This is a genomic window from Stenotrophomonas sp. STEN063 (assembly GCF_056854515.1).
In genome coordinates this window covers 1-55,699 of sequence record NZ_JBXFWF010000024.1, presented here as the reverse complement: position 1 = coordinate 55,699, position 55,699 = coordinate 1, and the positions used below count along the sequence as shown (strand labels likewise).

Below are 55,699 nucleotides of genomic sequence, written 5' to 3'. Positions count from 1 at the left end.
CTCCACCGTCGGCACCATCACCGAGATCTACGACTACCTGCGCCTGCTCTACGCCCGCGTCGGCAGCCCGCGCTGCCCGGACCATGGCTACCCGCTGGAAGCGCAGACCGTCAGCCAGATGGTCGACCAGGTCCTGACCCTGGATCCGGAGCAACGCTACATGCTGTTGGCGCCGGTGATCCGTGATCGCAAGGGCGAACACGCCCAGGTCTTCGACCAGCTGCGTGCGCAGGGCTTCGTGCGTGTACGCGTTGACGGCGAGCTGTATGAAATCGATGAAGTGCCGGCGCTGACCCTGCGCCAGAAGCACACCATCGAGGCCGTGGTGGATCGTTTCCGTCCGCGCGAAGACATCAAGCAGCGCCTGGCCGAAAGCTTTGAGACCGCGCTCAAGCTGGGCGATGGCATGGCCACGGTGATGACCCTGGATGCCGCCGACAGCACGCCGCAGCTGTTCTCCTCCAAGTACAGCTGCCCGGTCTGTGATTACGCGCTGCCGGAGCTGGAACCGCGCCTGTTCTCGTTCAATTCGCCGGTCGGCGCCTGCCCGGGCTGCGATGGGCTGGGCGTGGCCGAGTTCTTCGACCCGAACCGCGTGGTGGTGCATCCGGAGCTGTCGCTGGCCGCCGGTGCGGTGCGTGGCTGGGACCGTCGCAATGCCTACTACTTCCAGCTGATCGCCTCGCTGGCCAAGCACTACAAGTTCGATGTGGACGCCAGCTGGCAGTCGCTGTCGGACAACGTGAAGCAGGCCGTGCTGTACGGCAGCGGCGAAGAGCAGATCACCTTCACCTATTTCACCGAAGCCGGTGGTCGCAACCAGCGCAAGCACCGCTTCGAAGGCATCATCCCCAACCTTGAGCGCCGTTACCGCGAGACCGAATCGCCTGCGGTGCGTGAGGAGCTGGCCAAGTACATCAGCTCGCGGCCGTGCCCGGAGTGCAAGGGCGCGCGCTTGAACAAGGCCGCGCGCAACGTGTTTGTCGCCGACCGACCGCTGCCGGAAATCGCGGTGCTGCCGATCGACGAAGCCAAGCGCTTCTTCAGCGAGCTGAGCCTGCCCGGTTGGCGTGGCGAGATCGCCACCAAGATCGTCAAGGAAATCGGTGAGCGACTCGGCTTCCTGGTCGACGTCGGCCTGGACTACCTGACCCTGGAGCGCAAGGCCGATACCTTGTCCGGCGGCGAAGCACAGCGCATTCGTCTTGCCTCGCAGATCGGCGCCGGCCTGGTCGGCGTGATGTACGTGCTGGACGAGCCGTCCATTGGCCTGCACCAGCGAGACAACGAGCGCCTGCTCGGCACCCTCACCCGCCTGCGCGACCTGGGCAATACAGTGATCGTGGTCGAGCACGACGAAGACGCGATCCGGCTGGCCGATTACGTGGTCGACATCGGCCCGGGCGCAGGTGTGCACGGCGGCGAGATCGTCGGCCAGGGCCAGCTGCAGGACCTGCTGGATGCACCGCGTTCGCTGACCGGCCAGTACCTGTCCGGCAAACGCCAGATCGAGATCCCGGCGCGCCGCCACAAGCCCAACCCGAAGATGACGCTGCGCCTGCGTGGCGCCAGCGGCAACAACCTGAAGAACGTGGACCTGGATATTCCGTCCGGCCTGCTGACCTGCGTCACCGGCGTGTCCGGCTCGGGCAAGTCGACGCTGATCAACGACACCTTGTTCTCGCTGGCGGCGAACGAGATCAACGGTTCTTCGCACCCCATCGCCAAGTACAAGAGCGTCGAGGGGCTGGACCTGTTCGACAAGGTCGTCGACATCGACCAGTCGCCAATCGGCCGCACCCCGCGTTCCAATCCGGCAACCTACACCGGCCTGTTCACGCCGCTGCGTGAGCTGTACGCGCAGGTGCCGGAGGCGCGTGCGCGTGGTTATTCGCCGGGCCGTTTCAGCTTCAACGTGCGCGGCGGCCGCTGCGAGGCCTGTCAGGGCGATGGCCTGATCAAGGTGGAAATGCACTTCCTGCCGGACGTGTATGTGCCTTGCGACGTGTGCCACGGCAAGCGCTACAACCGCGAGACGCTGGAGATCCTCTACAAGGGCTTCAACATCAACGACGTGCTGGAAATGACCGTCGAAGATGCACTGCGCCTGTTCGAGCCGGTACCGTCGATCGCACGCAAGCTGGAAACGCTGATGGACGTGGGCCTGAGCTACATCAAGCTCGGCCAGAGCGCGACCACGCTGTCCGGTGGTGAAGCACAGCGCGTGAAGCTGTCCAAGGAACTGTCCCGTCGCGATACCGGCCGCACCCTGTACATCCTCGACGAGCCGACCACCGGCCTGCATTTCCACGACATCGAGGCCCTGCTCGGCGTGCTGCACAAGCTGCGCGACGAGGGCAACACCGTGGTGGTGATCGAGCACAACCTGGACGTGATCAAGACTGCGGACTGGATCGTCGATCTTGGTCCGGAAGGCGGCCATCGCGGCGGCACGGTGCTGGTCACCGGCACGCCGGAAGACGTGGCGGCACATCCGGACTCCTACACCGGCCAGTTCCTGGCCAAGATGCTGCCTTCGACCAGCGCGCGCCCGGAACAACCTGCGGCCGTGGCCAACAAGCCTGATGCGCGTCCGCCGCGCAAGGAAAAGCCGGTCAAGAAAGCAGCAGCCAATAAGGCTGCCGCCCCCGCCAAGAAGAAGGCTGCAAAATGAGCAACGAGCACAAGCAACTGGCCCGCGTACCGATCAGCGTGCGTTGGCGCGACATGGACTCGATGGGCCACGTCAACAACGCCAAGTACGTTTCGTATCTGGAAGAGGCGCGCGTGCGCTGGATGCTGGGCGTGGAAGGCGTGTCGATGACCGACCGCATCGCGCCGGTGGTGGCCAATACCAACATCAACTATCGCCTGCCGATCGTGTGGCCAAACGACATCGTGGTCGAGTTGTTTGTCGAGCGCCTGGGCAATAGCAGCGTGACCATTGGTCACCGCATTGTTGACCAGAACGACGACAGCAAGCTGTATTCGGACGGCAACGTGGTGGTGGTCTGGATGGATACGCAGACCGGCAAGAGTGCGCCCTTGCCGGAGGCTGTTCGGGGTGCTTCGAGCTGAGCCCGCCTGACCCTTCCCCCTCCGGGAGAAGGTGCCCCGAAGGGGCGGATGAGGGTCGGTTCAGCACTGGGGTTGTTGGCAGCGCGGCGCTTCTACCCTCTCCCCAACCCCTCTCCCGGTGGGAGAGGGGCTCAAGCTGCAGTTGCAGGCATCACGCGGACCTCCCCGCGTTCGCGCAGCCTTACTTCAAGGCAACCTTCGGAAAATCCACCGGCACATCCAGCGCCACGTTGATGTAGTTGGTGAATAGGTTCAACGCCACATGCGCGAGAATCTCGACGATCTGCTCGTCGCCGAAGCCCACGCTACGCAGCTCAGCCACATCGGCGTCATCCAGCTGCGCACGCTGCTCCACGACTTTCAGCGCGAAACGGAGCGCGGCGGCGGTACGCGAATCCTCGGACTGCCCCACCTGCGCCGATGCCATCTCAGCCGCACTGGCACCCGCCTTCTGCCCCAGCACGGTATGCGCGGCCAGGCAGTATTCGCAGCTGTTGCGGTTGGCGATGGCAACAGCAAGCTGCTCGCCCAGCTTGCTGCCAAGGCTGCCCTTGCCCAGCGCGCCAAACGCAGCCCACATGCTCTGCAATGCAGCCGGGGAGTTGGACACCGCCTTGAACATGTTCGGCGTCGCGCCGAAGGCCTGGTGGATCTGCGCCAGCAGTGGCTGGCTGGCGGCGGGGGCGGTCCGGGTTTCCAGATTGATGCGTGACATGGTGATCTCCTGTTCGGTTTGAATGGTTGCCGGGCCATCAGCCCGTGGAAGAAGTATCCCGTCGCGGATCGAACGATTTGATACGATCAGTCCATCAAACAAACCAATTGATACAGATGAGCAATCTCCCGCCCGTGGATCGCCTGGCAGGCGTCCTGGAGAACTTCCGCTTCCAGGCCCAGCTGTTCCACTCCGGCCCGCTGTGCGGGCTGACCAGCTTCGATGCGGGTGAAGGACACGCCTACCTGCACGTACTGCGGCGTGGCCAGCTCGAGGTCAGCCATCCCGGCAGCCGCGATATCCCGGCCTCGATGCACTTCGAGGAGCCGACGCTGCTGTTCTATCCGCGACCGTTCAGCCATCGCTTCCACAACCCACCGCGCGAGGGCGCTGACTTCACCTGTGCACGCCTGGACTTCGATGGCGGCATCGCCCATCCGCTGGTGCGTGGCCTGCCCTCGCTGATCGCGTTGCCGCTGGCACGCATCCCCGGCCTGGCAATGACGCTGGAACTGCTGTTCAACGAGACCGACAACGTCCGCTGCGGTCAGCGGCTGCTGACCGATCGCCTGTTCGAAGTCGTGGTCATCCAGCTCCTTCGCTGGCTGCTGGATCATCCGCAGGAAGCAGGAATACCCGCCGGCTTCATCACCGGGCTGTCGGATCAGCGTCTGTCGCGCGCCTTGGCCGCCATGCACGATCGTCCCGGCGAGAGCTGGACACTCAGCAGCCTCGCCGAACAGGCAGGCATGTCGCGCACCGCATTTGCCAACAGTTTTCGCGACATCGTCGGACAGACGCCGCTGGACTACCTCACCGATTGGCGCATCGCACTGGCCCAGCGCCGGCTGCGGCAAGGCCGGCCGATCAAGACGCTGGCCGACGAGCTGGGCTATGCCAATGCCTCGGCGCTGTCGCGGGTATTCGCCTCCAGAACCGGGATGTCGCCGCGCGACTGGCTGAAGCAGGCCGATGCCTGATCAGCGCGCGGGCGGCTCGCGTCGTACCTGCAGCATGCCGTCCACCTTGGTTCCATCTTCCAGGCTCAGCCGCAACGGCAACTGCGCGCCTTCCGTCAGCGACACTTCCGGTTGCATCAGCATCAAGTGCAGACCGCCGGGCTTCAGCTCGGCAACTGCCCCGGCAGCAATCGGCAAGCGCTCGATCTCCCGCATCCGACTGACGCCCTGTACCACCGTGGTTTCATGCAACGACACATCAGCAAAGGCCTTGCTGCCCGCACCGACGACAACCACCTCGCTGGCGCAGCCGTTGCGGATGCGCGCAAAGCCCGCCGCCATTCGCATCGCCGCCGGCGTCAACCGCACCCAGCCCTGTTCCACGGTCACACAGGCCGGTGCTGCAGCCGCGGCCTCGAACGCACACAAGGCCAACAGTACGCCCACGAATGGTTTGGTTATCATCAGGCCACGACTCCTTGCCGTACGAGAACCTGCAGCATGACCACGCTCATCGAAGTGATCAACCATGGCCCCATCCGTGAACTGCGCCTGGCGCGGCCGCCGGTCAACGCGCTGGACACCGAACTGTGCCGCGCACTGATTGCCGCCGTCACCGTGGCCATGACCGACGACGTGCACGGCATCGTGCTGTCCGGCAGCGAGCGCATCTTCACCGGCGGCATGGATGTGCCGCACCTGCTCTCGCATGGCGATGACAAGCGCAAATTGATGGACAGCTGGCAGGCCTTCTTCGGTGCCGCCCGCGTGCTGGCCGAAAGCCGCGTGCCTGTAGTTGCCGCGCTGACCGGCCACTCACCGGCCGGCGGTTGTGTGCTGGCACTGTGCTGCGATTACCGGGTGATGGCGCGCAGCACCGACCCGGCCAAGCCCTATGTGATCGGCCTGAACGAGGTACAGGTCGGCCTGGTCGCGCCGGAAGGCATCCAACGCCTGATGCGCCGCGTGGTCGGCCACCACCGCGCCGGCGTCTTGCTGACCGGCGGCCAGCTGGTCAGCGCCGAGCGCGCCCTGGAAATCGGCCTGGTCGATGAACTGGCTGACGGCGCAGCGCAGGTGGTCGATCGCGCCATCGGCTGGCTGCAGGCCCAACTCAAGCTGCCGCCGCAGCCGATGCTGCAGACCCGCGCCATCGCCCGCGCCGACCTGCATGAGGCCATGCAGGCCGAACACATCCAGCTGGAACGCTTTGTCGAGGCGTGGTTCTCGCCGGATGCGCAGGGCGCTTTACAGGCCTTGGCGGCTCGCCTGGGCAAGAACTAGGGATTCGGGAGTTGGGATTGGGGATTGGCAGCGGTGACATGCCGGGTGCTGCCCTGCCTGCGTTGCCCCGTCCCCGCTCGCCTATAATCGCGGCCTGTCGAAAAGAAGGCCGCCGCCTTGTCCAACACGCCTGAACCCGTGGTCTCCGAACTGATTGACCTGCTGTCGCTGGAGCGGCTGGAGGACAACCTGTTCCGCGGCCAGAGCCGCGATATCGGCACCAAATACGTGTTCGGCGGGCAGGTGCTGGGGCAGGCGCTGGCCGCCGCCCAGGCCACGGTCGAGAACGGCCGCCACGTGCATTCGCTGCACGCCTATTTCCTGCGTGCGGGCAACATCGACCACCCCATCGTCTATGACGTGGACCGCACCCGTGATGGCGGCAGCTTCTCGGTACGCCGGGTCACCGCCATCCAGCACGGCAAGGTGATTTTCTTCTGCGCGGCCTCGTTCCAGCAGGCCGAGCGTGGTGCCGAACACCAGCACAAGATGCCGGATGTACCGCAGCCGGAGGACATCGAGCCGAGCCGTCCACTGCCGGCCGATGTGCTGGAGCGCTTGCCGGTGAAGGTGCAGCGCTGGCTTTCGCGCGGCGGTCCGTTCGAATTCCGCCACGTCTATCCGCGCGACGAACTGAACCCGCCCAAGCGCCCGCCCTATCACCAGGTGTGGCTGCGCTTGAACGAGAAGATCGGCGATGCGCCGGAGCTGCACCAGGCGCTGTTGGCCTACGCCTCCGACTTCCATCTGCTCGGCACGGCCACCTTCCCGCACGGCATCAGCTACTACCAGCCGCATGTGCAGATGGCCTCGCTCGACCATGCGATCTGGTTCCACCGCCCGTTCCGCGCCGACGACTGGCTGCTGTACTCGCTGGACAGCCCCAGCGCGCAGGATTCGCGCGGTCTGGCGCGTGGCCAGTTCTATACCCGCGATGGCGTGCTGGTCGCCAGCACCGCACAGGAAGGCCTGATCCGCGTGACCCCCGACGACAACGAAGCGAGCAAGGGCTGAACCATGCGCAAGATTTTCAGCAGCCAGCGCGTCGAGAACGCCGAGGGCGTAGCGCAGATCCTGCGTGATGCCGGTATCGAGGTGCGCGTCACCAACGGCCGCTCGTATCACAGCAAGCGCCGCGGCCAGTTCAGCTATACCGACAAGGTCAACAACGAGAACCTGCCTTCGGTCTGGGTGGTGCATGCCAACGACCAGCCGCGTGCGCGCGAGATCCTGCGCGACAAGCGCCTGCTCGACACCACCCGCCGCGACCATCCCACCGCGGAATACGCTTTCCGCGAAACACCCGGTGAAACCAGCAATGGCCGCAGTTGGGCGTGGCGCATCCGCATCGCTTTGCTGGTGGTGATTGCCGGCGTGGCGCTGGTGATCATGATGCGCCATCGCACTGCGCCCGCGCCTGCAGCCACAGCCCCCGCCAACCCGGCACAGGCACAACCGGCCCAGCCGCAACCGGGCGAAGACGAGTTCCGCGTGCGCATCCAGTCCCAGCCCGACACCCCGCCCGCACCGGCACCGGCACCGGAAAAATAATCGGTCACATCGGGCTTCGGTGCCCGTCCTGTTTGGCAGTACCGTCGAAAAGGCCTGTCCGATGAGCACCGAAACGCTGGAAATCCTGCTGCAGAACGAGCTGCCTGCCGCCCGCCAGGGCTGCACGCAGTCCTATGGGCGCATCGTGATGGCCTGCCAGAACACGGTGACCGCCATCGCCCTGGCCATCACCCGCGATGTGCAGGCCAGCGAGGACATCGCCCAGGAAGCCTTCATCAAGGCCTGGCAGCAGCTCACCCAGCTCAACAACAGTTCCAGCTTCCTGCCCTGGCTGCGGCAGATCACCCGCAACCTGGCCCGCGACTGGCTGCGCGCCAACCGCAACCGTCCGCTCAGCGGCGAGGCTGCGGAAATCGCCATCAGCATGGCCGCCGATCCCTCGCCCAACGGTGTCGACGCGATGGCGCGGGTGGAGGAAGAACTGGTCGCCGAGGAAATCATCTCGGCCCTGCCCGAGGACAGCCGCGAAGCGTTGCTGCTGTACTACCGCGAAGGGCAGAGTTCGCAGCAGGTGGCCATGCTGCTGGGCCTGAGCGATGCCGCTGTGCGCAAGCGTCTGTCGCGCGCTCGTGCCAGCGTGCGCGAGGAGATGCTCAAGCGCTTCGGTGAATTCGCCCGCAGCTCTGCGCCGAGCGCCGCTTTCGCTGCCTTGGTCAGCTCGGCACTGATGTTGGCAGCGCCTGGCGTAGCCAGCGCTGCGATCATTGCCAGTGGTGCAGGAGTTGCCGGCACCAGTGCTGGCAAACTGGGAATCGGCAGTCTTGGCATCAACACCGCCGGCAGCGGCGCGGCCGCAGGAACACTCGGCGCTACCGTAAATGCGCTGTTCCCGAATCCTTTCGATCTATGGATAGTGGCCGGCGCAGTCGTGTTTGGCACGCTCGGGGCCTATCTCACCAATCTCTACCTGCTGCACTATGCCGAGACGCCGGAGGAAACCCAGCGTGTTCGCCGTTTCATGCGCCTGCACACCATCGGCGCCTTCGTGTTCTGCATCTGTGCCATGGCCGGCGTAGTGTTCCGCATGGGTCTGGTTGGCGGACTGCTGACTCTGGCAATAGGCATGGCCGTATTGAACTACCAGTACCTGGTCACGCTGCCGCGCGTGATGGCGCCGATGCTTGCACGTGACGCGGCTCGCCATGGCCGCAAGGGTCCGTCCTGGATCTATCAGAGCATGTTCGGTCGCAGCGCCGTGGTCAGCGCATCGCTGCTGGCGGTTGCGGCGACGCTGTACGCGCTGCTGCAGCACTGAACTCCAGCAACAAAACACCCCCGCTGTTGCCAGCGGGGGTGTTGTCGATCGGCGCCTTTGTAGAACTTACTTCGCAGCCGGAGCCTGCGGCGGCATCGGGCCGCGCGGGCCACGATGCTCGCGATGCCCATCCTTCCGTGCAGCCTGAAGTTCTTCCGGGCTCAACTTGCCATCCTTGTTGGTATCGGCCTTGGCAAACCACTCCGCACGACGCTGTTCAGCGCGGGCCTGGCGATCAGCCTGATCGATATAGCCGTCCTTGTTGACGTCCAGACGGGTGAAGTTGGCCTGGTACTCGGCGGCACTGATGCGGCCGTCGTTGTCGGTATCCATGCCACGCATGAAGCCGCCATCACGCGGCCCGCGGTGGCCGCCGTGGCGATCACCGCCGTGACGCCCGCCGTGCCGCATCTGCGCCATTTCCTCGCGCGACAGCTTGCCGTCCTTGTTCCTGTCCAACTCGTCGAAACGCTGTGCCAGATGCGGACGGGCCGCTGCTTCCTGGCGATCAACCACGCCATCATTGTTGGCATCCAGGCGCTGCGGCGCCGGGCTGGTGCTGGTCGGCGCAGCCGCGAACACCAAGCCGGTCGCCGAGGTGGCCAGCAGCATCGCCAGCAGGAGGAGAGGTTTGCGGTGGGTCTTGGTCATGGTGTTGCTCCGTGGTGAGGCTGCGGACGCGGCATTGCGTCCTCGCTACGGTCAACGCACCAGCCATCGGCTTGGTTGACCTGCGTACCGGCCATATTCATCACGCAGACAGGCGCAGGTTTTGCGACGCGCCACGGCTATGCTGTACGCATGGCAGCCCACGGCGAAAACAACGAAGAACTGCGCCTGTTCCAGACCGGCGAGCACGCTTGCGGCTACTGGCCGGAACGACAGGCACGCGACCTTGTGCTGGACCCCCAGGACGAGCGGCTGGGCGCGCTTTACCCGATGGCATTGACCTGGGGCTTCCGCCGCTCCGGCGATCTGGTCTACCGCCCGCACTGCGAAGGTTGCCGCGCCTGCGTGCCGGTACGCATTCCCGTGGAGCGCTTCAACCCGGACCGCAGCCAGCGCCGCTGCCTGGCGCACAACGCCGACCTGCAATGCCGGATCCTGCCTGCCGAGCGTACCGACGAACAGTTCGCCCTGTATCAGCGCTACCTGTCCCACCGCCATGCCAAGGGTGGCATGGACGAGCATGGCCCGCATGAGTTCGACCAGTTCCTGATCGGCAGCTGGTCACATGGCCGCTTCATGGAAATCCGCGCGCCCGGCGTGGCCGGAAAACGCGGGCAGCTGCTGGCTGTCGCCGTCACCGACGTCACCGACCTCGGCCTGTCGGCGGTCTATACGTTCTTTGATCCGGACCAGGAAAAACGCAGCCTGGGCACCTTCGGCATCCTGCAGCAGATCGCCTGGGCCAAGCGCAACGGCTTGCCACATCTGTACCTGGGCTATTGGATCAACGGCCACCGCAAGATGGACTACAAGCGCCGCTTCCATCCGCTGGAGTATTTCGACGGCAAGCGCTGGCTGCAGGGCGAACAGGGCCTTGGCAACGACCAACGTTGATTGGGAGGCAGCTCAATGGCGACTTGCGTTGATGCACATTTAACCGGGATTTATGCAGAATGGGAATGTCATCGCGCATCGTGATGACGCAAGGAAGTATCCATTCAACAGGAGCAATGCGTGAAGACCCAATTTTTGATTCTGGCTGCCATTGGCACCCTGGCCCTCGCCGGCTGCAAGAAGGCAGAGACCCCGGCCACCGAGGCGCCAGCAGCCAACCCGACCGCTGCCGCCGAAGTCACCCCGGCGCCGTCAACCGACACCGTCAAGGCCGGCACCGGCGTTCCGGAATGCGACCAGTACCTGGAAAAGGTCTACGCATGCATCAGCGACAAGGTGCCCGAAGCCCAGCGTGACATGATGAAGCAGGGCATCGAGCAGTCGCGTAGCGCCTGGGCTGGCGTGACCGACAAGACCGAGCTGGCCAACCAGTGCAAGACCGCGCTGGAACAGGCCAAGACCAGCTTCGGCGCGATGGGCTGCACGTTCTAAGCAACGTAACAGCGCCATCCATGGACGCCCCGCATGCGGGGCGTTCGTGTTTTCGCAGCTTCGCTTTTTCGCCTCATCGTCATGACGACGTGAGAAAATCGGCGGATGCGCATCTCAACCCTACTCGCCCCGATGACCCTGCTGTTGGCAGCCTGTTCCACCACACCCAGCGGCAGCGCCAGCGCGCCTGCCCAGCTCCGGCTGGCAACCTACAACACCTCGCTGTACTCCGAGGAGGAAGGCGGCCTGATCCGCGAACTGCAGGGCGACAGCGCGCACGCGCGCAAGATCGCTGCTGTGCTGCAGCAGACGCGACCGGATCTGGTCCTGCTCAATGAATTCGACTTCGACGACGCCCACCGCGCCGCCGACCTGTTCCAGCAACGCTATCTTGAAGTCGCCCAGCCCGGCGGCGGCGAAGCGCTCAAGTACCCGTATCGCTACCTGGCACCGGTCAACACCGGCGTGCCCAGCGGACTGGACCTGGACAACAACGGCACCGTCGGCGGCAAAGGCCGCGAGCGTGGCAACGACGCCTGGGGTTACGGCCTGCACCCGGGCCAATACGGCATGCTGGTGCTGTCCAAGTACCCGATCGATGAAGCTTCCGTACGCACGTTCCAGCTGTTGAAGTGGAGCACCCTGCCCGGCGCCTTGCGACCGATCGAGCCGAGCACCGGCAAATCGTTCTGGCCGGACGCGGTGTGGTCGCAGCTGCGGCTCTCCTCCAAGTCGCATTGGGACGTGCCGGTGCGCACCCCGCTCGGCACCGTGCACGTGCTGGCATCGCACCCCACCCCGCCGGTGTTCGACGGCAAGGAAAAGCGCAACGCCGCCCGCAACCACGACGAACTGCGGCTGTGGAAGGAGTACCTGGACGGCGGCGACAAGCCGTGGCTGTGCGATGACAAGGGCAGCTGCGGTGGCCTGGCTGCCGATGCACGCTTCGTCATCGTTGGCGACTTGAACAACGATCCGGCCGATGGCGACGGCCGCCACGACGCCATCCTCGAACTGCTGGAACACCCGCGCGTGCTGCGCTACCCGACGCCGACCAGCGTCGGTGCCGAGCAGACCAGCCTGGCCTACGCGGAGAAAGGCATTGTCCGCCGCGGCGCGCCGCAGCACGCCACCGGTGATTTCGGCCCGCGCTCAGGCACCATGCGCCTGGACTATGTACTGCCGTCCACCGGCTTGAGCTATATCGGCAGCGGCGTGTTCTGGCCCGCCAACGACAGCTCGGAAGCGAAGATCGCCGATGGCAGCGATCACCACCTTGTCTGGGTGGATGTGAAGTAAAAGAAAACGCCGGCTAAGCCGGCGTTTTTTTGTGCCTGGATGTTGTGGGAGCGGCGTAAGCCGCGAAGCTCGTACATCACCAGATGACGATGCATCCCGCCGCTGCAGCATTGCCAGCTTCGCGGCTTACATCGCTCCCACAAGCATACGGCTGACTGCTGGTGTGGGAGCTGGATCACAGCAGCTAAGCCTTACCCCTCCCCAACCCTCCCCTTGCCTTCGGCAAAGGGAGGGAGCAGATCTCAGCGCAGCTCGATTCCAATCGTCGCTGCCGCATCACGCGCAATCGCACGCGCCTGATCCACATCAGCGGCACGCGCCAGGGTCACGCCAACACGCCGCTGGCCCTGCACCATCGGCTTGCCAAACAGGCGCAGCGCCGAATCCGGATGGATCAATGCTTCGGCCACGTTGCTGAAGAACGGCACGCCGTTGCCCTGCGCCAACATCGCGCACGATGCAGATGCACCGTTGTGGCGGATGGTCGGGATCGGCAGGCCAAGAATGGCGCGCGCGTGCAGCGCGAACTCGCTCAGCTCCTGCGATACCAGGGTGACCAGGCCAGTGTCGTGCGGACGCGGCGAGACCTCGCTGAACCACACCGCATCGCCCTTCACGAACAACTCGACACCGAACAGCCCCCAACCACCAAGGTCATCGGTGATGGCGCGGGCAATCTGCTGCGCACCTTCCAGCGCCTTGGCCGACATCGCCTGCGGCTGCCAGCTTTCGCGGTAATCGCCATCCCTCTGCAGATGGCCGACCGGATCGCAGAACGCGGTACCTCCGGCATGACGCACGGTCAGCAGGGTGATCTCGTAATCGAAGTCGATGAAGCCTTCGACGATGCAGCGGCCGGCACCGGCGCGACCGCCGGTCTGCGCGTATTCCCACGCCGGGCCGATGTCGGCCTCGCTGCGCAGCGTGCTCTGGCCCTTGCCCGAGGACGACATCACCGGCTTGACCACGCACGGCAAGCCGATCGCGGCAACGGCCTCGCGGTACTCGGCCTCGGTATCGACGAAGCGGTAGGGCGAGGTCGGCAGGCCCAGGGTTTCCGCGGCCAGGCGGCGGATGCCTTCGCGGTCCATGGTCAGGCGCGCGGCACGCGCGGTCGGGATCACCCGCAGGCCCTGCTCGGCTTCCAGCTGCACCAGGGTTTCGGTGTGGATGGCCTCGATCTCGGGCACCACCAGGTGTGGCTGCTCCTGCGCGATCAAGGCCTTCAGTGCGGCCGGGTCGAGCATGTCCAGCACATGGCTGCGGTGCGCAACCTGCATGGCCGGGGCATTGGCGTAGCGGTCCGCGGCAATCACTTCCACCCCGAAACGCTGCAGCTCGATGGCCACTTCCTTGCCCAGTTCGCCCGAACCAAGCAACAGGACGCGGGTAGCGGATGGGGACAACGGGGTACCGAGGGTGATCATCAGGCAGGTCCGGAAGGCACAAAAGAGGGTGCCTATTCTAGGCAAGCCGGCGCGGCGAGCGGACATCGTAGCCCGGGGCAGCGTCAGCACACCCAGGGAGTGAGCGGAACTACCGTGGCGATTACGGGCCAGCTTACTCCCCGGGTGCGCTGCCGCTTACCCGGGCTACGGGTTTCCGGCCCTGCGGGGAGCCTCGTCAAAACCGCTTGCATGTTGATATCAATTTGATATCTTTCATTCCAACCACCACGGAAGATGTGCCATGAAAGAGAAGTCCCTCGGTTCCATTACCGGTATTCCCACCCTCCTCGGCACCTTGCTGATGATGCTGGCCGGCACCGCTGCCATCGTCGGTGCGGTCGTGGTCACCAAGAACGGCACCGGTGGCGGCGGGATGCTGGTGCTCGGCGGCATCGCATTGCTGGTTGTTGGCATCTTCCTCAGCTGCGGCCTGTACATGGTCCAGCCCAACCAGGTGGCCGTGATCAGCCTGTTCGGCAAGTACGTGGGCACGGTCAAGGACAACGGCCTGCGCTGGAACAACCCTTTCTTCAGCAAGCGCACCGTCAGCCAGCGCGTGCGTAACTTCGAGAGCGGCAAGCTCAAGGTCAATGAACTGGACGGCTCGCCGATCGAGATCGCAGCGGTCATCGTCTGGCAGGTAATCGATGCCTCCGAAGCGGTCTACAACGTCGACGACTACGAGAGCTTCGTGCACATCCAGTCCGAATCGGCACTGCGTGCGATGGCCACCAGCTATCCCTATGACCAGCACACCGAAGGCCAGCTTGCCCTGCGCAGCCACGCCGCCGAGATCTCCCAGCACCTGAAGGATGAGCTGGCCGAGCGCCTGGCCGATGCCGGCGTGCAGGTACTTGATGCCCGCATCAGTCACCTTGCCTACGCCCCGGAAATCGCCCAGGCCATGCTGCAGCGCCAGCAGGCCAGCGCGGTGATCGCAGCACGCACGCAGATCGTCGCCGGTGCCGTCGGCATGGTCGAGATGGCACTGCTGGAACTGCAGAAGAACGCCGTCGTCACCCTCGACGAAGAGCGCAAGGCACACATGGTCAGCAACCTGTTGACCGTGCTGTGCTCGGACCGTGGCACCCAGCCGATCGTCAATGCCGGTTCGCTGTACTGAACAACGTAGTGAGGTAATCGCAGTGAATGTTTTCGCCCCCCTGATCATCGCAGCCACCGGCGTTCCGGCCCTGTGCTTCGCCGTGTGGAGCGGACGCCCCGGCACCGCCCATGCACGCGGGCTGGGCCTGCACTGGGCCTTGATCGCACTGTGCATGTTCGTGGCGGCCACCGGCGTCTATCTGGCCGGTGACAACCGCAACATCGCCTACGGCGTGATCATCGCGCTGGTGGTGGCAGTCAATGCGCTGGGCATTTCGCTGGTGCTGCACCTACGCCGCGGCAACAACGGAGCACCCCGCCGGTGAGCGAGAAGAAGGCCTATCCGCTGCGCATCAACGCTGATGTTCTGGCTGCGACCCAGCGCTGGGCCGACGACGAACTGCGCAGCCTCAACGCGCAGATCGAGTACGTGATCCGCGACGCCCTGCGCAAGGCCGGGCGCCTACCCAAACCTGAGCAGGAACCCAAGGAAGAGCAATGAGCACGCAGTGGAAATACCTCGTCGTCGAATTGAAAACCACCCTGATGGGCAGCTTCAAGGCAGAAACACTGCAGGAAGAACTGGACAAGCAAGGCCGGCTTGGCTGGGAGCTGGTCAACGTGGTCCATGCCACACCCACCATCTCCACCCCCACACTGGTTTTCAAAAAGGCGCTGTAATGAAGACCTTGGGGAGATTGATCACCGCAGCGATTCTCTCACTCGCCGGCAGCGCACAGGCTGCCGACCCGGCTGCCTTGGCCACCCAGCTACTGGACCGGCTTGATGCTGGCCAATACGCTGCTGCCGAAGCGGATTTTTCGGCGCAGATGAAAGCGGCGGTACCGGCAGACAAGCTCAAGGCAGTCTGGGAATCACTGCCCGCGCAGATGGGCGCGGCCGGCCCGCGCGGTGAAGCAACAACCAGCGAAGCCGACGGCTTCCGCATCGTTGTCGTCCCACTGCGCTACGCCAATGGCGCACTGCAGGCACGCATCGTGCTGGACAAGGACGACAAGGTGGCAGGCTTCCTGGTGCAGCCTGCAACGGCTGCGCCGGCACCACCGCCTGCGGCGGATGCCAGCTTCATCGAGCAGGACTTCAGCGTACCGGCCAGTGGTAGCGCCAGCGCGCCACTGCCGGGCACGCTGACCCTGCCCAAGGGCAAGGGCCCCTTCCCCGCCATTGTGCTGGTGCACGGCTCCGGCCCGCAGGACCGCGATGAAACCATCGGCCCCAACCGCCCGTTCCTGGACATCGCGCGTGGACTCGCCGCGCAGGGCATTGCCGTGCTGCGTTACGAAAAGCGCAGTCATGCACGTCCGCAGGATTTCAAAGGCAGCTTCAGCGTTGATGACGAAACCACCAACGATGCGGTCGCGGCGGTAAGCGCGTTGGCGGGCAACGCCAACATCGATCCTCGCCACGTGTATCTGCTGGGCCACAGCCAGGGAGGAATGCTGGCCGGGCGCATCGCCAAGGCGGCCAATGGCAAGCTGGCAGGACTGGTACTGCTGGCTGCACCCGCGCGCCCCATCCTCGACCTGCTGGCCGAGCAGAACCGCTACATGCTTGGCCTGGACGGCACGATCAGCGCCGAGGACCAAGCCCAGCTCACCGCACTGGACGCAGCAATAGCGAACGTGCGCGGCAATCCGGAAGCGCGGTTGATGGATGTCCCCGGTCGGTTCTGGCAGCAGCTGGAAGCAGTCGACCCCATCGCCGACGCACGCGACAGCACGCTGCCAGTGTTGGTGCTGCAGGGTGGCCGCGACTTCCAGGTGATCGACACCGACTGGCAGCTGTGGAACAAGGGCCTGCAGGGGGAGCGCTACCGCTTCCGGCACTACCCGGCGCTCAACCACCTCGGCATCGCCGGTGAAGGCAAGGGCTCACTGGAAGAATACGCGCGCCCGGGCCACGTCGATCCAGCGCTGATCAACGACATCGCGCTATGGATCAAGGCGCAGCGATGAGCAGCCGGGACACCTCGCCAACCGAGACAACGGCATTCAACGTCGCCACGCCAACCAGCTCAATCCTGCTCTGGTTGTGGACGCCCATGCTGCTGGTGCTCAGCATCGATCCGCTGACCAGGGTGTTCGCCGGCAAGCCACCGTTCCAGGCGACGTTCGCCTCCTGGGGCGGCTGGTTGATACTGTCCGTGGTTGGCGCAGCGCTGACCGTGGCCTACCGGCGACGCGAACTGCGCGTTGAACCGAAGCAATTGACCATCGCCGCCACCTTGTACACCCGGCGCGTGGCGCTGAGTTCGATGCGCCTGGAACGCGCGCGCATCGTCAATTTCGCAGAGAACCCTGATTTCAAGCCGGGCGGGAAATCCAATGGCTTCCAGTTCCCCGGCTTCCGCGCGGGCCACTTCCACATGAAGGGTGGCGGCAACGCCTTCTGCCTGATCACCGACAACAGCCGCGTACTGGTGATCCCGCTGCGCGACGGCAACAGCGTGCTGGTCAGCCCCGAACAGCCGCGCGCCCTGCTGGATGAACTCAGGCGGCTGGCCGACGGCGGCGCACCGGCCTAAGCTGCGTACATGCGCAACGCTCCCCATATCCTGCTGAACACGCCCGACATCGAGATCTGGCCGGGCGGCCTGTTGCGCGCGCGCAGCAATGACGATGCACGCGTACTGGCGCGGGCAACGCATGTACTGCGACGCAAACGCGATGGGCGTTACCTGGCGGCGCAGCTGCGCGGCGGCCTGATGCCCCTGGTAACACGGCTGGCGGACGAACCCGGCATCGACTTTGCGTTGACCGCATTGGAAGCCTTGCGATCTCAGCCATCCCGTATCCCGCCCCCGAGCGGCAGCCTGCCCTTGCATCAACTGCAACTGCATCTGCAGCAACTGGATCTTGATGCCGACGCCTACGCCGCCCGGACCGGTTTGCCGCTGGTCGCCGAACCCGTGCATCTGCACCTGGCGGGCTTTGATCGCTACCGCAGGCCACTCTGGCTCACCCGTGGTGCGGCGCGCGGCTGGCAGCGCATGCAGCAGGCAGCGGCTGGTGACGGCGTCGCGCTGGATGCGATTTCCGGCTACCGCAGCCATGACTATCAGCTCGGTATTTTCGAACGCAAGCTGGCGCGCGGGCTGAGCGTTGACGAGATCCTCACCGTCAACGCCGCACCCGGCTACAGCGAACACCACGGCGGTGACGCACTGGACATCAGTACGCCGGGCGAGCCTCCTGCCGAGGAATCCTTCGAGCACACCGCAGGCTTCGCCTGGCTGCAGCGGCACGCCGCAGGTTTCGGCTTCCACATGAGCTACCCGCGCGACAACCCGCACGGCATCATCTACGAGCCCTGGCACTGGTGTTATCGCCGCAATGAAAACGCCACCGCCCGAGGGTGAACGTCGGCGGCTGGTGCAGGCAGCGCTTGGCGCAGGCCTGCTGGCCCAGCTGCCCGCATGCAAATCCCGATCCAGCCAGACATTGGCCAGCGATGTCGCGCAGCTGGACCGCACCGCCGTTGCCGGCGTGGTGCGCCCTGCCAGCAGCGCCGGCGTAGTTGCGGCCCTGCAACGTTGGCCGGGCACCGTCTGCGTCGCTGGCGGCCGCTACAGCATGGGCGGACAGACCCGGGCCGAACATGCGCTGCAGCTGGACATGCAGCGCATGGATCGCCTGCTGTGGCTGGACCCGGAAACACCCAGCGTGCGCGTGCAGGCTGGCATGCGCTGGCGGCAACTGCAGGAGCATCTGGATCCGCGTGACCTCGCCGTCAAGGTGATGCAGAGCTACAGCAACTTCAGCATCGGCGGCTCGGTATCGGTCAATTGCCACGGCCGCTATGTCGGCAGCGGCGCACTGGCAGGCAGCGTGCGCGCCCTGCAGCTGGTCACCGCCGATGGTCGCGTGCTGGAGTTGTCCCGCCAGCAGCAGCCGGCATTGTTCGCCGCGGTGATTGGCGGCTACGGCGGCCTGGGCGTGATCACCGAGGTCGAGCTGGACCTCGCGCGCAACGAGAGAATGGCACGCAGCGTCGAACAGCTTGCCCTCGTCGATTACCCGGACTGGTTCAACGCCCATGTACTGGGCAGGCCCGAGGTAGTGCTGCACAACGCCGACCTGCTGCCACCGGACTTCAATGCTCCGCTGGCGATCAGCTGGAGCCGCAGCAGCGCCGCACTGACCGACGCAAGACGGCTGATGCCCATCCGCGCCAGCCATGCCAAGGACCAGAACCTGATCTGGGCCGCATCCGAACTGCCCGGCGGCGACCAGCTGCGCGACCTCTACCAGACACGCAGCCTGCTCACCGAACCACGCGTGGTGATGCGCAACCTGGAAGCCAGCCTGGATGCGGCATCGCTGGAGCCGCGCACACGCCGGATGTCGTCCTACCTGCTGCAGGAATACTTCATCCCGGTTGCCGGATTCGCGTCCTTCGCACGCACCATGGCCGGAATCCTGCGCAGGCACGACGTCAATGCACTGAACATCTCGATCCGCCACGCGCCTGCCGACAACACCTCGTTGATGCGCTGGGCGAGCGAAGAAGTCTTCTGCTTCGTGCTGTACCACAAGCAACGCAGCTGGAACGCCGCCGAACAGTACAGCAGCGGCTGGACCCGCCGCCTGATCGACGCCGCGCTCGAGCATGGTGGTCGCTACTACCTGCCCTACCGTCTGCACGCCAGCCAGGCGCAGTTCCAGCGCGCCTACCCGCAGGCGGTGCAGTTTGCCGCCATCAAGCAGCAGCTGGATCCTGGCAATCGTTTTCGCAACCTGCTGTGGGAGCGCTACCTGCCGCGTTGAGCGGGCTCGAAGCCAAAGTCGCCCTCGTGTATGCGGACTTCCCGCTTTCCAGGGATACCGGCTTCGCGGCTTACGCCGCTCCTGCAATCGGGAGCGCACCGCATTTGTGGGAGCGGCGTAAGCCGCGAGGCTGACGGCAACCGAGCTGCTGGGCAAAACCGCAATCAAGGGAGGCATCAGGCTTAACACCATGGCAGATTCAGCCAGGTGGGCTGCAATTCGGCGCTGACGATCTACCGGCTTCGCGGCTTACGCCGCTCCCACAGAAGAAAGCAGACGCTTCACCTCGCCACTTAGTCCTGCGAGCGATTGGTCTTTTGTCTGGGTTCTACACTGAAGTCGGCGATGCGCCATAGATACAGGCTGGCCCAGGTGCGGTACGGGCCCCAGCGTTCGCCGCGCTCGGCCAGCGCCTTGGGCGTCAGCATTGTCTCGCTGCCATCCACGCGCTGTGCGCCCTTGCGGATACCCAGGTCATCGATCGGCAGGATGTCGGGACGACCGAGGCGGAACATCAGCATCATCTCCACCGTCCAGCGGCCGATGCCGCGCACTGCCACCAGTGCGTCGACGATGGACTGGTGATCCATCACCGACATCTGCCGCAGGCCCGGCAATTCACCGGCGCGCTCACGCCGGGCGAGATCACGCAGCGCCAAGGCCTTGTTGCCCGATACGCCACATGCCCGCAGCCCGGGGTCATCAATCAGATCGAGGCTTGCAGCGTGCAGGCGCTTGCCGCCAATCGCCGTCTCCACCCGCCCGACTATCGTCGAAGCGGCCTTGCCACTGAGCTGCTGGAACAGGATTGCCCGCGCCAACGCATCTACCGGGTCGAACGAACGCGCCCAGCCCGGTGGCGCCGGCAACGGCCCGATGCGGCGCATCCAGCCGGCCAGGCGCTTGTCCACCCGCTGCAGGTGCGCCTGCGCCTCATCGATGTCGAAGCCGCGTCGATAGCGGGGCATGGCTCAACGGCGCAAGGCACTGAGTGCCAGCAGCACCCAACCGCCCATCAGGGTGATGCCACCGGCCGGTGCCAATGTCGTCGGCCAGTGCATCAGCACATTGCCGACCAGGCTGCCGGAGAACAACAACGTTCCCAGCAGCAACACATACAAGGCACCGCGACCCAACTGGTTCACCGAGGACGCACCCAATCCCACCAGCACCACGCCGTGGCCGAATGCGTACAAGGCCGCGGTGTTCAGGTGCGACTGCGCCAGCGCGTCACTCACCCCATGCGAGGCGTAAGCCGACAGGCCGACCGCCGCCGCCGCCAGCAGGCCGCCGCAGAAAGCCAGAAACGAGGGTTTACGCGCACGCCGTTCCACTCCCAACATCTCGTTCTCCAATCAATCCTGCAAACACCATCCATAAAAAAACGCGCCGCTGGAAGCGACGCGTTTTCTCGATCAGATCATCGACAACAACCCGATGATTACTTGACGGCCCAGTACAGGTCGTAGGAACCATCGACGGTGAAGGCCTTGGCCACGCCACCCTTCCACGACTCATACGGACGGTCAACAACTTCGTTGCCGGTGGTGGTAGCCCATGCACGCAGGCCGTTACGGGCCAGGTCCAGGCCAGCCATGTGGCCGGTGTAGGAAGCAAATGCCGAACGGTGGGCCGGAGCATGCACGTAGGTCACCGGGTTGCCCGCGGGGATCTTGACGCTCAGCTCGGCGGCATCACCCGCAGCAACCGGTGCCGCAGCAGCGGCCGGAGCGGCAGCTTCGCCGTCCTTCTTGTCGGCAGCCGGAGCAGCAGCGCTGCCCTTGCGAACCGGCAGAGCCACGTCGAAGGCGTACTTTTCAGCACCGAAATCGGTGGTGACGATACGGACCGGACCAGCAGCAACCAGACCATTGGCATCCATCGCGCGCTTGATCCATTCCATGTTGTCGTCGATCGACTTCTGGATGGCATCGTTGTTGCGGTCGATGTTACCGGCGTTGACCACCAGCAGGTTTTCAGCCGGCACCTGGACAACCTTCAGGTCGTTCAACGGCGCTTCGGCAGCAGCGTAGTCAACGTTCGGCACCGAGGCCAGCATGTTGGCCATGCGCGACAGACCCAGCTTCAGGTCGTCGCCGATGTGGCGGCTGACGTACAGGCCAGCGTAACGACCAAACAGGTCGAAACCGTACTTGACGCTGTAGTCCTGGGTGATCTTGACGTTGCGATCGTTCTTGCCGGTCGGCTCGAGCGTGAACGAGGTCACCTTGTCGGTACCGCGGGTCGGGTCTTCGATGGCAATCACGACGCGCTTGTTCTTTTCGCTATCGGTGATTTCCCAGCTGCCCTGGCCCAGGCCCGTGGAGGAATAGTCCATGCGGGCGCCCTTGCCGGCGTCCGGGCCGCTGAACTTCAGCTCCACGGCCTTGTCGCGCAGCACAAGCGGATTCCAATCCTTGAAGCGGCGCAGGCTGTTGACCGTGTCATACACGATCGTCATCTTGCGGTTGGTTTCGATGCTTTCGGTAATGTGGCGCTCGCCCGGCAGACACACGCCAATGAGGACAAACAGGCCAGCCACGATCCCCAAAGCGATCAGGAACTCGATAATACGGGTCATTCAGGAGTCTCCGGGGCCGATCCCACGGCCGGGTTGATTTGAAGGGAAGCCCCCATCCTAGCAGGCTTTCCGCAGGTTGTTCAGCACATTTGGCGCACCGGTTTCCATTACCAGAATGCGCTATCTCACAGATAGGCCGCAGGGTAGCGTCTAAACCACCAACCCAGCGTGCCTTCAGCCGATAGCTCGGACTGTATTTCGTCCGCAGCGGCGGTATTTTCCACCGTCTTGGGTGTCCAACACCAGTACCGCAACCAACTTTTCACGAACCGCCACCGCGCCATCCACAGCGCCGCATGCCGCATTCATCCAGGCCCAGGCAGCACCGGCTGTCCGCCGTTCACACCAACTGCAGTTCAAAGGCCTTGAGCACGGCACGGGTACGGTCGCGCACGCCCAGTTTGGACAGAATATTGGAGACATGGTTCTTGATGGTGCCCTCGGCCACACCCAGGGAGTTCGCGATCTCCTTGTTGGAGAAGCCGCTGGCCATCAGCCGCAGGATCTCGGTCTCGCGGTCGGTCAACGGGTCCGGCCGGTCCAGGCTGACGAACTCATTGCGCATGTGTTCCAGCCCCGACAACAGGCGCTGGGTCACCGCCGGCTGCACCAGCGAGCCACCGTTGGCAACGGTGCGGATGGCGCCCACCAGCTGTTCCAGGGTCACATCCTTGAGCAGATAGCCCTTGGCGCCAGCCTTGAGCCCAGCCAGCACCAGTTGGTCATCGTCAAAGGTGGTCAGGATGATCGAGGGCGGCAGCGTCCCGGCGCGGCTGAGCGTCTGCAGCGCTTCCAGCCCGGACATCACCGGCATGCGCATGTCCATCAGCACCACATCCGGCTGCACCTGCGGAATCATCTCCACCGCCTGACGGCCGTCGATGGCCTCGGCCACCACTTCAATACCGTCATCCAGCGCCAGCAGCGAACGGATGCCCTGCCGGACCAGGGTTTGGTCGTCGACCAGACAGACACGGATCATCAATTCACTCCTTGCGGCCCCGAGGCCAACATCATATTGGTAACCAGTGGCAGGCTGGCGCGAAGACGGAAACCCTCACCCCTTCGTGCCGATACGTCCAGCACACCCCCATACTGCGCCAGCCGCTCGCGCATGCCGCGCAAGCCATTGCCCGGCATAATTTCCTCGAAATCACCACCGATGCCGTCATCATGCGCGCTGATGACCACCTGCGCGGCATCCCGCTCCACGTTGATCCACAGATTGTGGGCGCCGGCATGGCGCACCGCATTGGTGATGATTTCCTGCGTACAGCGCAGCAGCACATGGGCGCGCTCGGGATCTTCAACGCTGAACGGGTCATCGATCTGCAGATGGATATCCAGCGACGGTACCCGCTCGGTCAGCGGCCGCAGGGCGGCTGCCAGGTCGATCGCCCCGCTCTCGCGCAGCTGGCTGACCGCCTCGCGCACGTCGGTCAGCAGCAGCTTGGCCAGGGTATGCGCCTGGCGGACGTGTTCCTGCGCCTGGCCCTCGGTGATATGCCCGGCCACTTCCAGGTTCAGGCTCAGCGCGGTCAGATGGTGGCCGAGCAGGTCATGCAGCTCACGGGAAATACGCGTGCGCTCGTTGACCCGCGCGCTTTCGGCCAACAGCAGCCGCGTGGCCCGCAGCTCGGCGTTCAAGCGCCGCTGCTCCTCCCGCGCCTGGGTCTGCTGCCGGGCCACCAGGCTGGTGACAAAGATGAACATCGAGAAGCCACCGTATAGCAGCGACTGCAGCAGCGCCTCGAACAGCGGCAGGCCGAGGATCAGGTTGTAGACCGGAAGCACCGCCAGCTGGCTCAGCACCAGCCAGATGACGCCGACCCAGCGGCTCAGCAGCCACGGGATCACCCCGGCCGCGACCATCATCAGGATGCTGCCCAGGCCAGTGGCGGACAGATAGCTCACCACCAGCGCCGAAACCGTCAGCAGCAGCAACGCCAACCGGTCGTACCAGCTGGTGTGGCCAGCAGCATTGAGCCCCCGGGTCAGCCAGAAGTAGCAGCCGCCAAAGGTCAGGTAGGCCAGGAACAGCCAGATCGCCTCCCCGGCGGCAGGCTGCAGCACGCCCTCCTCCGGCGCGTACTGGGTATAGATCAGGGGCAGGCTGACCAGGGCCCAGGTAAACAGGCCGGCCAGGCGGAGGACTCGGGTATGGCTGAGGTATCCCAACATGCCTGCATGGTAAGGACCCGGCCGCCCCAACGCCCTCCCTCGGAAGTCATGCATGGCGACCTTCGCTGATGGCTCGCCCGGCTCGGGCCACCCATGCGATAATCGCGCCACAGCCCTTTGGGCCGACCGCGATACCCCACGGAGTCACAATGTCGATTGTTATCCGCGACGTGCGCGAGCACGAGCTCGATTCCGTCCTGGCACTGAACAACAACGCTGGTCTTGCGATTCTTCCGCTGGATGCAGCCAAGGTCCGCCGTTTCTACGAAACAGCCGAATACTTCCGGGTTGCCGAACGTGACGGCAACATGGCCGGCTTCCTGGTCGGCTACGGCAGCAACAGTGCCCATGACAGCTGCAATTTCGCCTGGTTCCAGCAGCGCTACCCCAGCTTCTTCTATATCGACCGCATCGTGGTGGCCAGTCGCCGCCGTGGCGGTGGTGTCGGCCGCGCGTTCTATGCCGATGCCCAGAGCTATGCTGAGCTGCGCTACCCACAGATGGCCTGCGAGGTGTTCCTCGACCACGGCGCCGATGCCGCCCTGCTGTTCCATGGCAGCTTCGGCTTCCGCGAGGTCGGCCAGAACACCATGCCCTCGGTCGATGTGCGGGCCAGCATGCTGCTCAAGGATCTGTGCAGCTACGAGTGGGTAAAAGAGACCTATGGCGACAACCTGCCCGACGTTCCCTGGGTAGGCAACACACGCCGGCTGCTGCAACAGCGGCCGACCGGAACCTGAGATGGCAGTGAATTTGGATTACGAACAGGCTGGTGAACTGAAAATCGGGCAGGTCGGCATTGCCAACCTGCGCATCCGCACCCTCGACGTGGAGCGCCTGGCCCAGGAAATGCGCGAACGCGTGGCGCGCGCGCCCAAGCTGTTCGGTCGCGCGGCGGTGATCCTGGATTTTGGTGGTTTGAGCCAACTCCCGGACCTGACCACCGCACAGCAGCTGGTCAACGGCCTGCGCGACGCCGGCGTCCTGCCGGTGGCACTAGCCTACGGCACCAGTGAAACAGAAACCCTGTCGCAGCAGCTGGGCCTGCCGGTGCTTGCCAAGTTCCGCGCCCAGTACGAACCACTCGAAGCCGAACCTGCAGCTACACCGGCGTCTGCTCCCAAACAGAGCAAACGCGCTGCAGCCGCAGCACCGGCACCCGCCGCACCGACCGCCGCTGCCGCCGCACCGCAGCCCGGCAAGATGCAGCTGGGCACGGTGCGATCGGGCCAGCAGCTATACGCCGAGAACTGCGACCTGACCGTACTCTCAACGGTGGGCGCCGGCGCTGAGGTCATCGCCGACGGCAGCATCCATATCTACGGTACGCTGCGAGGCCGCGCATTGGCCGGTGCCCAGGGCAACACCAGCGCACGCATTTTCTGTCGCGACTTCCACGCTGAACTGGTCGCGATTGCAGGACGGTATAAGGTACTGGACGATATTCCGGACAAGCTGCGCGGCAAGGCCGTGCAGGTATGGCTGGAACAGGACCAGATCATGATTGCTGCGCTGGATTGACGCAGCTCACAACGACATTCAGGAGAGATCCTTTGGCTGAAATCATCGTAGTCACCTCCGGCAAGGGCGGCGTCGGCAAGACCACCTCCAGCGCCAGCATCGCCTGCGGCATCGCGCGGCGCGGCAAGAAAGTTGCCGTCATCGACTTCGACGTCGGCCTGCGCAACCTTGACCTGATCATGGGCTGCGAGCGCCGCGTGGTGTACGACTTCGTCAACGTCGTGCACGGTGAGGCCACGCTGAAGCAGGCCCTGATCAAGGACAAGCGCTTCGACAACCTATACGTGCTGGCTGCCTCGCAGACCCGCGACAAGGACGCACTGAACAAGGAAGGCGTGGAGAAGGTCCTCAAGGATCTGGCTGCCGACGGCTTCGACTACATCATCTGCGACTCCCCGGCCGGCATCGAAAAGGGCGCGTTCCTGGCGATGTACTTCGCTGATCGCGCCGTCGTCGTGGTCAACCCGGAAGTGTCTTCGGTACGCGACTCGGACCGCATCATCGGCCTGCTCGACTCCAAGACCGCCAATGCCGAAGCCGGCAAGGCCGTGCCGGCCTACCTGCTGCTGACCCGCTACAGCCCCTCGCGCGTTGAAAGCGGCGAGATGCTGAGCATCACCGACGTGGAAGAAGTGCTGGGGCTCAAGGCCATCGGCGTCATCCCCGAATCCGGCGACGTGCTCAACGCCTCCAACAAGGGCGAGCCGGTCATCCTGGACGCCGAGTCGCCGGCCGGCCAGGCCTATGAGGACGCTGTCGGCCGCATCCTGGGTGAAGAGCGCCCGATGCGCTTCACCACCGTGGAGAAGAAGGGCTTCTTCAGCAAGTTGTTTGGAGGATAAGCATGGGACTGCTCGACTTCCTGAGACAGAAGAAGACCACCGCCGAAACCGCGAAGAACCGCCTGCAGATCATCATCGCGCAGGAACGCAGCACCCGCGGTGGCCCGGACTACCTGCCGCTGCTGCAGCGTGAGCTGCTGGAAGTGATCAAGAAGTACGTCAACATCGACGCCGACGCGGTCAAGGTGGACCTGGTCAAGGATGGCGCCAACGACGTGCTCGACATTTCCGTGGCCCTGCCCGACGACAAGTGATGACAGCCCGGCGGCCACGGCCGCCGGGACTCCAGTGCCCGTGAACCAACACCCTGCCAACGAACCAACCCAGCCGGTGCTGTGCGTTGGGGATATCCAGTGGACCGACGCTGCGGACCTGCTCGCGCGCCACGGCCTGCGCCTGAACCACGTCGCCGCCGGCGAGAAGATTCCCGGCAGTTATTGGGGCGAGCCAGAGGCCGGCATCATCGCCTGCGATGTCTATGTGCGCGACGACACGCCGGTGCATTCGATGCTGCACGAGTCCTGCCACCTGATCGTGCTGCCGCCCGAGCGGCGTGCGCAGGTGCACACCGACGCCACCGACTCGGTGCCCGAGGAAGACGCTACCTGCTACCTGCAGATCGTGTTGGCCGGGCAATTGCCCGGCGTGGGCAGCCCGCGGCTGATGGCCGACATGGACAGCTGGGGCTACACCTACCGGCTGGGTTCGACCCAGGCCTGGTTTGAGCAGGACGCCGACGATGCAAAGCGTTGGCTGATCGAGCGCGAGCTGTTGTCGGGCGAATGACCTTGTAGGAGCGGCGTAAGCCGCGAAGCCGATAGACCATCCGGTCCGAAGGTTGCCAGCCCACAAGCATTGCCAGCTTCGCGGCTCACGCCGCTCCTACAAAACCCCTCGCCCCTTGCCTTAGCGCGGCCTGGAACTCCCCATGTCCAAGATGACCCGCGTGCCCCGCTCCGGCTGCGAATGGATCTCCAGCTTCCAGCCCAGGTGATCACACAAGCGCGCGATCAGGTCCAGGCCAATTCCAGCGCCTGGGTTGCGCTCGCCCTTGCTCATGCGCGCATACACCTGCGCCACTTCCTCCGGACTCATGCCGTGGCCGGGATCTTCGATGGTCAGCACTGCATTGGCGGAAACGCCGACACGCACCTCGCCGCGATCACTGTTCTCGATGGCATTGCGCAGCAGATTGCCAACCGCCGCCTGCACCACCGCCAGCGGCGCGAGCACCTGACACGGCGCGGCTTCCACCAACACCAGCTCCAGTTCCTTGCCCTTGGCCAGGTAGCGATGGTCTTCGGCAACCTCCGGCAGCAACTCATCCAAGGCAACCAGCTCACTCATCGCCGACAGCTTGGCCGGGTCACGCGCAAGCACCAGCAGCAACTGGATCAACTGTTCCATGCCAGTCGATGTGCTGCGCACCCGCAGCAGTTGCTGGCGCGCCCTGTCCGGCAATCCCGGCTGCTCCAGCGCCAGTTCAGCGGCACCGGTGATCACCGCGATCGGCGTGCGCAGCTCGTGGCTGGCGGTACTGATGAACGCACGTTCGCGCTCGACGAAATGCTCGTTGCGCTGCAGGTAATCATTCAAGGCACCGGCTATCACTTCCAGCTCGGTACTGCCGCGCTTGTCCACCAGCACCCGCTGCCCGCGCCGTTCGGGGCTCAGCTTGGCAATGTCCTGCGCCAGCACCGACAAGGGCCGTACCAGGCGGGTCATGCCAACCCAGGCCATCAGCAAGGTCACCAGCAACAACGCCACACCCGCCAGCAGCGCCCAGCGCGTGATGAAGTGCTCCAGCTCGCCGAAATCCGAGATATCCAGCGCCAATACCACCCGACCGAAATCGGAGGTATCGCGGACCATGACCGCGGTGTCCTTGCCATCCAGCAACGCGCCGTCATGCAGCCCGGGATGCAGCCTGCCCAGGCTCTCGGGAATACCTGCCGGCTCGCGTTCCGAGTAGAACCGCAACGTGTCCGAGTCCTGCCAGTGGTATGCCGGATCGGTGCGCATCTGGCCGATGATGCTGTCCAGTTCGGTGTTCAACAGCGAGCGCCACACCGCGTGCTCGGCGTGTTCGTGCACATAGTTGGCGGCACTGAACACCGCCAGTGTCACCAGTGCGACATAGATCGCCAACCAGCCCAGCAATTTGCGGCGCAGCGTGCGCCGTGTCATGGCGCGCCACCCGCCGCGGGTGCGGACAAACGGTAGCCCACGCGCGGCAAGGTCTGCAGCAGCTTCTGTTCGAATGGACCATCCACCGCGCGACGCAGTTCGTAGATATGCGAGCGCAGCATGTCGCCGTCCGGCGGATCATCGCCCCAGAGCGCATATTCCAGCTGGTCGCGGGTAACTGCCGCCGGGCTTGCCCGCATCAGCACCTCGAGCAGTTTGCGGCAGGCCGGGTACAGGTGCAGCACCTGCCCTGCGCGTTGGGCTTCGAACGTGGACATGTCCAGTTGCAGGTCATGCACTTCCAGCACCTTGCGCGGGTTGCGCCCGTTGGTGCGCGCCAGCACCGCCTCCAGCCGCACTTCCAGTTCCGGCAGCGCGAACGGTTTGGTCAGGTAGTCATCGGCACCGGCGCGGAAGCCGGCGATCTTGTCCGGCAACTCGTCGCGGGCGGTGAGCATGATCACCGGCACCTCGGAGCGGAACTCCTCGCGCAGCTTGCGCAGCACTTCCGGCCCTTCCATGCGCGGCAGCATCCAGTCCAGCAGGATGGCGTCATAACTCTGGGTGCCGGCCAGGTGCAGGCCGGTGATGCCGTCCGGGGCAACATCGAGGGTATGCCCGCGCGCTTCGAAATAATCGAACAAGTTGGCGATCAGATTGCGATTGTCTTCGATGACCAGCAGCCGCATGCGGGCATGACCTTGCTGCCCCGGGCCGAGGCATTACCGTCGTATCCTAGCGCCGCCAACGTCGGATTGTCGTCGAAATGCAGCCGACGTCGTCCGCGGGTAGATTTCGACGTGTTTCCAACGTTGCTTGCGGCATGATCCTGCCAGCCTTTGATAACGAGCCATCTGTGCGCCCAACTCCGCCCCGCTCTTCATCCAATAGACTGTGGTTCGCCATCCTGATCGCACTGGTCATCGCCAGCCTGCTGGCAGGACTGGGCATGCGCTCGCCGCAGCCACCGGACGAGCCGCGCTTCGTGCTGGCCGCACGGCATATGGTGGAGACCGGGCAATGGCTGCTGCCACACCGTGGCAGCGAGTTGTATGCGGAGAAGCCCGCCACTTTCATGTGGATCCAGGCGGCCACTTACAAAGTGATCGGTGACTGGAACCTATCCTTCCTGGTGCCCTCGCTGCTGGCCGCCCTGCTCACGCTTTGGCTGACCTGGGACATGAGCCGGCGCCTGTGGAACCGGCAGATCGCCCGTTATGCCGTCGTCGGGCTGTTCGTCTGCATCCAGTTCGGGTTGATGGCCAAGCGCGCGCAGATCGACATGGTGCTGGTCGGCATGACCACGCTGGCGCTCTGGGGACTGGTACGCCATTTATTGCTGGGCCCGAACTGGTGGGCGCTAGCCCTGGCGGCGTTCGCCGCTGGTGCAGGCACCGTGACCAAGGGTGTCGGCTTCCTGCCCTTGCTGATGCTGCTGCCGTGGATGGCCTGGCGCTGGCGCCATCCGCAGGCCGCCGGACCGGGGCGCAGCTGGGGCTGGTGGCTGCTGCTGCCCGCCTTCCTGGCTGGCACCGCGATCTGGCTCGGTCCATTGGCCATTGCCTTGCTGCAGAACCCCGAGCCGCACCTGCAGTCCTATGCCAAGGAACTGCTGTTCAAGCAGACCGGCACCCGCTACGCCAACGCCTGGCACCACCACCAGCCGTTCTGGTACTACCTGCAGGTAATGGCCACGTTGTGGCTGCCAGGCAGCCTGCTGGCACCGTGGCTGCTACCGGCGTGGTGGCGCCGCTGCCGCCGCGCCGATCCGCGCTACATCCTGCTGCTGGGCTGGGCCCTGTTGGTACTGGTCTTCTTCAGCGCCAGCCCGGGCAAGCGTGAGGTCTACATCCTGCCGATGCTGCCGGCCCTGGCCATCGCGGCGGCGCCATTGCTGCCCGGCCTGCTGCGCCGCACCGGCGTGCGCTGGCTGCTGCTGGCCTACGTGCTGCTGTTGGCACTCGCCACCCTGGTGGTCGGCTACGGCGCCGTGCACGGCGATGGCTGGGCCCAGCGCAATGCGATCAAGCGCGCTATCGACCCGTGGGTGCTGCCGCAGGTTGGCTGGTGGCTGATCGGCTTTGGCGCCGCCTCGCTACTCGTGGTGGCGGTACTGCGACTGCGCCGCGCTGGGCTGGCGGTAGTGCTGACCACGGTAATGCTGTGGTCGATGTATGGGCTCGGCGCGATGCCTGCACTTGATCCCTACAGCTCCGCTTCGCTGGTGATGGACAAGGTCCGTGCGCGCATCGGACCGGACGCCGAGCTGGGCATGGTTGCCTGGCGTGAACAGAACCTCCTGCAGACCCATCCGCAGGCTACCGACTTCGGCTTCAAGCGCCCGGTCGCCGAACAATGGGAAGACGCGGCACGCTGGGTCACTGCCGACCCGCAGCGGCGTTGGCTGTTCGTGCTGGACAAGGCAATGACACCCTGCGCAGATGGTAGCCAGGTCATCGATATCGGCAGTGCCAACCGCAACAACTGGCAGTTGCTGCCCGGCACCGCGCTGCAGGCCGATTGTGTCGCAAGGACCCACGGCGTCGTGGCCGGCAGTGAAGGCGCACTGGAAAGCGACGGCGATTGACGCCTGAAGTCTGCAACGCGTCTATGGACGCGGACCTGTTGAAACACACCTGAGAGAGGCTGCGCCGGACCCGGCACAGCCTCTCTTGCATGGATGCTGCCGTGCCCATCCCGGCAGCCAAGCTGAAGCACCGACAAATTCACGACATCGCTCCTACCTGTCTCCGACACAGGCCGACCGAGCATGGCCGCATCCAGATTGACGGTGCTCCAGCTCCATGTCGCAGCAACCCACTTCCGCCACCCTGATTCCGGCCGCCGAACGCAGCCGTTTGAGTTTCGCCGGGCGTGCCCTGCTGATCCCGCTGATGATTGCCGCCGCCGGCAGCCTGTTGTTGATGGCAGGCAACGGTGACCAATGGCTTGCCGATCAGCTGTTCCGCTGGCAGGGCAGCCAGTGGGTGTTGAAGGATGCGTGGTGGACCAGCCACCTGATCCACAAGGGCGGCCGCAACCTGACCTGGTTTGTTGCCCTGCTGGTGATCCTGGCGCTGATCCGCAGCTGCATGGACCTGCGCTGGCGCCCACTGCGGCGGCCGCTGGCCTACCTGCTGTCATCGGTAGCGCTGACCACCAGCATCGTCGCGCTGCTGAAATCCTGGACCCATATGGACTGCCCCTGGGACCTGGAACGCTATGGCGGACTACGCCCCTTCATCGGCCTGTTCGAACAGCGCCCGGTTGCCCTGGGTCACGCCGCCTGCTTCCCGGCTGGCCATGCCGGTTCGGGTTACGCCTGGGTGGCGCTGTTCTTTTTCATGTTGCAGGTGCGCCGGCAATGGCGCTGGCCGGCACTGGGCACCGCCCTGCTGGTGGGCATGGTGTTCGGCCTGGCCCAGCAGCTGCGTGGCGCCCACTTTGCCTCGCACGACCTGTGGGCACTGGCAATCAGCTGGCTGGTCGCAACCGTCCTTTACCTGTGGATGTTCCCAGCGTCTGCATCGATCACATCCCCAGCGCGTGCTGCACATGGCGCCATTGGAGAAAACGCATGAACGTCGCTGTCGCCCGCCCTGTCGGACTGCAGCTGTCCTGGTCGCGCCTGCGCAACTGGCGCCCGGAGATCAGCACCGAAGCCTTGATCCTGTTGGCCAGCGTGTTCTTCGCATTGGTCTGCAACACCTTGTTCTGGCGCAGCGCGCTCGCCACCAACCCGGGCAGCATCCTGTTCGCGGTATCACTGTTTGCACTGCTGGTGAGCGCGCATGCAATCCTGTTCAGTCTGCTGATCTGGCGTTGGAATGCCAAGGTTGTGCTGACGCTATTGTTCATCACCACTGCCTTCGCCACGCATTACATGAACAGCTACAACGTCTATCTGGACGCGGACATGCTGCGCAATGTGCTGGCCACCGATCACAAGGAATCAGGCGAGCTGATGACGCCGGCATTGTTGCTGCCGCTGCTCGGCTATGGCCTGCTGCCGACACTGCTGCTGTGGCGCGTGCGGCTGCGCAAGCGCAGCTGGGGACGCACCCTGCTGTGGCGTGTCGCCTTCCTGCTGGGCGTGATCGTGACCGGCGGCGCCGGCACCATGCTGTCGTTCCAGAATGTTTCCGCGTTGATGCGTAATCACCGTGAAGTGCGTTACCTCGCCACGCCGGCCAACTATCTGATCGCGCTGAAGCAGAACCTGGCCAGTTCCAGCCCGATAAAGAAGCAACCCAAGTTGCCGCTGGGCACGGATGCCAAGGCCACGCCGCGTGCCGCCACCAGCAAACCGCGCCTGTTGGTACTGGTTGTGGGCGAAACCGTGCGTGCACAGAACTGGGGCTTGAACGGCTACGCCCGCCAGACCACGCCGGAGTTGGCGCAGACCGGCGTGATCAACTTTCCTGACATGCATTCCTGCGGCACCAGCACCGAAGTGTCGCTGCCCTGCATGTTCTCGCCGTTTGGCCGTCACGACTACGACGAAAAAAAGATCCGCGGTCACCAGTCACTGCTGCACGTGCTTGAACACGCAGGCATCGCTACCCTGTGGCGCGATAACCAGTCCGGCTGCAAGGGCGTTTGCGACGGCCTGGAAATCCAGCGTCTGGATGATGCGACCACGCCGGGCCTGTGCGCCGACGGCCGCTGCATGGATGAGATCCTTCTGGAAAACCTCGCTGCACAGGTACGCGCCAAGGCCGGCGACCGGGTGGTTGTGCTGCACCAGCTCGGCAACCACGGCCCGAGCTACTTCCAACGCTACCCGGCGCAGTTCCGCCAGTTCGCGCCAACCTGCGATACGGCAGACCTGGGCAAGTGCAGCCGCGAGGACATCGTCAACAGCTACGACAATGCGATCCGCTACACCGATCATTTCCTGACCCGCACCATCGCCTCCCTGCGCGGAATGGAAGACTACGACACCGCGATGATCTACCTGTCCGATCACGGCGAGTCGCTGGGTGAGAAGGGTCTGTATCTGCATGGAGTGCCGTATGCGATTGCACCGGAAGAGCAGACCCGGGTACCGATGGTGATGTGGTTCTCGCCGGGGTTTACCGCAGATCGTGGCCTGGACATGAGCTGCGTACGCCGCCGGTCTGCGCAGCGCAGCGACCAGGACAACCTGTTCCCCTCGGTGCTTGGGCTGATGCAGGTGCAGACTTCGGTGTATGACCGGTCTCGGGATGTGTTTGCGGAGTGTGCGGGCTGATGGAATAACGGGATCGGTTGTTGGCGTGTTCCGGGCAGCTGAGATGCAGGCCCTGTAGTTTGCAACGCGGTAGGTTGCGGAAACTTCTGCTTTGGCTTTGGCTTTGGCTTTGACTTCTTTGAGCTTTGGCTTCAGCGTCCCTTCTCCCGCTTGCGGGGGGAACAAAGGGCCTGCCCCGCGAAGGCGGGGGTGCCCGAAGGGCGGATGGGGGAAGCTGTTGCAGTTGCTTGCTCTACGTTGCTGTGATGACCCTTCAGCTTCGCGGCTTACGCCGTTCCCACAAACAGCCTGCCGCCTGCAACAAGGAGCTTCCATGGCCACCTTCCCGCAATGGCTTCCCTGGGCACTGCTTTCCGCCGTATTCGCGGCACTCACCGCCATCTTCGCCAAGCTCGGCCTGCAGAACATCGACTCGGACATGGCGATGCTGTTGCGCACGGTAATCATCAGCGTGGTGCTGGCTATGTTCGTCGCCGCCACCGGCAAATGGAGCAACCCGCTGCAGCTACCCGCCACCACGGTAGGCTGGCTGACGCTGTCCGCCCTGGCCACCGGCGCCTCCTGGAAGTGCTATTTCCGTGCCTTGCAACACGGCCCAGCCTCGCAGGTAGCCCCGGTCGACAAGCTCAGCGTGGTGCTGGTGGCCATCTTCGCCGTGGCCTTCCTGCACGAACGTCTGGCCTGGCGCGAATGGCTGGGCGTGGCGATGATCGGCGGCGGCGTTCTGCTGATGGCGTTCAAGCGCTGAGCTTTCCCCACTTGCGGCCCGGCCGCTGCCCCACTAGCCTTCGCCGGTACTTACAAACCGGGGTTTGCTGTGAAGAATCGTCATTTGGTCCTGGCCGCCGCCGTTGGCGTGGCCGTGCTCTCGCTGGCTGCCTGTAAAAAGGACGCCGCCACCGACGCCGCCAAGCCGGCCACCACCCAAGCCGCACCGGCCGAAAGCGCCGACCAGTTCATCGCCCGCGTCAATGCCGAATACAAGGCCATGTACCCGGAAATGACTTCGGCCCAGTGGCTGTCGTCCACCTACATCAATGACGATTCGGCCCGCGTTGCTGCCAAGGCCAACGAGCGCTGGCTGACCGTGCTCAATGGCTGGATCGAGCAGGCCAACAAGTACGACGGCCAGCCGATGAGCGCCGACACCAAGCGCGCCATCAGCCTGCTCAAGCTGATGACCTCGATGCCCGCCCCGCGCGACCCGCAGAAGCTGGCCGAACTGGCCGGCATCGCCACCAAGCTGGAAGGCGACTACGGCGCGGGCACCTACTGCGTGGGCGAAGGCGACAACAAGAACTGCCGCCAGCTGGGCGACCTTGAGAAGGTGCTGGCCACCTCGCGTGACTACGACAAGCAGCTCGATGCCTGGCAGGGCTGGCAGTCCACCGCCGTGCCGTCGCGCGCCAACTACCAGCGCTTCGTCGAACTGGTCAACGAAGGTGCCCGCGAACTGGGCTATACCGATGCCGGCCAGATGTGGCGCAGCGGCTACGACATGCCGGCCGACCAGGTCGGCCCGGAAACCGACCGCCTGTGGGAGCAGGTCAAGCCGCTGTACGAGCAGGTGCATTGCTATACCCGCGCCAAGCTGGACAAGGAATACGGCAAGGACAAGGCCGAGGTTGGCGGCGGCATGATCGCCGCGCACCTGACCGGCAACATGTGGCAGCAGGATTGGAGCAACCTGTGGGACATGACCGCGCCGTACCCGAACGCGGGTAGCCTGGACATCACCGCCGCACTGGAAAAGCAGTACCAGACCAACCTCAGCGCAGCACTGGCCAAGGCCGGCGGCAGCGACCCGGCAACCCGCTTCAAGGCACAGCGTGAGGCAGAGCTGGCCACTGCCCGGCAGATGACCGAGCGCGCGCAGGACTTCTACGTCTCGTTGGGCATGCCCAAGCTGCCGGAGAGCTACTGGCAGAACACCCAGTTCATCAAGCCGCTGGACCGCAACGTGGTTTGCCACGCCAGTGCCTGGGACATGAACATGGGCGGCGACGGCAAGGACATCGGCGCTGATGTGCGCACCAAGATGTGCATCACCCCGAACGAAGAAAACTTCACCACCATCTACCACGAGCTCGGCCACATCTATTACGACCTGGCCTACAACCCGTTGCCGCCGTTGTTCCAGGGCGGCGCCAATGACGGCTTCCACGAAGCCATCGGCGACACCATCGTGCTGGCGATGACGCCGAAGTACCTCAACTCGATCGGCCTGGTCGGCGCGCAGCAGGAAAGCCGCGAAGCCACCATCAATGCGCAGATGCGCATGGCGATGTCGGGCGTGTCGTTCCTGCCGTTCGGGCTGATGATCGACCGCTGGCGCTGGGGCGTGTTCGACGGCTCGATCAAGCCGGACCAGTACAACCAGAAGTGGTGGGAACTGAAGGCGCAGTACCAGGGTGTGGCCCCGGCCAGCGCACGCGGCGAAGAGTTCTTCGACGCCGGCGCCAAGTACCACGTACCGGGCAACACCCCGTACCTGCGCTACTTCCTGGCCCGCATCCTGCAGTACCAGTTCTACAAGGGCCTATGCGACGCGTCGGGCTACACCGGCCCGCTCAACGAGTGCAGCTTCTATGGCAACAAGGAAGCCGGGCAGAAATTCTGGGCGATGCTGAGCAAGGGCTCCAGCCAGCCGTGGCAGGCCACGCTGAAAGAACTGACCGGCACCGAGAAGCTTGACGCCGCACCGATGCTGGAATACTTCGCACCGCTGCAGGAATGGCTGAAGCAGCAGAACGAAGGCCAGATGTGTGGCTGGCAGGCCGCAGCTCCGGCTTCTGCGCCAGTCGCCGCACCGGCGCAGCCGTCGGCACCGTAAGCACCGTAAGCACTGCAGTTGGACAAGAACGCAAAGGGCGCCGCAATGGCGCCCTTTGCCTTTCCGCTCGCGCAGCATCTGCTGCCAATCTGCCACGTATCCTCCTTGACACCTCGCCATGCCGTGGCATGGTTACCCGGCAACTTCGGGAGGTAGGAATGAAATTCGCCGCAGTCCTTGTCGCACTCGCCATCCATTCGACGCTGCTCAGTCCGGCGCTCGCGAACGAAAGCACTGGCTCCGGGCAGATACATGTCGGCATCACCGATGCAGGCAGGACGCTTGGCCTTGCATTCACGCCCCCGGACGAAGAAGGCTGGACAAGGAGTGGTTCCGGAACGAGCACGACGCTCAGCTGGAACGCGGAAAATGCTTCGGACAACCGCAAGATCGAAGCCTACATGACCACGCTTGATGCGCCGATTTCACCGCTGTCCGGCTACATCAGAACCATCAAGCGCAACCTGGAACAGGGCTACGCCGGCAGCCCCGGTTTCAAGATCAGCACACTCCAGGTTAGCGAATATGCAGCGGATCCGCGCTGTGCAAAGATCCATCTACTGCTCGAAGCGCGGCAGCCAGCGGCCGATGGACAACGGCAGTGGAGCGAGCAGTACGCACTCTCCTGCGGCTCGCTGCAGTCCAAGGGCGTCGGCTACGAGTTGCGCTACTACCATCGCTACAGCGATGACAATCGCGATCCCGGGTTTGAGGCAAACGCCAATGCCGTGCTCAGCAGCCTGAGCATCGAAGGCGATTGATGGCGTGAGCGTCTGAGCCACGTGGATGAACGGCAGCCACGCCAAGGATGAACATGGACAGTAGAAACACTGCAACAGACAACAGCGTTGACGCTCCACTGACCGGGCCCGGCAGCTACCCGCTGGACCTCACCGGCCCCGGCAGCCACACCCTGGTGCGTACGCTGGGCGTAGGCAGCCTGGTGATCGCACCTGCTGCAGCTGCGGGAAAATCCGATCTCCAGGTTGCCCCTGACCTCAGGATCAACTGGGCAGTCTTCAATCCATTCGCCACACCAGCCGGCTCACCCTGGCCGCGGGTGATCCACTACACGGGCAACGATCAAAGCATCTTCAAGTGGGCCCATCAGCGCCCCATCGAGCAGCTGACCTGGGTGCCTGGGCTCGACACCGATACCGTGGTCGATGCAACCGGATCCAACATCCGCACCCTCGCGATTCAACTGGGGCAGACGGAAGCACAGCTGCTGCTGCTCCTGCCCGGGCAGGAAATCGCAGCGAATCTCCACCTCGGTGTCTCCGGCGATATCAGTCGCTTCTCGGCGCAGGGACCACTGCCCCGCTCCCTGTCGCTGGCCCCGGAAACTGGCTCGCGCAGGGAGACCACTGCGTTCCAGCTACCGGACATGGGCGAGCTGCATGGCGTCCATGACCTGATGCTGGTCAACAAGCCGATGGCTCGCCCCATCTCGCTGAAATGCCTGTCACGCTTCAAACATCTGAAGTCGCTGAGCCTGTATGGCAACTTCGTCGACCTTGAAGCACTTGCGGCACAGCCACAACTGCAGGATCTGCAGCTGCGCTACATGCCGTCATTGGCAGGCCTGCCAGCGTTGAGCTGCTGGCCCACGCTGGACGGCTTCATTGCCTTCAATGTCGAAGAAACCGCAGGCAAGCACCTGCGCCAGCAGTTGAAGGCCCGCAGCCAGCAGCGTCCGTGGAGCGGACATGCGTCGGTATCGCAGTTGCGCAAGCCAGCATGGTGGGAAAGCGAGTTTGGCCGCCCGTTCTCGGCCTGGCCAAAGCGCTCGGCCAAGCTGGCCAATGAGGCGTACGACAGTGCTTTGGCGGCATTGGCAGCTGCACGCACACTTGCCGACGCGGAGGCCGCCCTTACCCGCTTCAGCGTACGCTTCAATACGCTCAAGGGCATCGAAACCGCCGAACGCGACGACCTCGGCGAGGCAATCTGGCAGCTCGGCCGTTCGGAGCATGCCCTGCGCCTCGGCGTAAGCGATGATCTCGCGCAGCGGTGGTTCGACGCAGCGCGCGACTATTGAGCAGGGTTGCGGACGACAGCCATCGCGATTTTCCCTTGAGCCACCACGGCGATTCCTTCCGGCATGCGATCACCGGACAAGCTCAACGGTGAACGTGAAACAGCAGATGGTCCTGCCACTGCAATGCCGCGCTCAAGGACCACGAAACTCCACCGGCACCTGCAGCGTCACCGTGTCCACCTCCGACGTCGCAGCCCCTGGACTCACATGCCAACCCAGGGCTGCATCACGCGCCGCTTTATCGAGCGCTGCATGGCCGCTGCTCTGCGCAATGTCGACGGCCTGTACCCGCCCGCGGCCGGACAGCGTGATCGACAGCAGCACCCTGCCCTCGGCCGATGTGTTCAATGCCTGCCGCGGATAGCGCACCGGGTTGGATCGCGCCTTTGCCGCCACCAGCATGCCAAGGAACTCGGACGCACCAACGCCCTCGGGGCGCTCAACGATGGCAGGCTCGGTGTCGGCCTGTTTCGGCGCCGGCTTGAACACCACTGCCACCCGACGGCGCTCGCCCGCAGCAGCCACCCCGCCGACGGCACGCCAATAGCGCGCGGCGTTGCGCGCCCTGGTATCCAATGCCGGGTCACCAGTGCTGTGTTCGATCAGCACCGAGCTGATGGCGCCGCTTTTCAACACGTCGATGGCCAGCACCAGGTAGGTCTCCTTGACCACACCGGAAGGTGGCAGCGTGATCGGCGCATGCATGGCCGCAAAACCCGATGCAGGCAGATCCACCACCACCTCGCCCCGCGAAGCGAACAGATTCGGGGGCGACGGCGGCGACGGAGGCGGTTCGGCCAGCAGGCCACGCCCTGTTGCCACGGGCAACGCTTCGGGCAACGCTCGTTCGGCGCGCAGGCGATCGCTGGCCAGCGCATCCGGGTTCGGAGCCTGCGCGCTGCCACCGCTTTCTTCCCAAGGCAGCACGGCTACCCGTGACGACAGTATCGCCAGGCGTTGGGCGGAGATCTCCGGCAACCGATTCACATGCAGCTGCAGTTCGGTCCGAATCATGCGGTGGTACGTCTGGACCAGGCTGGGCTGGGTGCCTGCCGCGCCATCACCGCGGGTGAGCATCTCGGCAGTGACCAACGCACCGAATGCCAGTTCCTCGTCCGAATCCACAACGATGGCGGCGTAGTTCTCCCACAACGCAGCCGTCATCGGCTGGTAGCCCAGCAATGCTTCCTGCAGCGACACAATATCGCGCAGACGGGTATCGAGTGAGGGAGCAGGCGCATCCGCAGCATCGGTTGCAGCCTGCAGGCGCAATGCCGTGCCCAGCTCGCCAAGCCTGTGGGTCAGCAACTGCATGCCGCTGAATGTCACCTCGGGCATCGCCGCCCACATTGCCTCCAACGCCAGGCCACGCTCGCGCCGTGCATCAGCGGCGTTGGCCGGATCGTCGGTGGCCCTGAATCCTGTCAGGAAGCGCTCTTTGGCCCGCTCATACTCCAGCCGCTGCTGCTGGCGAGGGGGAAGCTGGCGCTGGTTCGACCACCCTCGCAGTTCCTGCAGGGCGGCATTGGCCTCTTCGCGGTTGCCGCGTGCGGCGTCACGAGCTATCTCCACCACTTTTTCGGCGGCGTCGCGCTCGTAGGCACTGCGTGAATACCAGGCGATATCATCTGGCCTGCGCCCGGGGGCCGCCTCAACCGTGTCCATCGACATGATGGATGAAGACTCCTTGCGCACCGGTGCCTTGCCGGTACCAAACAGCACCAGCGAGAACACCACCATCGCCAGCACCGCTGCGGCCAGATAGGCAACATCACGGTCGAGCCACGCCACCCGCAGCAGCGAAGCCACCGCGGCCAAGCCACCGAGGATCACACCTGCACGGAATGCCAGCATCCCGTCACGCGGCGTGCCGCTGGAAAGCTGGCTTCCAACCCAGACGATGCCATCAAATGCCAACGCAGCAAGCAGTCCCCACAGCGGCGCCAGCAACAACATGACCACCAGGGCGACCAGCAATCCAATGGCGATCTTCATGGCCGCTTGCCCAGGATCAGCACCGGCACGAACACCACGAACAACAGGACTGCAAACAGCAGCAAGCCGCCTTGCATGCCCATCATCATTGCATCACCCCAGCTGGGGTTGGCTGCCGCCTTGTATCCGCGATAAGCCGGCATGCCCCAACTGATCGCCCAGCCAAGCAGCAAGGGCCCGACTATCGCCATCAGCAGACGCACGCCCAGCCCCGGGGGGGCCGCCGGACGTGCAGCTTGCATGGGCATCGCATGACCCTGCACCGGCTGCACAGTACGCGTGCCGGTGGCGCGTGGCCGCTGCTGATGCTGCGCCTTGGTAGTCTTGCGCGTGGCCCGCGCCTTGGTCGCGCGTGCACTATTGGCCAGAAGGGCTTTGCGCGCGCAGGCCGCGCACGGCATGCCGCTGAAATGCTGGTGGCTTGCGTCCTTGCCGCACTTCACCAGCATGCCGGCGCTGCGTCGCGCATACGATTGCAGCAGGCTTGCCCACTCCTCCGCCGACGGCCGTTGCCCCGGCCGGTCAGAGAAAGCGCGGTCGAACATCTGCCGCAGTCCCTCGGGGAACGCCTGATGGCCACTGACCGGTGATGGCTGCAGACGCATGTTGCCGCGGCCGCGACCGTAGGGATAGAGATTCGCCGCGATGCGCCCGGGAAGATCGCTGGGCACGCTGGCGTCCTGCGGACGCCCGCTGTAAGGATGCAGGCCCGAGTTGAGCAGCTGGAAAACCATTACTGCCAACGCGAAGCGATCCTGTGCCTCTTCCTGCCCGGCCTTCACCCCACGCTGCTGGAATTCCGGCGCCAGGTAATCGGTGGTCACCTGCCCGGCAGGAAAGCGTTCGTCCTTGCCCTGGATGCTGAAGCCATCGCAGTCCAGCATCGCGATGAACAAGGACTTGCGATAGAAACGCACGTTGAGTGGTTTGAGGTCCACCACGTAATGCTGGCGACGGTGCAGTGCCGCCAACATCACCGCCAGATTGGCGGCCAGGGCCGCCTTCGCACCCAACGCGGTTGGCAGGCCTTCAGCGCGCGCCTGCCGCTCCTGCAGCACATGCTCCAGGTCGCTGGTGGCGGCAATATCCAGCACCGGCATGCTGAAGCCGATGAAACGACCACTGCGATCGTGCAGCAGCCCGGTCGGCCAGGCGATCTGCACATGGCGCACACCCTTTTCCTGCACATCCGGCAGGTCCGGGCTGAGCTCCAGCATGGCCTTGAGCTTGCGCTCGTAGACGCGCGTGTCGACGCTTGGGTGATAGAGCTTGGCGACCTCGAGCGGCCGTTCCTTGAGCAGGAACACGCTGCCGGCACCGCCGCTCTTGATCAACCTGCCAAGCGTCAGCGGTGCGCGCCGTGCATCCTGGATGGTTTCACCACTGCGTGCCGGCATGTGCTCAGCCCGGCAATGCAAGCAGCAACGTCTTGTCGTCGCCGGTTATCTGGTCGGTGCGCGGATCGGCCAGGGTCGCCTGCAAGGCCTGGCTGCCCTGCGCTTCATCCACGCCGCGCAGATAACGGATCACCGGGCCGATGAACGGCTGGAACAATTCGCTGCCATCGCGGTTCATCGCGAACGGCTGCACGCCATCGGACATCAAGACGACCGCCTCGATATCGCCTTCGAAACGCATCAGCCGCAGCTGCTGCTGCCAGTTGTCGCCGGTGACGAACCAGGTTTCATTCGCGTACTCGCCGTTGGCAGGCAACGACACCGCTGTCGCCTGCGGCTGCGCGAACGCACATGCGGCGACACCGTCGCCTACATGGAAGAACCAGCCGCCACGCGTTTCGGCAACCACCCCGACCAACGTGCAGGCATGGTCGGCCAGGCGCAACCCCTTCGATACCGAGACCATCGCCAACTCACCGCGCGCATCATTGACCGCGCGTTCGATGATCGCGCGCAGCACATCCACGCCCAGCTCCAGCGGTCGGCTGCCCAATGCGGGATGGACCGCCACCGCGGACACCACGGCACTCGCCACATGCTGGGCCCCCACGTCGCTATGCGACGCCGAGCCGGCACCGTCACAGACCGCAGCAACCAGCACTGGCCCCACGCAGGTGGAAGCGAACGCATCCTGGCAGGGCTGGCCCCGATCCAGGTGCGAGCGGCCGGTGGCAGATGCCGCCACCACGCGCCACGCCATGGTCAAACCGGCGCCAGCGACCAGGTATCGGTGGACGGCAGTTGCACCTGGCCGCCCGGTGTCGAGTTGGACACCACCCGCATGCTGGCGCTGAGCCACAGGAACAGCTCCTTGAACTGCAGGCCCTGCATGCGCTTCACGCCACGTTCGCCGTTGCGGCTGAACTGCGCGAGCACGGCCACCTCAGCATCACCAACACCGATCGGGAACACGGCCACACGGTTCTGTGCCTCGCTGTCGCGGCAACGCTCGGCGCTGGCTTCCCAGGCATCGGTAGGCAGGCCGTCGGACATCAGGAACAGCCATGGCCGCGTATAAGCCACACCGGCATTGCGGAAGCGCGCTTTCTCGTCCTCGATCTCCTGCAGCGCAAGATCCACGGCTGCGCCGGTAGGCGTGGTGCCATTGGCCGACAGCTGCGGCGCAGTGAAATCCATCGCGTCGCACCAGTCACCAATGACGCTGGCACTGTCCATGCCGCCGTACTCGATCACCAGTACGCGCACGCGCTTGGCGGCGATCACATCGTCCTTGAGCTGCTTTTCCAGCAGTTTCAGGCCGGCATTCAACTGCTCGATCGGCGCGCCACCCATGCTGCCGGAACAGTCCAGCACCAATACCAACGGGGTGCGCTGCTCGCTGTTGTCGACCAGCGATACGTCAGGAATACCTGCTATGGACATCAGTAGTGCCTCCATGCTCAAAAGAACGTCGTCCGATTGATTATAGCCACAACGTCGATTTCAGCCTTTCAGATCCGTCCCCATACCATCCGCTACCGACTGCATCCACGGCCTGCTTACTGCCGCCGCGCGCCCAGCATCGCGGGCACGGCAGCTGCCGCAAGCGGGCGGACTACGGGCCGCGTCGCTGCGCTACCATCGGCGATATCGAGGACATGGCTTCCCTGCCGGTCAGGCATCAACCGGTCTTTCCCTCGGTTCAATCCGCCATCCGGCGGCACGACAGGAGTACCTGGCATGACCTGGATCATTGCTGTTGCTCGTTGGCTGTTCGCCCTGTTCTACACCTACGTTGGTGCCAGTTGGTTCTCCTATAAGTTGTTCGGCACTGCATGGCCGGACCACAAGGAAGCTCCCGCCGCTCCCACACAAGCCAATCGCACCCCTGTAGTGCCGAGCCATGCTCGGCAGGGGCTTCACCGATAGCAGTCATGCAAAAGCACTGACGCTGTACGAGCTTCGCGGCTTACGCCGCTCCCACAAGAACAGGGACGCAGGCCACGTTCGCTACAACCAACAAGGGCGCCAACGGCGCCCTTGTTGGTATCAAGCTTGTACGCAGGCTCAATGCGTGCCCGCAGCCGCCTTGCCCACCGCGCCCAGCTCACCGGCCAGGTTGCGCTTATAGGTATCGAAGTCGATGCCCTGCTCCGCCGCTTCGGCATGCGCGGCGTCCTTGAGCACATCGGAATACATCAACCGCACCGGCGTGTCGTTGTTCTCGTGCCATTCTGCGGCCTGCATGATCAGCGCCAGCACGCGTGCGGCGCTGGTGGTCTCGCCGGCAATCTTGCCGTCCATGCCCAGCACCCATTCGCCATCACGGCGGACGATGCCCGCCAGCAATGCCCGGTGCTGGTCGCGCAGTTCGGCATGCGGCTCCACCTTGGCCTTTACCGGCGGATTGGCTTCGGCCTGGTTGCGTGCGCGCTCGGCCAGCTTCTTCTTCGCCTCGCGGCGGCCTTTGGATTGGATCGACATCAGTTGTTCACTCTTTGAACGGCCGCCGGTGATGGCGGCGCGACTATTGTCCCCGATGCGGGGGTGAATTCGTGTCAGGACGCGGTTTCGTCACGCTGGGCCCGCTGGCTCATGCGCTCCCACTTCCACATCGCCCAGCTGCCCAGGCCGAACAGGCCCGCGCCGATGGCCAAGCTCAGGCCGCTGCGGCTGAGCATCGGCGACAGCACACCGGCAATGATGGCGTTGGTCACCAGGGTGCTGAATGCCTGCATCGACGAGGCCGTGCCGCGCTGGCGCGGGTACATATCGAGGATCGCCAGGGTCAGGATCGGGAAGATCAGGGCCACGCCAAACGAGGTCAGGGTGAACGGCAGCACCGCCCACGGCACCGTCATCTCGGTGGCGAAGGCGTTGTAGCTGATGTTGTAGATCGCCGCCACCGCCATGAAGCTGTAGCCGATGCGCACCGCCCGGGCACCGTCCATGCGCCCTGCCGCGCGGCCGGAGGCATAGGCGCCCAAGGCCATGCCGCCGATGGTCGGGATGAACAACCAGGCGAACTGGCGCTCGTTCATGTGCAGCAGGTCAAGCACGAAGGCCGGCGCCGAGGCGATGTACAGGAACAAGCCACCGAAGCCCAGCGAGCCGGCCAGGGCCAGGCGCAGGAAGCGCGGGTTGATGCCGATGCTGATGTAGTCCTGCAGCAGGCGCTTGGGGTGCAGGCTCAGCCGCGCATGCGGCGGGTGGGTTTCCGGCAACCAGATGCAGGTGATCAGCAGCAGCAGCGCCGAGAACCCGACCAGGAACCAGAAGATGCCCTGCCACTGCGTCCAGCCCAGCAACCAGCCACCGATGATCGGGGCGATGGCCGGGGCGATGGAGAAGATCATCGAGACCTGGCTCATCAAGCGCTGGGCATCGTCGCCGTCATACAGGTCGCGGATCACCGCGCGGCCGATGATGTAGCCCACGCCGGCCGACAGGCCCTGCAGGAAGCGGAACAGCAGCAGGGTGCCCATGTCGGTGGAAAGCGCACAACCGACGGAGGCAGCGATGAACACCACCAGCCCGCCGATGATCACCACCTTGCGGCCGAGCGCATCGGACAGCGCACCGTGCACCAGGCTCATCAGCGCATAGGCCAACAGGTAGACGCTGATCACCTGCTGCATGGCCAGCTTGTCGGCGCCCAGATCGGCGCCCATGTGCGGGAATGCGGGGAACACCGCATCGATCGCGAACGGACCGAACATCGACAGACCGGCCACCAGAATGGCGATGCGGCGCAGTGAAACCTGCTTGTTTGCTTCCATGGCTTTCAATAACCAGCGACGGCACCGGCGCGGGGCCGATGTGGGGTGGGGACAGGATGAACAGGACCGGGCGCGACGGCGCTCCGCGGCCATGATGCGGCAATTTGTCCGGACATTCACCCGCTTCAGCCAGCGGTTCCGGGATGCCCGGCCGTACGCGTGCAACGCGCGGGATTGAAACCGGGATGCAGATGGTAATCCAAGCCGCTGCGCGGGTCTGCCCCGGGCCTTTACCGGGCTATAATCGCCACGCTGTACGAACAAGGTGGGAGAAGCGGTTCACCCCGCTGCCGAAGGCGCAAACGCCCGTAATCGCTCAGGCCCGATACCACCCGTAGCAAAACTCTGGAGAGACCGGTTCAATCCGGCGCCGAAGGTGCACGAAGCGCACGATCCTCGTCGCGTCGCTTCCAAACTCTCAGGCAAAAGGACAGAGGGGCGCGAGGTAAGCCTTTGCTTGCCGGCTGTGGTGGCGCGCGTGCGCGGCACCCGGACGGCAACCGGGCAGACCTGGCTCACCGCCCCTGCCCTGCATGCCTTCTCCGGACGTCAGCCATGACCCAGAACACTTTTTCGCTGCGCGAACTCGAACACCATTCCGCGTTCGTCGACCGCCACATCGGCCCCAACGACGCTGAAATCGCGCAGATGCTGCGCACCGTTGGCCACGATTCGCTCGAAGCACTCACCGACGCCATCGTGCCGGGTTCGATCAAGTCGCCGGCGCCGCTGGCGCTGCCCGAGTCGCTGACCGAAGTCGACGCGCTGGCCAAGATCCGCGCCATCGCTGACAAGAACAAGGTCCTGCGCAGCTTCATCGGCCAGGGCTATTACGGCACCCACACGCCGAACGTGATCCTGCGCAATATCCTCGAGAACCCGGCGTGGTACACGGCGTACACGCCGTACCAGGCGGAAATCTCGCAGGGCCGCATGGAAGCACTGATCAACTTCCAGACCATGGTCGCCGACCTGACCGGCATGGAGATCGCCAACGCCTCGCTGCTGGACGAAGCCACCGCCGCCGCCGAAGCGATGACCCTGGCCAAGCGTTCGGCCAAGTCCAAGTCCAAGGTGTTCTTCGTGCAGGACAGCGTGCACCCGCAGACGCTGGAACTGCTGCGCACCCGCGCCGAGCCGATGGGCATCGAACTGTTGATCGGCAAGCCGGCTGACGCACTGAGCGCCGACACCTTCGGCGTGCTGCTGCAGTACCCGGACAGCCTGGGCAACATCGGCGACTACAAGGCGCTGGTCGAGGCCGTGCACGCCCGCCAGGGCCTGGTTGCCGTCGCCACCGATCTGCTGGCACTGACCCTGATCGCCGCCCCCGGCGAATGGGGCGCGGACATCGCCATCGGCAACAGCCAGCGTTTCGGTGTGCCGTTCGGTTTCGGCGGCCCGCACGCCGCCTTCATGGCCTGCCGTGACGCCTACAAGCGCTCGATGCCGGGCCGCCTGATCGGCGTCTCGGTCGACGCCGAAGGCAAGCCCGCGTACCGCCTGACCCTGCAGACCCGCGAACAGCATATCCGCCGCGAGAAGGCCACTTCCAACATCTGTACCGCACAGGTGCTGCTGGCGGTGATGGCCTCGATGTACGCCGTCTACCACGGTCCGGAAGGCCTGCAGCGCATTGCCCGCCGCACCCACCGCCTGGCTGCGATCCTCGCCGCCGCACTGCGTGGCAAGGGCGTTGCGGTCGGCAACGACTTCTTCGACACCCTGCACATCACCGGCGTTGATTCGGCCGCACTGAAAGCCAAGTCCGAAGCCGCCGGCATCAACCTGCGCATCATCGACGCCGGTTCGGTCGGCATCAGCCTGGACGAAACCGCCACCCGCGCCGACGTCATCGCGCTGGGCCAGCTGTTCGGCGCCAGCGTCGATGTGGACGCACTGGACGCCAGCACCGCCGACGCGCTGCCGAAGGCTCTGGTGCGCAGCAGCGAGTTCCTGACCCACCCGGTGTTCAACACGCACCACAGCGAGCACGAAATGCTGCGCTACCTGCGTTCGCTGGCCGACAAGGACCTGGCGATGGATCGCACCATGATCCCGCTGGGCAGCTGCACCATGAAGCTCAACGCCACCGCCGAGATGATCCCGGTGACCTGGCCGGAGTTCGCCAACATCCACCCGCTGGCACCGGCCGACCAGGCGCAGGGCTACAAGGAACTGATCGACGGCCTGGAAGCGATGCTGGTCGAGTGCACTGGCTATGACGCAGTGAGCCTGCAGCCGAACTCCGGCGCGCAGGGCGAGTACGCCGGCCTGCTGGCGATCCGCGCCTACCACCGCTCGCGCAACGAAGCCCATCGCGACATCTGCCTGATCCCGGACTCGGCGCACGGCACCAACCCGGCCTCGGCCCAGATGTGCGGCATGACCGTGGTGGTCACCAAGACCGATGCCAACGGCAACGTCGATGTCGAAGACATCCGCCGCAACGCCGAGAAGTACAGCGACCGCCTGGCCGCGATCATGATGACCTACCCGTCCACGCACGGCGTGTTCGAGGAAGAAGTGGTCGAGATCTGCGAGATCATCCACAAGCACGGCGGCCAGGTGTACACCGACGGTGCCAACATGAACGCCCTGGTCGGCGTGGCCAAGCCCGGCAAGTGGGGCTCGGACGTGTCGCACCTGAACCTGCACAAGACCTTCTGCATCCCGCACGGCGGCGGCGGCCCGGGCGTTGGCCCGTGTGCGGTGAAGTCGCATCTGGCCCCGTTCCTGCCGGGCAAGCTGGGCGACAACGGCCCGGTCGGCATGGTCAGCGCCGCCAGCTTCGGCAGCGCCTCGATCCTGCCGATCAGCTGGATGTACATCACCCTGATGGGCACCGCCGGCCTGCGCAAGGCAACCCAGGTTGCATTGCTCAATGCCAACTACATCGCCAAGCGCCTGGCCCCGCACTACGCCACGCTGTACACCGGCCGTAACGGCTTGGTGGCGCATGAGTGCATCCTCGACGTGCGTCCGCTGGAGAAGACCTCCGGCATCGGTGCCGAGGACGTTGCCAAGCGCCTGATCGACTTCGGCTTCCACGCTCCGACCCTGAGCTTCCCGGTTGCCGGCACGCTGATGGTCGAGCCGACCGAGAGCGAGTCGCAGCACGAGCTGGACCGTTTCATCGACGCGATGATCCAGATCCGCGAGGAAATCCAGGCCATCGAAGACGGCAAGCTGGACCGCGAGGACAACCCGCTCAAGCACGCCCCGCACACTGCCGGCGCGGTGTCGGCCAGCGAGTGGACGCATGCCTACCCGCGTGAGCTGGCGGCCTTCCCGCTGCCTTCCCTGAAGCTGCAAAAGTACTGGCCGCCGGTAGCGCGCGTGGACAACGTCTACGGCGACAAGAACATCATGTGCGCCTGCATTCCGGTGGATGCGTACAAGGAAGATGTCGAGGCGTGATCGGCGGTTTGATTGCCTGATGCGTGAACAAAAACAGCCGGCGAAAGCCGGCTGTTTTCTTGTGATGATTGGGAGAGTGGAGCAGCTGATCTTTCTTGATCGGTGCTGATAGCGGGAGCAAGGCTTCTGCTTTGGCTATGGCTTTGGCTTTGGCTTTGGCTTCTGCTTTGGCTTTGGCTTCTGCTTGGCCTTCCCTTCTCCCGTTTACGGGAGAAGGTGCCCAACGGGCGGATGAGGGGGCTTTTGACTTTGCTCAGCTGGAAGCTTCCCCTCACCCCAACCCCTCTCCCGTAAACGGGAGAGGGGCTTAAAAGCTGCAACTGCATTCTCCGCTGCGCCGCTGCAGCTCCTCAATATCCCTTCTGCTTCAACCAGGCATCCACCTGCGGCTTGCGCTCTGCCCGCAGCCGCAGCTTGGTCTGGATCCCGGCAATCACCGTCTCCGCATCACGTCGCGAGGTGGGTGCGATGTGTGCATCGGCAAATGCCTTGATCTTGTCCACCATCTGCAGGTTGTCGGCACTGCGGCCCAGGCCCGGGTAGTAACGCGCACGCGAGGTGCTGTCGACCAGGGTGTCCACCTTTTCGCGATGGGCAACAGCGAAGTCGAAGGCCAGGTCCGCATGCTCGTGCGATACGCCACCAATCATCCCCGCGCTGTTGGTTGCACCTGGCTCCTCGGTCAACGCCATGTCCAATGCACGCTGCGCCAACGCCTTGTCCTTGGGCAGGGCCAGCAGGCCGTAGTACTGGTCACGCACCATCGCCGAGGTTTCCTGCTTGGCCAACGCGTGCAGCTTGTCCCAGGTTGCCGCGTCGGCATTGCGTGCCACCACGCCGAGCACGCTGCTGCGCAGGTCCGGAGACAGCGAATCCGGCTTGGCCAGGAAGGTATCAAAGCGACGCTGCGCTTCGGCAATCACCTGCGCATCGTCCAATGCTGCCAAAGTGCCGATCAATCCACTGCGCAATTCCTTGGTCTGCGCCGAGTCGCTGTCCTTGCCGTCCCAACCCAGCGACTGCAGCACTGGCGACAAACGCGAACGTGCGTAACTGCGGAAAGCGGCCTGCCGCGCGGTATCGCCGTCGAACATGCCGTCGATGCCGCTCAATGTGCCGGCAGCCATGTCCCATAGATCGGTCGGCGCATCGGCGTTGATCTTCGCGATCAAATCCAGCAGATCCGCATCAGGCTGCAGGCCGGCTGCAGCCAGTGCACTGGTATCCATCATCACACCGAGCTGGTCGACCACCGGCAACTTGTCGAAGCCCGCGCTAAGCGCCTTGAACTGCGCCGGCGCATACAAGGTGCGGTAATAGCCCTTCTGCCCGGCATTGACCAGCAGCGGCCCAGTGCATCCCGGCAGCTGTACGTTGGTATCACCGTCAACCAGCGTGTGCACCACCTCACCATTGCCCACGCGCAGACTCACCGGCACGCGCCAATGCAGCGGCTGTTTGTCCTTGCGATCAATCGTGTACTCGCCCTGGCTCAGCTTCACCTGGGTGTTGCCAGCGACGCAGCTGCTGCTGGCGCGGATCAGGGGCACGCCCGGTTGCAGGGTGAAATCATGCGCCACTTCCATGAAGCGTTTGCCCGGAGCGGCCTTGTCGATCTCGGCCCAAAGGTCATCGGTGACTGCATTGCCGTAAGCATGGGCAGCGATGTAACGGCGCACGCCATCACGCCATGCATCGGCGCCGACGTAATCCTCGAACATCGAGATCACCGCCGAGCCCTTGCCGTAGGTGATGCCGTCGAAGGCCTGGCTGGCCTGCTCCACCGTCGCCACGTGCTGCACGATCGGATGGGTGGTGACGTAGGCATCGCGGCCCATCGCGCCGCGGCTGGTATGCGCGGCATCGACGTTGTTGATGTCCCACTCCGGGTGCAGCTTGCGAGTGGTGCGCGCCTCCATCCACGACGCAAAACCTTCGTTGAGCCAGAGGTCATCCCACCACGCCATCGTCACCAGGTTGCCGAACCATTGGTGCGCGATTTCATGTGCGGCAATCGAGAACACGGCCTTCTTGTCGGAGACGCTGGACACGGCCGGGTCCAGCAGCAAGGCGTATTCGAAGGTGAAGATCGCACCCCAGTTCTCCATTGCACTGAAGAACTGGCTGCCGCCAGGTGCGGCGACGTTGTCGAGTTTGGGCAGCGGATACTTCACGCCAAAGTAGTCGTTGTACTCACGCAGCACCTCGGCACTGCCTTCCAACGCGAACTGCGCCTGCTCGACCTTGCCGGTCTGCGCGATCACGCCGATCTCGGTGTCGCCTTCCTTGACGGTGGCGCGTTCGAACTCGCCGCTGGAGAAGAACAACAGGTAGGTCGACATCTTCGGGGTGGTCTGGAACACCACCTGCTTCAGGCCCTTGCCCAGCGACGTGCTGCTGGCCACCGGCATGTTGCTGACCGCCATCTCCGCTTCCGGTACGGTCACGCTCAGATCGAAGGTGGCCTTGAAGCCCGGCTCATCCCAAGACGGAATGAAGCGGCGTGCATCGGAGTTCTCGAACTGGGTGAACAGCGCGCGCTTCTTGCTGCCATCAGCCACCGGATAATCCAGCGCGAACAAGCCATTGGCCTGGGTATTGATGGTGCCGCTGTAATCAATGTTCAGCGTGTAGCGCCCAGGTGCCAGCGGTGTGGCAACGACGAAGCTTGCGGTCTGATTGGCCTCGTCCACGCTGACCGTGGTCGGCATAGGCTTGCTGCCACCGGCCGCCTGCAGCTGGCTCCTGCCGAAGCGCATGCCCGCTGCCTGCAGCACGATGCTGCTGGTGGGCTGCAGCACTTCCAGATCGATGCTGACTTTGCCGTCGAAACCCATCTGCGCGGGGTGCGGCGTGATCTCCACCCGGTAATGATCCGGACGCGCGGTACGCGGCAGCTGGGTGGTGGTTTCGTTCTTGCTCACGCCGGCTGCTACAGGTTCGGCAGCAAAAACAGCCGGTGTGGCAATGCAGGAAAGGGCGATACCAATGGCAACAACAAGGGAACGGCGCATCAAAGCTCCTTACGGAAGGTCGTGGGCGAGACGCCCATCAGCTCCGCATCATCTGCCCCTCGATCGCCGCCCAACACCGCCGGAAGTCATAGCTCCTCGCGTGCGGCTTCCTGTTGCGCGCGCTCGGCGATCATCGCCCGATACTGCCGCGGTGCCATGCCGACTTCCGCTTTGAACTTGCGGGTGAAGGCGCTCTGGTCACTGAAGCCACAGGCCTGGCCGATGCTGGCCACGCTGTCTTCGCCGTGCAGCAGATGCAGCGCGATCTGGATGCGCAAGCGCGTCAATACCTGCTGTGGGGTCATCTGGAACACTTTGCGGAACGAGCGCTCCAGCTTGGACAGCGAGAAGCCAGTGATATCCAGCAGCGTCTGCATGCGCACGTTTTCGGCGTAATGCGTATTGAGGTAGTCCAATGCCAGCCGCAGCGGCTCGTATTGTGACTCCAGGCCACCGCGCTGGCCCAGATCGCGGGAAATGCCGATCAGGCCGACAACCTTGCCGTTCTCGACAATGGGACGCTTGCAGGTCAGGCACCACCCCGGCTGCTGGTTGGGGAACAACTGCAGCTCCATCACGTTCTCGATCACTTCACCGGCCAGCACCCGCGCGTCCTGTTCGGTGTAGGCCTCGCTCATCCCGACCGGATACAACTCGTCGGCACGCTTGCCGATCGCATCACTGCGCGACTTCATGCCCAAGCGCTGCATCATCGTCATGTTGACGTGGGTGTAACGCCCATCGATGTCCTTGGCGAAAAACAGCACGCTGGGAATGGCGTCGAACAGGGCTTCGATTTCGGCAGGGTCAATACGCATCGGGGCAGTCAGGCTGGCAGCGGGGGGCGTGCCCAGCCATTCTAGCCAGTGCTGCGCTGCCTGTAGTGCCGACCCATGGTCGGCAATGGGCGTTACCGGTAATGCACCTGCCGACCATGGGTCGGCACTACAGGTTTGGCCCTGTCGTTGATGCCCCACAACGACAACGCCCCGCTTTCGCGGGGCGTTGGCTGTTACATCACGGCGCGGCTATCAGCCCCACGGATCCTGCAGGATCATGGTGTGGTCGCGGTCCGGGCCGGTCGAGACGATCGACACCGGGCAGCCGGCCAGTTCTTCCAGCGAACGCAGGTAGGCGCGCGCAGCCGGCGGCAGCTTGTCCCACTCGGTGATGCCGTGGGTGTTTTCGCTCCAGCCCGGGAACTCCAGGTACACGGGGGTGCATTCTTCCCAGCCCTGGGCGTCCAGCGGGGCGTATTCCGAACGCTTGCCACGGTATTCATAGGCAATGCAGACCTTCAGCTTTTCCATGCCATCGAGCACGTCGAGCTTGGTGATGCACAGGCCGGAGATACCGTTGATGGCCACGGCGCGCTTCAGCGCGACGATGTCCATCCAGCCGCAGCGACGCGGGCGGCCGGTCGATGCGCCGTACTCGGCGCCACGGTCACGGATGCCCTGGCCGATTTCATCGTCCAGCTCGGTCGGGAACGGGCCGCCGCCAACGCGGGTCGCGTAGGCCTTGGCGATACCCAGCACGTAGTCGATGGCATCGGCGCCAACGCCGGCACCGGCCAGTGCACCACCGACGGTGGTGTTGGAGCTGGTGACGTACGGGTAGGTGCCGTGGTCGATATCGAGCAGAGCGCCTTGCGCGCCTTCGAACAGCACGCGCTTGCCCTGCTTGCGCAGGTCATGGCAGATGCCGGCAACGTCGGACTTCATCGGCTCGACGTATTCGCCGAAGGCCAGTGCTTCCTGGTACACGGTGTCGAAATCCACCGGCTCCACGCCCAGGTACTTGGTCAGCACGAAGTTGTGGTAATCCAGCGCGGCACGCAGCTTTTCAGCCAGCTGTTCCGGGTAATGCAGGTCGGCGATGCGGATGCCGCGACGTGCAACCTTGTCTTCATAGGCCGGGCCGATGCCGCGACCGGTGGTGCCGATGGCCTTGCCACCAGCGGCCTTCTCACGCGCCTGGTCCAGGGCGATGTGGTACGGCATGATCAGTGGCGCTGCCGGCGAGATCTTCAGGCGCGAACGGACTTCAACGCCGGCCGTTTCCAGCTCTTCGATTTCCTTGCGCAGGGCGGCCGGGGAAATCACCACGCCATTGCCGATCAGGCACAACGCGTCATCGCGCAGGATGCCGGACGGAATCAGGTGCAGGACGGTCTTCTTGCCGTTGATGACCAAGGTATGGCCGGCGTTGTGACCACCCTGGAAACGAACCACTGCGCCGATTTCCTCGGTCAGCAGATCGACGATCTTGCCCTTGCCTTCATCGCCCCACTGGGCGCCGAGAACGACAACTGATTGACCCATGACGGGTAACTCCTGAGTTTGCTGCGACCATCGGGGCCGCGGACGGGGCCGTGCGCTGCGCGGCGGTCCGCCATCATGGACGCCCCATCGGGGAGCATCCGGCAAACGCCAGGGCCATACACGGAAAAAGCCGAACGGGGCACTCCAGGAGGAGTAAGCCCGACCGGCTTTTGTGGATTATCCGGGTTTTGTCTGACAGCTACCACCCCCGCGAGTACAGGTTGGTACGGGCGTCAGGGTTTGGTTCAGTGGCGGACCCACCACAGGACCGCCAAGCCGATGAACAGCGCCGCAGCGCCCATTCCGCGCAGGGATGCAGCAGGTTGAGCCAGCATCTGCGCGGCCATCCGCTTCCACGCCAAGGGCGCGATGAACAGGAACAGGCCCTCGATGATGGCAACGAGGCAGAGGGCGGAAAAGAGGTCTTGCATGCGTCAGAGTCTTCAAAAACCGGGTAGTGCCGAGCCATGCTCGGCAGGGCCATTACCGGGATAACCGAACCTGTAGTGCCGAGCCACGCTCGGCAAGGGCATTACCGGGATAGCCGCTGTAGGAGCGGCGTCAGCCGCGAAGCCGGCAGCGATGACATCACGGGCTTGGCAGCAACCTGATCAGCCCCGGGCTCCGCGGCTTACGTCGCCGCCGAATAATGTTTGGAAAGCCCCTGCCGAGCATGGCTCGGCACTACAGCCCCCCACTCCCCAGGGGAGTGGGGCTAAAGGTCAAGCGATCAGCGAGAGCTGATGATGTATTTCAGGAACGGGTGGTTCTAGTCGAGCACGATAAAGCCGTTGG

At 64.5% G+C, this 55,699-nt stretch carries 53 protein-coding genes and 1 riboswitch (1 of these 54 cut by a window edge); of the genes, 32 read left to right on the top strand and 21 right to left on the bottom strand.

The genetic code is table 11. From position 1 onward, the window contains the following. A protein-coding gene (gene uvrA, locus AC1VWL_RS08645; protein ID WP_482986400.1) for an excinuclease ABC subunit UvrA crosses the window boundary here: on the top strand, nucleotides 1–2,674 show its 3' portion. It extends 290 nt beyond the left edge of the window; 2,674 of the gene's 2,964 nt are visible here — the last part of the coding sequence; its start codon lies off the left edge, out of view; it ends in the stop codon at nucleotides 2,672–2,674. Beyond that, complete coding sequence (locus AC1VWL_RS08640; protein ID WP_296248213.1) at nucleotides 2,671–3,078, top strand: acyl-CoA thioesterase; 408 nt, start codon at nucleotides 2,671–2,673, stop codon at nucleotides 3,076–3,078. The genes uvrA and AC1VWL_RS08640 overlap by 4 nt, the downstream gene beginning before the upstream one ends. A 181-nt stretch (nucleotides 3,079–3,259) precedes the next feature. Here AC1VWL_RS08640 and AC1VWL_RS08635 read toward each other — a convergent pair whose 3' ends face one another. Then, nucleotides 3,260–3,793 (bottom strand): carboxymuconolactone decarboxylase family protein, encoded by a 534-nt coding sequence (locus AC1VWL_RS08635; RefSeq protein ID WP_482986399.1) that lies wholly within the window; start codon nucleotides 3,791–3,793, stop codon nucleotides 3,260–3,262. 116 nt (nucleotides 3,794–3,909) lie between these two features. On the opposite strand from AC1VWL_RS08635, the gene AC1VWL_RS08630 reads away from it, so the two are divergent. After that, entirely contained in the window at nucleotides 3,910–4,773 is an 864-nt protein-coding gene (locus AC1VWL_RS08630; RefSeq protein WP_482986398.1) for a cupin domain-containing protein, read from the top strand. On the opposite strand, the gene AC1VWL_RS08625 is transcribed toward AC1VWL_RS08630, so the two are convergent. Beyond that, the gene (locus tag AC1VWL_RS08625; protein WP_482986397.1) at nucleotides 4,774–5,217 is read right to left on the bottom strand and encodes a copper chaperone PCu(A)C; all 444 of its coding nucleotides are present in this window, start codon (nucleotides 5,215–5,217) and stop codon (nucleotides 4,774–4,776) included. 36 nt (nucleotides 5,218–5,253) lie between these two features. Here AC1VWL_RS08625 and AC1VWL_RS08620 point away from each other — a divergent pair, with 36 nt between their 5' ends. From AC1VWL_RS08620 to AC1VWL_RS08605, 4 genes are all read left to right on the top strand, one after another. Continuing rightward, nucleotides 5,254–6,036 carry an enoyl-CoA hydratase/isomerase family protein gene (locus tag AC1VWL_RS08620; RefSeq protein WP_481614535.1) on the top strand — a complete coding sequence of 261 codons (783 nt, stop codon included), beginning with the start codon at nucleotides 5,254–5,256 and terminating at the stop codon, nucleotides 6,034–6,036. Between the two features lie 117 nt (nucleotides 6,037–6,153). Continuing rightward, nucleotides 6,154–7,050 carry an acyl-CoA thioesterase II gene (tesB, locus tag AC1VWL_RS08615; protein WP_282271430.1) on the top strand — a complete coding sequence of 299 codons (897 nt, stop codon included), beginning with the start codon at nucleotides 6,154–6,156 and terminating at the stop codon, nucleotides 7,048–7,050. 3 nt (nucleotides 7,051–7,053) lie between these two features. Then, the gene (locus tag AC1VWL_RS08610; protein ID WP_482986396.1) at nucleotides 7,054–7,587 is read left to right on the top strand and encodes a pathogenicity-like protein; all 534 of its coding nucleotides are present in this window, start codon (nucleotides 7,054–7,056) and stop codon (nucleotides 7,585–7,587) included. Between the two features lie 61 nt (nucleotides 7,588–7,648). Beyond that, nucleotides 7,649–8,863: an RNA polymerase sigma factor gene (locus AC1VWL_RS08605; RefSeq protein WP_296248199.1), complete on the top strand. Its 1,215-nt coding sequence runs from the start codon at nucleotides 7,649–7,651 to the stop codon at nucleotides 8,861–8,863. A gap of 66 nt (nucleotides 8,864–8,929) precedes the next feature. Here the strand turns inward: AC1VWL_RS08605 and AC1VWL_RS08600 are convergent, their stop codons facing one another. Next, nucleotides 8,930–9,514, bottom strand: a complete 585-nt coding sequence (locus AC1VWL_RS08600; protein ID WP_482986395.1) for an EF-hand domain-containing protein — start codon at nucleotides 9,512–9,514, stop codon at nucleotides 8,930–8,932. A gap of 150 nt (nucleotides 9,515–9,664) precedes the next feature. On the opposite strand from AC1VWL_RS08600, the gene AC1VWL_RS08595 reads away from it, so the two are divergent. The 3 genes from AC1VWL_RS08595 (at nucleotide 9,665) to AC1VWL_RS08585 (ending at nucleotide 12,217) form a co-directional block, all read left to right on the top strand. Then, nucleotides 9,665–10,426: an arginyltransferase gene (locus AC1VWL_RS08595; RefSeq protein WP_482986394.1), complete on the top strand. Its 762-nt coding sequence runs from the start codon at nucleotides 9,665–9,667 to the stop codon at nucleotides 10,424–10,426. Between the two features lie 120 nt (nucleotides 10,427–10,546). Then, the gene (locus AC1VWL_RS08590) at nucleotides 10,547–10,918 is read left to right on the top strand and encodes a hypothetical protein (RefSeq protein ID WP_481614530.1); all 372 of its coding nucleotides are present in this window, start codon (nucleotides 10,547–10,549) and stop codon (nucleotides 10,916–10,918) included. A gap of 132 nt (nucleotides 10,919–11,050) precedes the next feature. After that, nucleotides 11,051–12,217 (top strand): endonuclease/exonuclease/phosphatase family protein, encoded by a 1,167-nt coding sequence (locus AC1VWL_RS08585; RefSeq protein ID WP_482986402.1) that lies wholly within the window; start codon nucleotides 11,051–11,053, stop codon nucleotides 12,215–12,217. 242 nt (nucleotides 12,218–12,459) lie between these two features. Here the strand turns inward: AC1VWL_RS08585 and purT are convergent, their stop codons facing one another. Further along, nucleotides 12,460–13,644 (bottom strand): formate-dependent phosphoribosylglycinamide formyltransferase, encoded by a 1,185-nt coding sequence (purT, locus tag AC1VWL_RS08580; RefSeq protein ID WP_482986393.1) that lies wholly within the window; start codon nucleotides 13,642–13,644, stop codon nucleotides 12,460–12,462. A 262-nt stretch (nucleotides 13,645–13,906) separates the two neighbouring features. Here purT and AC1VWL_RS08575 point away from each other — a divergent pair, with 262 nt between their 5' ends. From AC1VWL_RS08575 to AC1VWL_RS08540, 8 genes are read left to right on the top strand one after another with little or no spacing between them, the layout of a single operon-like run. After that, entirely contained in the window at nucleotides 13,907–14,788 is an 882-nt protein-coding gene (locus tag AC1VWL_RS08575; RefSeq protein WP_296248186.1) for an SPFH domain-containing protein, read from the top strand. Between the two features lie 22 nt (nucleotides 14,789–14,810). After that, a complete protein-coding gene (locus AC1VWL_RS08570; RefSeq protein ID WP_482986392.1) occupies nucleotides 14,811–15,095 on the top strand; it encodes a hypothetical protein in 285 nt (94 codons plus the stop codon). Beyond that, the gene (locus AC1VWL_RS08565) at nucleotides 15,092–15,271 is read left to right on the top strand and encodes a type II toxin-antitoxin system antitoxin (RefSeq protein WP_481531573.1); all 180 of its coding nucleotides are present in this window, start codon (nucleotides 15,092–15,094) and stop codon (nucleotides 15,269–15,271) included. Before AC1VWL_RS08570 ends, AC1VWL_RS08565 begins: the two co-directional genes overlap by 4 nt. Then, complete coding sequence (locus AC1VWL_RS08560; RefSeq protein WP_481516908.1) at nucleotides 15,268–15,450, top strand: DUF4177 domain-containing protein; 183 nt, start codon at nucleotides 15,268–15,270, stop codon at nucleotides 15,448–15,450. Before AC1VWL_RS08565 ends, AC1VWL_RS08560 begins: the two co-directional genes overlap by 4 nt. Then, nucleotides 15,450–16,745: an alpha/beta hydrolase gene (locus AC1VWL_RS08555; RefSeq protein WP_482986391.1), complete on the top strand. Its 1,296-nt coding sequence runs from the start codon at nucleotides 15,450–15,452 to the stop codon at nucleotides 16,743–16,745. Before AC1VWL_RS08560 ends, AC1VWL_RS08555 begins: the two co-directional genes overlap by 1 nt. Further along, on the top strand, nucleotides 16,742–17,314 hold the full coding sequence (locus AC1VWL_RS08550) for a PH domain-containing protein (RefSeq protein WP_482986390.1): 573 nt from the start codon (nucleotides 16,742–16,744) through the stop codon (nucleotides 17,312–17,314). Before AC1VWL_RS08555 ends, AC1VWL_RS08550 begins: the two co-directional genes overlap by 4 nt. Nucleotides 17,315–17,323: 9 nt before the next feature. Next, on the top strand, nucleotides 17,324–18,148 hold the full coding sequence (locus tag AC1VWL_RS08545; protein ID WP_482986389.1) for a M15 family metallopeptidase: 825 nt from the start codon (nucleotides 17,324–17,326) through the stop codon (nucleotides 18,146–18,148). Next, nucleotides 18,123–19,556, top strand: a complete 1,434-nt coding sequence (locus tag AC1VWL_RS08540) for an FAD-binding oxidoreductase (protein ID WP_482986388.1) — start codon at nucleotides 18,123–18,125, stop codon at nucleotides 19,554–19,556. Before AC1VWL_RS08545 ends, AC1VWL_RS08540 begins: the two co-directional genes overlap by 26 nt. 293 nt (nucleotides 19,557–19,849) lie before the next feature. Here the strand turns inward: AC1VWL_RS08540 and AC1VWL_RS08535 are convergent, their stop codons facing one another. From AC1VWL_RS08535 to AC1VWL_RS08515, 5 genes are all read right to left on the bottom strand, one after another. Next, nucleotides 19,850–20,524, bottom strand: coding sequence for a DNA-3-methyladenine glycosylase family protein (locus AC1VWL_RS08535; RefSeq protein WP_482986387.1), 675 nt, complete (start codon nucleotides 20,522–20,524; stop codon nucleotides 19,850–19,852). Nucleotides 20,525–20,527: 3 nt separating this feature from the next. Further along, entirely contained in the window at nucleotides 20,528–20,899 is a 372-nt protein-coding gene (locus tag AC1VWL_RS08530; protein WP_481614523.1) for a DUF423 domain-containing protein, read from the bottom strand. Between the two features lie 98 nt (nucleotides 20,900–20,997). Next, entirely contained in the window at nucleotides 20,998–22,137 is a 1,140-nt protein-coding gene (locus AC1VWL_RS08525; protein ID WP_282271152.1) for a polyketide cyclase, read from the bottom strand. A gap of 340 nt (nucleotides 22,138–22,477) precedes the next feature. Then, nucleotides 22,478–23,119: a response regulator gene (locus AC1VWL_RS08520; protein ID WP_282271150.1), complete on the bottom strand. Its 642-nt coding sequence runs from the start codon at nucleotides 23,117–23,119 to the stop codon at nucleotides 22,478–22,480. Further along, nucleotides 23,119–24,318, bottom strand: a complete 1,200-nt coding sequence (locus tag AC1VWL_RS08515) for a sensor histidine kinase (protein WP_482986386.1) — start codon at nucleotides 24,316–24,318, stop codon at nucleotides 23,119–23,121. Before AC1VWL_RS08515 ends, AC1VWL_RS08520 begins: the two co-directional genes overlap by 1 nt. A 149-nt stretch (nucleotides 24,319–24,467) precedes the next feature. On the opposite strand from AC1VWL_RS08515, the gene AC1VWL_RS08510 reads away from it, so the two are divergent. Genes AC1VWL_RS08510 through AC1VWL_RS08490 form a run of 5 tightly spaced genes read left to right on the top strand, consistent with a single transcriptional unit; the run spans nucleotide 24,468 to nucleotide 27,467 of the window. Further along, nucleotides 24,468–25,058, top strand: a complete 591-nt coding sequence (locus AC1VWL_RS08510) for a GNAT family N-acetyltransferase (protein WP_282271145.1) — start codon at nucleotides 24,468–24,470, stop codon at nucleotides 25,056–25,058. Between the two features lies 1 nt (nucleotide 25,059). After that, nucleotides 25,060–25,839: a septum site-determining protein MinC gene (minC, locus tag AC1VWL_RS08505; RefSeq protein ID WP_482986385.1), complete on the top strand. Its 780-nt coding sequence runs from the start codon at nucleotides 25,060–25,062 to the stop codon at nucleotides 25,837–25,839. A 32-nt stretch (nucleotides 25,840–25,871) separates the two neighbouring features. Beyond that, on the top strand, nucleotides 25,872–26,681 hold the full coding sequence (gene minD / locus AC1VWL_RS08500) for a septum site-determining protein MinD (protein WP_282271141.1): 810 nt from the start codon (nucleotides 25,872–25,874) through the stop codon (nucleotides 26,679–26,681). A 2-nt stretch (nucleotides 26,682–26,683) separates the two neighbouring features. After that, a complete protein-coding gene (gene minE / locus AC1VWL_RS08495) occupies nucleotides 26,684–26,935 on the top strand; it encodes a cell division topological specificity factor MinE (protein ID WP_282271139.1) in 252 nt (83 codons plus the stop codon). A 40-nt stretch (nucleotides 26,936–26,975) separates the two neighbouring features. After that, nucleotides 26,976–27,467, top strand: a complete 492-nt coding sequence (locus AC1VWL_RS08490) for a hypothetical protein (RefSeq protein WP_482986384.1) — start codon at nucleotides 26,976–26,978, stop codon at nucleotides 27,465–27,467. A 120-nt stretch (nucleotides 27,468–27,587) separates the two neighbouring features. Here AC1VWL_RS08490 and AC1VWL_RS08485 read toward each other — a convergent pair whose 3' ends face one another. Together AC1VWL_RS08485 and AC1VWL_RS08480 are read right to left on the bottom strand one after the other, a co-directional pair. Beyond that, nucleotides 27,588–28,868, bottom strand: a complete 1,281-nt coding sequence (locus AC1VWL_RS08485) for a sensor histidine kinase (RefSeq protein WP_482986383.1) — start codon at nucleotides 28,866–28,868, stop codon at nucleotides 27,588–27,590. Continuing rightward, nucleotides 28,865–29,557: a response regulator transcription factor gene (locus AC1VWL_RS08480; protein ID WP_482986382.1), complete on the bottom strand. Its 693-nt coding sequence runs from the start codon at nucleotides 29,555–29,557 to the stop codon at nucleotides 28,865–28,867. The genes AC1VWL_RS08485 and AC1VWL_RS08480 overlap by 4 nt, the downstream gene beginning before the upstream one ends. Before the next feature lie 134 nt (nucleotides 29,558–29,691). On the opposite strand from AC1VWL_RS08480, the gene AC1VWL_RS08475 reads away from it, so the two are divergent. From AC1VWL_RS08475 to AC1VWL_RS08445, 7 genes are all read left to right on the top strand, one after another. Next, nucleotides 29,692–31,455 carry an ArnT family glycosyltransferase gene (locus AC1VWL_RS08475; RefSeq protein ID WP_482986381.1) on the top strand — a complete coding sequence of 588 codons (1,764 nt, stop codon included), beginning with the start codon at nucleotides 29,692–29,694 and terminating at the stop codon, nucleotides 31,453–31,455. Between the two features lie 217 nt (nucleotides 31,456–31,672). Then, entirely contained in the window at nucleotides 31,673–32,449 is a 777-nt protein-coding gene (locus AC1VWL_RS08470) for a phosphatase PAP2 family protein (RefSeq protein ID WP_482986380.1), read from the top strand. Continuing rightward, the gene (locus AC1VWL_RS08465) at nucleotides 32,446–34,101 is read left to right on the top strand and encodes a phosphoethanolamine transferase (RefSeq protein WP_482986379.1); all 1,656 of its coding nucleotides are present in this window, start codon (nucleotides 32,446–32,448) and stop codon (nucleotides 34,099–34,101) included. The genes AC1VWL_RS08470 and AC1VWL_RS08465 overlap by 4 nt, the downstream gene beginning before the upstream one ends. Before the next feature lie 313 nt (nucleotides 34,102–34,414). Further along, the gene (locus AC1VWL_RS08460) at nucleotides 34,415–34,849 is read left to right on the top strand and encodes an EamA family transporter (RefSeq protein ID WP_482986378.1); all 435 of its coding nucleotides are present in this window, start codon (nucleotides 34,415–34,417) and stop codon (nucleotides 34,847–34,849) included. A gap of 69 nt (nucleotides 34,850–34,918) precedes the next feature. After that, nucleotides 34,919–36,934 (top strand): M2 family metallopeptidase, encoded by a 2,016-nt coding sequence (locus AC1VWL_RS08455; RefSeq protein WP_482986377.1) that lies wholly within the window; start codon nucleotides 34,919–34,921, stop codon nucleotides 36,932–36,934. A gap of 128 nt (nucleotides 36,935–37,062) precedes the next feature. Next, nucleotides 37,063–37,695 (top strand): hypothetical protein, encoded by a 633-nt coding sequence (locus AC1VWL_RS08450; RefSeq protein ID WP_482986376.1) that lies wholly within the window; start codon nucleotides 37,063–37,065, stop codon nucleotides 37,693–37,695. A gap of 53 nt (nucleotides 37,696–37,748) precedes the next feature. Beyond that, nucleotides 37,749–38,975, top strand: a complete 1,227-nt coding sequence (locus tag AC1VWL_RS08445; protein ID WP_482986375.1) for a hypothetical protein — start codon at nucleotides 37,749–37,751, stop codon at nucleotides 38,973–38,975. 132 nt (nucleotides 38,976–39,107) lie between these two features. Here the strand turns inward: AC1VWL_RS08445 and AC1VWL_RS08440 are convergent, their stop codons facing one another. From AC1VWL_RS08440 to AC1VWL_RS08425, 4 genes are read right to left on the bottom strand one after another with little or no spacing between them, the layout of a single operon-like run. After that, nucleotides 39,108–40,970, bottom strand: coding sequence for a TonB family protein (locus AC1VWL_RS08440; protein WP_482986374.1), 1,863 nt, complete (start codon nucleotides 40,968–40,970; stop codon nucleotides 39,108–39,110). Then, complete coding sequence (locus AC1VWL_RS08435) at nucleotides 40,967–42,367, bottom strand: hypothetical protein (protein WP_481615355.1); 1,401 nt, start codon at nucleotides 42,365–42,367, stop codon at nucleotides 40,967–40,969. The genes AC1VWL_RS08440 and AC1VWL_RS08435 overlap by 4 nt, the downstream gene beginning before the upstream one ends. A 4-nt stretch (nucleotides 42,368–42,371) precedes the next feature. Further along, nucleotides 42,372–43,127: a PP2C family serine/threonine-protein phosphatase gene (locus tag AC1VWL_RS08430; protein ID WP_482986373.1), complete on the bottom strand. Its 756-nt coding sequence runs from the start codon at nucleotides 43,125–43,127 to the stop codon at nucleotides 42,372–42,374. A gap of 2 nt (nucleotides 43,128–43,129) precedes the next feature. Continuing rightward, complete coding sequence (locus AC1VWL_RS08425; RefSeq protein ID WP_482986372.1) at nucleotides 43,130–43,810, bottom strand: vWA domain-containing protein; 681 nt, start codon at nucleotides 43,808–43,810, stop codon at nucleotides 43,130–43,132. Nucleotides 43,811–44,107: 297 nt separating this feature from the next. On the opposite strand from AC1VWL_RS08425, the gene AC1VWL_RS08420 reads away from it, so the two are divergent. Then, on the top strand, nucleotides 44,108–44,296 hold the full coding sequence (locus tag AC1VWL_RS08420; RefSeq protein ID WP_482986371.1) for a hypothetical protein: 189 nt from the start codon (nucleotides 44,108–44,110) through the stop codon (nucleotides 44,294–44,296). Nucleotides 44,297–44,434: 138 nt separating this feature from the next. On the opposite strand, the gene AC1VWL_RS08415 is transcribed toward AC1VWL_RS08420, so the two are convergent. Then, nucleotides 44,435–44,851: a hypothetical protein gene (locus AC1VWL_RS08415; protein WP_481508869.1), complete on the bottom strand. Its 417-nt coding sequence runs from the start codon at nucleotides 44,849–44,851 to the stop codon at nucleotides 44,435–44,437. Between the two features lie 74 nt (nucleotides 44,852–44,925). Next, entirely contained in the window at nucleotides 44,926–46,146 is a 1,221-nt protein-coding gene (locus AC1VWL_RS08410; RefSeq protein ID WP_482986370.1) for a multidrug effflux MFS transporter, read from the bottom strand. A 335-nt stretch (nucleotides 46,147–46,481) separates the two neighbouring features. After that, nucleotides 46,482–46,590, top strand: a riboswitch (glycine riboswitch). A 111-nt stretch (nucleotides 46,591–46,701) separates the two neighbouring features. Here AC1VWL_RS08410 and gcvP point away from each other — a divergent pair. Then, nucleotides 46,702–49,566, top strand: coding sequence for an aminomethyl-transferring glycine dehydrogenase (gcvP, locus tag AC1VWL_RS08405; RefSeq protein ID WP_482986369.1), 2,865 nt, complete (start codon nucleotides 46,702–46,704; stop codon nucleotides 49,564–49,566). Nucleotides 49,567–49,916: 350 nt separating this feature from the next. On the opposite strand, the gene AC1VWL_RS08400 is transcribed toward gcvP, so the two are convergent. The 4 genes from AC1VWL_RS08400 to AC1VWL_RS08385 all read right to left on the bottom strand — a co-directional run bounded on the left by AC1VWL_RS08400 (nucleotide 49,917) and on the right by AC1VWL_RS08385 (nucleotide 55,335). Beyond that, nucleotides 49,917–52,580 (bottom strand): M1 family metallopeptidase, encoded by a 2,664-nt coding sequence (locus AC1VWL_RS08400; protein ID WP_482986368.1) that lies wholly within the window; start codon nucleotides 52,578–52,580, stop codon nucleotides 49,917–49,919. Between the two features lie 86 nt (nucleotides 52,581–52,666). Beyond that, nucleotides 52,667–53,398, bottom strand: a complete 732-nt coding sequence (locus AC1VWL_RS08395; protein WP_482986367.1) for an AraC family transcriptional regulator — start codon at nucleotides 53,396–53,398, stop codon at nucleotides 52,667–52,669. Between the two features lie 213 nt (nucleotides 53,399–53,611). Beyond that, the gene (locus AC1VWL_RS08390; RefSeq protein WP_282273389.1) at nucleotides 53,612–54,904 is read right to left on the bottom strand and encodes an adenylosuccinate synthase; all 1,293 of its coding nucleotides are present in this window, start codon (nucleotides 54,902–54,904) and stop codon (nucleotides 53,612–53,614) included. A gap of 245 nt (nucleotides 54,905–55,149) precedes the next feature. Continuing rightward, nucleotides 55,150–55,335 (bottom strand): DUF2065 domain-containing protein, encoded by a 186-nt coding sequence (locus AC1VWL_RS08385; protein WP_296253963.1) that lies wholly within the window; start codon nucleotides 55,333–55,335, stop codon nucleotides 55,150–55,152. Between the last annotated feature and the right edge of the window lie 364 nt (nucleotides 55,336–55,699).

What these genes read in the sequence shown, in the direction of transcription:
- AC1VWL_RS08420 (WP_482986371.1), top strand. Translation starts at nt 44,108, where the DNA reads ATGACCTGGATCATTGCTGTTGCTCGTTGGCTGTTCGCCCTGTTCTAC.
- AC1VWL_RS08470 (WP_482986380.1), top strand. Translation starts at nt 31,673, where the DNA reads ATGTCGCAGCAACCCACTTCCGCCACCCTGATTCCGGCCGCCGAACGC.
- AC1VWL_RS08515 (WP_482986386.1), bottom strand. Translation starts at nt 24,318, where the DNA reads ATGTTGGGATACCTCAGCCATACCCGAGTCCTCCGCCTGGCCGGCCTG.
- AC1VWL_RS08610 (WP_482986396.1), top strand. Translation starts at nt 7,054, where the DNA reads ATGCGCAAGATTTTCAGCAGCCAGCGCGTCGAGAACGCCGAGGGCGTA.
- AC1VWL_RS08630 (WP_482986398.1), top strand. Translation starts at nt 3,910, where the DNA reads ATGAGCAATCTCCCGCCCGTGGATCGCCTGGCAGGCGTCCTGGAGAAC.
- AC1VWL_RS08390 (WP_282273389.1), bottom strand. Translation starts at nt 54,904, where the DNA reads ATGGGTCAATCAGTTGTCGTTCTCGGCGCCCAGTGGGGCGATGAAGGC.
- AC1VWL_RS08395 (WP_482986367.1), bottom strand. Translation starts at nt 53,398, where the DNA reads ATGCGTATTGACCCTGCCGAAATCGAAGCCCTGTTCGACGCCATTCCC.
- AC1VWL_RS08440 (WP_482986374.1), bottom strand. Translation starts at nt 40,970, where the DNA reads ATGAAGATCGCCATTGGATTGCTGGTCGCCCTGGTGGTCATGTTGTTG.
- minE (WP_282271139.1), top strand. Translation starts at nt 26,684, where the DNA reads ATGGGACTGCTCGACTTCCTGAGACAGAAGAAGACCACCGCCGAAACC.
- AC1VWL_RS08585 (WP_482986402.1), top strand. Translation starts at nt 11,051, where the DNA reads ATGACCCTGCTGTTGGCAGCCTGTTCCACCACACCCAGCGGCAGCGCC.
- AC1VWL_RS08510 (WP_282271145.1), top strand. Translation starts at nt 24,468, where the DNA reads ATGTCGATTGTTATCCGCGACGTGCGCGAGCACGAGCTCGATTCCGTC.
- AC1VWL_RS08450 (WP_482986376.1), top strand. Translation starts at nt 37,063, where the DNA reads ATGGTTACCCGGCAACTTCGGGAGGTAGGAATGAAATTCGCCGCAGTC.
- AC1VWL_RS08540 (WP_482986388.1), top strand. Translation starts at nt 18,123, where the DNA reads ATGAAAACGCCACCGCCCGAGGGTGAACGTCGGCGGCTGGTGCAGGCA.
- AC1VWL_RS08555 (WP_482986391.1), top strand. Translation starts at nt 15,450, where the DNA reads ATGAAGACCTTGGGGAGATTGATCACCGCAGCGATTCTCTCACTCGCC.
- minC (WP_482986385.1), top strand. Translation starts at nt 25,060, where the DNA reads ATGGCAGTGAATTTGGATTACGAACAGGCTGGTGAACTGAAAATCGGG.
- AC1VWL_RS08445 (WP_482986375.1), top strand. Translation starts at nt 37,749, where the DNA reads ATGGACAGTAGAAACACTGCAACAGACAACAGCGTTGACGCTCCACTG.
- AC1VWL_RS08415 (WP_481508869.1), bottom strand. Translation starts at nt 44,851, where the DNA reads ATGTCGATCCAATCCAAAGGCCGCCGCGAGGCGAAGAAGAAGCTGGCC.
- AC1VWL_RS08385 (WP_296253963.1), bottom strand. Translation starts at nt 55,335, where the DNA reads ATGCAAGACCTCTTTTCCGCCCTCTGCCTCGTTGCCATCATCGAGGGC.
- AC1VWL_RS08410 (WP_482986370.1), bottom strand. Translation starts at nt 46,146, where the DNA reads ATGGAAGCAAACAAGCAGGTTTCACTGCGCCGCATCGCCATTCTGGTG.
- AC1VWL_RS08460 (WP_482986378.1), top strand. Translation starts at nt 34,415, where the DNA reads ATGGCCACCTTCCCGCAATGGCTTCCCTGGGCACTGCTTTCCGCCGTA.
- gcvP (WP_482986369.1), top strand. Translation starts at nt 46,702, where the DNA reads ATGACCCAGAACACTTTTTCGCTGCGCGAACTCGAACACCATTCCGCG.
- AC1VWL_RS08520 (WP_282271150.1), bottom strand. Translation starts at nt 23,119, where the DNA reads ATGATCCGTGTCTGTCTGGTCGACGACCAAACCCTGGTCCGGCAGGGC.
- AC1VWL_RS08640 (WP_296248213.1), top strand. Translation starts at nt 2,671, where the DNA reads ATGAGCAACGAGCACAAGCAACTGGCCCGCGTACCGATCAGCGTGCGT.
- AC1VWL_RS08535 (WP_482986387.1), bottom strand. Translation starts at nt 20,524, where the DNA reads ATGCCCCGCTATCGACGCGGCTTCGACATCGATGAGGCGCAGGCGCAC.
- AC1VWL_RS08480 (WP_482986382.1), bottom strand. Translation starts at nt 29,557, where the DNA reads ATGCGGCTGCTGGTCATCGAAGACAATCGCAATCTGATCGCCAACTTG.
- AC1VWL_RS08530 (WP_481614523.1), bottom strand. Translation starts at nt 20,899, where the DNA reads ATGTTGGGAGTGGAACGGCGTGCGCGTAAACCCTCGTTTCTGGCTTTC.
- AC1VWL_RS08605 (WP_296248199.1), top strand. Translation starts at nt 7,649, where the DNA reads ATGAGCACCGAAACGCTGGAAATCCTGCTGCAGAACGAGCTGCCTGCC.
- AC1VWL_RS08595 (WP_482986394.1), top strand. Translation starts at nt 9,665, where the DNA reads ATGGCAGCCCACGGCGAAAACAACGAAGAACTGCGCCTGTTCCAGACC.
- AC1VWL_RS08525 (WP_282271152.1), bottom strand. Translation starts at nt 22,137, where the DNA reads ATGACCCGTATTATCGAGTTCCTGATCGCTTTGGGGATCGTGGCTGGC.
- purT (WP_482986393.1), bottom strand. Translation starts at nt 13,644, where the DNA reads ATGATCACCCTCGGTACCCCGTTGTCCCCATCCGCTACCCGCGTCCTG.
- AC1VWL_RS08465 (WP_482986379.1), top strand. Translation starts at nt 32,446, where the DNA reads ATGAACGTCGCTGTCGCCCGCCCTGTCGGACTGCAGCTGTCCTGGTCG.
- AC1VWL_RS08475 (WP_482986381.1), top strand. Translation starts at nt 29,692, where the DNA reads ATGATCCTGCCAGCCTTTGATAACGAGCCATCTGTGCGCCCAACTCCG.
- AC1VWL_RS08635 (WP_482986399.1), bottom strand. Translation starts at nt 3,793, where the DNA reads ATGTCACGCATCAATCTGGAAACCCGGACCGCCCCCGCCGCCAGCCAG.
- AC1VWL_RS08600 (WP_482986395.1), bottom strand. Translation starts at nt 9,514, where the DNA reads ATGACCAAGACCCACCGCAAACCTCTCCTCCTGCTGGCGATGCTGCTG.
- AC1VWL_RS08545 (WP_482986389.1), top strand. Translation starts at nt 17,324, where the DNA reads ATGCGCAACGCTCCCCATATCCTGCTGAACACGCCCGACATCGAGATC.
- AC1VWL_RS08400 (WP_482986368.1), bottom strand. Translation starts at nt 52,580, where the DNA reads ATGCGCCGTTCCCTTGTTGTTGCCATTGGTATCGCCCTTTCCTGCATT.
- AC1VWL_RS08430 (WP_482986373.1), bottom strand. Translation starts at nt 43,127, where the DNA reads ATGGCGTGGCGCGTGGTGGCGGCATCTGCCACCGGCCGCTCGCACCTG.
- AC1VWL_RS08625 (WP_482986397.1), bottom strand. Translation starts at nt 5,217, where the DNA reads ATGATAACCAAACCATTCGTGGGCGTACTGTTGGCCTTGTGTGCGTTC.
- AC1VWL_RS08550 (WP_482986390.1), top strand. Translation starts at nt 16,742, where the DNA reads ATGAGCAGCCGGGACACCTCGCCAACCGAGACAACGGCATTCAACGTC.
- AC1VWL_RS08575 (WP_296248186.1), top strand. Translation starts at nt 13,907, where the DNA reads ATGAAAGAGAAGTCCCTCGGTTCCATTACCGGTATTCCCACCCTCCTC.
- AC1VWL_RS08620 (WP_481614535.1), top strand. Translation starts at nt 5,254, where the DNA reads ATGACCACGCTCATCGAAGTGATCAACCATGGCCCCATCCGTGAACTG.
- AC1VWL_RS08425 (WP_482986372.1), bottom strand. Translation starts at nt 43,810, where the DNA reads ATGTCCATAGCAGGTATTCCTGACGTATCGCTGGTCGACAACAGCGAG.
- AC1VWL_RS08560 (WP_481516908.1), top strand. Translation starts at nt 15,268, where the DNA reads ATGAGCACGCAGTGGAAATACCTCGTCGTCGAATTGAAAACCACCCTG.
- AC1VWL_RS08485 (WP_482986383.1), bottom strand. Translation starts at nt 28,868, where the DNA reads ATGACACGGCGCACGCTGCGCCGCAAATTGCTGGGCTGGTTGGCGATC.
- AC1VWL_RS08435 (WP_481615355.1), bottom strand. Translation starts at nt 42,367, where the DNA reads ATGCCGGCACGCAGTGGTGAAACCATCCAGGATGCACGGCGCGCACCG.